This is a genomic window from Microcoleus sp. S13C4 (genome assembly GCF_036700865.1).
Lineage (GTDB): Bacteria > Cyanobacteriota > Cyanobacteriia > Cyanobacteriales > Microcoleaceae > Microcoleus.
Genome location: NZ_JAUBPS010000011.1, coordinates 57,672 through 107,358, shown reverse-complemented (window position 1 = coordinate 107,358; position 49,687 = coordinate 57,672). Strand labels below are relative to the sequence as shown.

At 44.8% G+C, this 49,687-nt stretch carries 42 protein-coding genes and 2 pseudogenes (1 of these 44 running past the window's edge); 25 read left to right on the top strand and 19 right to left on the bottom strand.

From position 1 onward, the window contains the following. Window positions 1-1,583: 1,583 nt before the first annotated feature. Window positions 1,584-2,537: pseudogene (locus QT996_RS07375) on the bottom strand (ABC transporter ATP-binding protein); the annotation flags it as partial. 508 nt (window positions 2,538-3,045) lie between these two features. On the opposite strand from QT996_RS07375, the gene QT996_RS07370 reads away from it, so the two are divergent. Next, complete coding sequence (locus QT996_RS07370; RefSeq protein WP_333045544.1) at window positions 3,046-3,642, top strand: hypothetical protein; 597 nt, start codon at window positions 3,046-3,048, stop codon at window positions 3,640-3,642. A 23-nt stretch (window positions 3,643-3,665) separates the two neighbouring features. Continuing rightward, window positions 3,666-4,040 (top strand): hypothetical protein, encoded by a 375-nt coding sequence (locus QT996_RS07365; protein WP_333045543.1) that lies wholly within the window; start codon window positions 3,666-3,668, stop codon window positions 4,038-4,040. Window positions 4,041-4,114: 74 nt separating this feature from the next. Here QT996_RS07365 and QT996_RS07360 read toward each other — a convergent pair whose 3' ends face one another. From QT996_RS07360 to QT996_RS07350, 3 genes are all read right to left on the bottom strand, one after another. Continuing rightward, entirely contained in the window at window positions 4,115-5,761 is a 1,647-nt protein-coding gene (locus QT996_RS07360) for a WD40 domain-containing protein (RefSeq protein ID WP_333045542.1), read from the bottom strand. Between the two features lie 161 nt (window positions 5,762-5,922). Then, window positions 5,923-6,129 (bottom strand): hypothetical protein, encoded by a 207-nt coding sequence (locus QT996_RS07355; RefSeq protein ID WP_333045541.1) that lies wholly within the window; start codon window positions 6,127-6,129, stop codon window positions 5,923-5,925. Between the two features lie 147 nt (window positions 6,130-6,276). Continuing rightward, complete coding sequence (locus QT996_RS07350; RefSeq protein WP_333045540.1) at window positions 6,277-6,975, bottom strand: pirin family protein; 699 nt, start codon at window positions 6,973-6,975, stop codon at window positions 6,277-6,279. Between the two features lie 116 nt (window positions 6,976-7,091). Here QT996_RS07350 and QT996_RS07345 point away from each other — a divergent pair, with 116 nt between their 5' ends. Beyond that, entirely contained in the window at window positions 7,092-7,430 is a 339-nt protein-coding gene (locus QT996_RS07345; RefSeq protein ID WP_006633569.1) for a winged helix-turn-helix transcriptional regulator, read from the top strand. 71 nt (window positions 7,431-7,501) lie between these two features. Further along, entirely contained in the window at window positions 7,502-7,900 is a 399-nt protein-coding gene (locus tag QT996_RS07340; RefSeq protein WP_333045539.1) for a DUF4112 domain-containing protein, read from the top strand. A gap of 199 nt (window positions 7,901-8,099) precedes the next feature. On the opposite strand, the gene QT996_RS07335 is transcribed toward QT996_RS07340, so the two are convergent. After that, window positions 8,100-9,122 (bottom strand): beta-eliminating lyase-related protein, encoded by a 1,023-nt coding sequence (locus tag QT996_RS07335; RefSeq protein WP_333045537.1) that lies wholly within the window; start codon window positions 9,120-9,122, stop codon window positions 8,100-8,102. An 82-nt stretch (window positions 9,123-9,204) separates the two neighbouring features. On the opposite strand from QT996_RS07335, the gene QT996_RS07330 reads away from it, so the two are divergent. From QT996_RS07330 to QT996_RS07305, 6 genes are all read left to right on the top strand, one after another. Then, on the top strand, window positions 9,205-9,417 hold the full coding sequence (locus QT996_RS07330) for a DUF2997 domain-containing protein (protein WP_333045536.1): 213 nt from the start codon (window positions 9,205-9,207) through the stop codon (window positions 9,415-9,417). 11 nt (window positions 9,418-9,428) lie between these two features. Further along, on the top strand, window positions 9,429-10,211 hold the full coding sequence (locus QT996_RS07325) for an XRE family transcriptional regulator (protein WP_333045535.1): 783 nt from the start codon (window positions 9,429-9,431) through the stop codon (window positions 10,209-10,211). A gap of 20 nt (window positions 10,212-10,231) precedes the next feature. Then, window positions 10,232-11,863: an Hsp70 family protein gene (locus QT996_RS07320; protein ID WP_333045534.1), complete on the top strand. Its 1,632-nt coding sequence runs from the start codon at window positions 10,232-10,234 to the stop codon at window positions 11,861-11,863. 54 nt (window positions 11,864-11,917) lie between these two features. Continuing rightward, window positions 11,918-12,523: a hypothetical protein gene (locus QT996_RS07315; RefSeq protein WP_333045533.1), complete on the top strand. Its 606-nt coding sequence runs from the start codon at window positions 11,918-11,920 to the stop codon at window positions 12,521-12,523. Window positions 12,524-12,554: 31 nt separating this feature from the next. After that, window positions 12,555-13,412 (top strand): bifunctional class I SAM-dependent methyltransferase/HIT family protein, encoded by an 858-nt coding sequence (locus QT996_RS07310; RefSeq protein ID WP_333045532.1) that lies wholly within the window; start codon window positions 12,555-12,557, stop codon window positions 13,410-13,412. Between the two features lie 188 nt (window positions 13,413-13,600). Continuing rightward, window positions 13,601-14,170 (top strand): hypothetical protein, encoded by a 570-nt coding sequence (locus QT996_RS07305; RefSeq protein ID WP_333045531.1) that lies wholly within the window; start codon window positions 13,601-13,603, stop codon window positions 14,168-14,170. Between the two features lie 91 nt (window positions 14,171-14,261). Here the strand turns inward: QT996_RS07305 and QT996_RS07300 are convergent, their stop codons facing one another. Further along, window positions 14,262-14,816 (bottom strand): GNAT family N-acetyltransferase, encoded by a 555-nt coding sequence (locus QT996_RS07300; RefSeq protein WP_333045530.1) that lies wholly within the window; start codon window positions 14,814-14,816, stop codon window positions 14,262-14,264. Window positions 14,817-15,123: 307 nt separating this feature from the next. On the opposite strand from QT996_RS07300, the gene QT996_RS07295 reads away from it, so the two are divergent. From QT996_RS07295 to QT996_RS07280, 4 genes are all read left to right on the top strand, one after another. Further along, the gene (locus QT996_RS07295) at window positions 15,124-16,296 is read left to right on the top strand and encodes a DUF262 domain-containing protein (RefSeq protein ID WP_333045528.1); all 1,173 of its coding nucleotides are present in this window, start codon (window positions 15,124-15,126) and stop codon (window positions 16,294-16,296) included. Window positions 16,297-16,302: 6 nt separating this feature from the next. Further along, window positions 16,303-17,385 (top strand): MAE_28990/MAE_18760 family HEPN-like nuclease, encoded by a 1,083-nt coding sequence (locus QT996_RS07290; RefSeq protein ID WP_445304546.1) that lies wholly within the window; start codon window positions 16,303-16,305, stop codon window positions 17,383-17,385. Window positions 17,386-17,468: 83 nt separating this feature from the next. Then, the gene (gene ilvA, locus QT996_RS07285; RefSeq protein ID WP_333045546.1) at window positions 17,469-19,001 is read left to right on the top strand and encodes a threonine ammonia-lyase, biosynthetic; all 1,533 of its coding nucleotides are present in this window, start codon (window positions 17,469-17,471) and stop codon (window positions 18,999-19,001) included. Window positions 19,002-19,034: 33 nt separating this feature from the next. Then, window positions 19,035-20,243: a hypothetical protein gene (locus QT996_RS07280; RefSeq protein ID WP_333045526.1), complete on the top strand. Its 1,209-nt coding sequence runs from the start codon at window positions 19,035-19,037 to the stop codon at window positions 20,241-20,243. Between the two features lie 10 nt (window positions 20,244-20,253). On the opposite strand, the pseudogene QT996_RS28600 reads toward QT996_RS07280, so the two are convergent. From QT996_RS28600 to QT996_RS07255, 6 genes and pseudogenes are all read right to left on the bottom strand, one after another. Beyond that, a pseudogene (locus QT996_RS28600) lies at window positions 20,254-20,361 on the bottom strand (Rpn family recombination-promoting nuclease/putative transposase); the annotation flags it as partial. Between the two features lie 3 nt (window positions 20,362-20,364). Continuing rightward, the gene (locus QT996_RS07275; protein ID WP_333045524.1) at window positions 20,365-20,493 is read right to left on the bottom strand and encodes a hypothetical protein; all 129 of its coding nucleotides are present in this window, start codon (window positions 20,491-20,493) and stop codon (window positions 20,365-20,367) included. A gap of 112 nt (window positions 20,494-20,605) precedes the next feature. Continuing rightward, window positions 20,606-21,193, bottom strand: coding sequence for a hypothetical protein (locus QT996_RS07270; RefSeq protein ID WP_333045523.1), 588 nt, complete (start codon window positions 21,191-21,193; stop codon window positions 20,606-20,608). After that, window positions 21,193-22,584, bottom strand: coding sequence for an AAA family ATPase (locus QT996_RS07265; RefSeq protein ID WP_333045522.1), 1,392 nt, complete (start codon window positions 22,582-22,584; stop codon window positions 21,193-21,195). Before QT996_RS07265 ends, QT996_RS07270 begins: the two co-directional genes overlap by 1 nt. Window positions 22,585-22,727: 143 nt before the next feature. After that, entirely contained in the window at window positions 22,728-23,588 is an 861-nt protein-coding gene (locus QT996_RS07260; protein ID WP_333045521.1) for a DUF6920 family protein, read from the bottom strand. A 46-nt stretch (window positions 23,589-23,634) separates the two neighbouring features. Next, window positions 23,635-24,009: a DUF1257 domain-containing protein gene (locus QT996_RS07255; protein ID WP_333045520.1), complete on the bottom strand. Its 375-nt coding sequence runs from the start codon at window positions 24,007-24,009 to the stop codon at window positions 23,635-23,637. A gap of 252 nt (window positions 24,010-24,261) precedes the next feature. Between QT996_RS07255 and QT996_RS07250 the strand changes: the two genes are divergently transcribed. The 3 genes from QT996_RS07250 to QT996_RS07240 all read left to right on the top strand — a co-directional run bounded on the left by QT996_RS07250 (window position 24,262) and on the right by QT996_RS07240 (window position 30,035). Next, complete coding sequence (locus QT996_RS07250; RefSeq protein WP_333045519.1) at window positions 24,262-25,452, top strand: WD40 repeat domain-containing protein; 1,191 nt, start codon at window positions 24,262-24,264, stop codon at window positions 25,450-25,452. Between the two features lie 525 nt (window positions 25,453-25,977). Then, window positions 25,978-28,350 (top strand): PAS domain S-box protein, encoded by a 2,373-nt coding sequence (locus tag QT996_RS07245; RefSeq protein ID WP_333045518.1) that lies wholly within the window; start codon window positions 25,978-25,980, stop codon window positions 28,348-28,350. Next, complete coding sequence (locus QT996_RS07240) at window positions 28,350-30,035, top strand: EAL domain-containing protein (protein WP_333045516.1); 1,686 nt, start codon at window positions 28,350-28,352, stop codon at window positions 30,033-30,035. Before QT996_RS07245 ends, QT996_RS07240 begins: the two co-directional genes overlap by 1 nt. Window positions 30,036-30,114: 79 nt before the next feature. Here the strand turns inward: QT996_RS07240 and QT996_RS07235 are convergent, their stop codons facing one another. After that, window positions 30,115-31,584, bottom strand: a complete 1,470-nt coding sequence (locus QT996_RS07235; protein WP_333045515.1) for a J domain-containing protein — start codon at window positions 31,582-31,584, stop codon at window positions 30,115-30,117. A 42-nt stretch (window positions 31,585-31,626) separates the two neighbouring features. Next, complete coding sequence (locus QT996_RS28595; RefSeq protein WP_445304545.1) at window positions 31,627-31,812, bottom strand: transposase; 186 nt, start codon at window positions 31,810-31,812, stop codon at window positions 31,627-31,629. Between the two features lie 518 nt (window positions 31,813-32,330). Between QT996_RS28595 and QT996_RS07230 the strand changes: the two genes are divergently transcribed. Further along, window positions 32,331-34,310, top strand: coding sequence for an ATP-binding protein (locus QT996_RS07230; RefSeq protein WP_333045514.1), 1,980 nt, complete (start codon window positions 32,331-32,333; stop codon window positions 34,308-34,310). A 23-nt stretch (window positions 34,311-34,333) separates the two neighbouring features. Here QT996_RS07230 and QT996_RS07225 read toward each other — a convergent pair whose 3' ends face one another. Together QT996_RS07225 and QT996_RS07220 are read right to left on the bottom strand one after the other, a co-directional pair. Further along, window positions 34,334-34,993 (bottom strand): LuxR C-terminal-related transcriptional regulator, encoded by a 660-nt coding sequence (locus QT996_RS07225; RefSeq protein WP_333045513.1) that lies wholly within the window; start codon window positions 34,991-34,993, stop codon window positions 34,334-34,336. Between the two features lie 302 nt (window positions 34,994-35,295). Beyond that, window positions 35,296-35,562 carry a hypothetical protein gene (locus QT996_RS07220; RefSeq protein ID WP_333045512.1) on the bottom strand — a complete coding sequence of 89 codons (267 nt, stop codon included), beginning with the start codon at window positions 35,560-35,562 and terminating at the stop codon, window positions 35,296-35,298. Between the two features lie 414 nt (window positions 35,563-35,976). Here QT996_RS07220 and polA point away from each other — a divergent pair, with 414 nt between their 5' ends. From polA to QT996_RS07195, 5 genes are all read left to right on the top strand, one after another. Further along, entirely contained in the window at window positions 35,977-38,985 is a 3,009-nt protein-coding gene (gene polA / locus QT996_RS07215) for a DNA polymerase I (protein ID WP_333045511.1), read from the top strand. An 11-nt stretch (window positions 38,986-38,996) separates the two neighbouring features. Further along, window positions 38,997-39,569, top strand: coding sequence for a thermonuclease family protein (locus QT996_RS07210; RefSeq protein WP_333045510.1), 573 nt, complete (start codon window positions 38,997-38,999; stop codon window positions 39,567-39,569). A gap of 552 nt (window positions 39,570-40,121) precedes the next feature. After that, window positions 40,122-40,643, top strand: coding sequence for a hypothetical protein (locus QT996_RS07205; protein WP_333045509.1), 522 nt, complete (start codon window positions 40,122-40,124; stop codon window positions 40,641-40,643). Between the two features lie 259 nt (window positions 40,644-40,902). After that, window positions 40,903-42,618 carry an ATP-binding protein gene (locus QT996_RS07200; RefSeq protein ID WP_333045508.1) on the top strand — a complete coding sequence of 572 codons (1,716 nt, stop codon included), beginning with the start codon at window positions 40,903-40,905 and terminating at the stop codon, window positions 42,616-42,618. A gap of 364 nt (window positions 42,619-42,982) precedes the next feature. Next, window positions 42,983-44,719, top strand: a complete 1,737-nt coding sequence (locus tag QT996_RS07195; RefSeq protein WP_333045507.1) for a calcium-binding protein — start codon at window positions 42,983-42,985, stop codon at window positions 44,717-44,719. 117 nt (window positions 44,720-44,836) lie between these two features. On the opposite strand, the gene QT996_RS07190 is transcribed toward QT996_RS07195, so the two are convergent. Continuing rightward, window positions 44,837-45,529 carry a DUF2259 domain-containing protein gene (locus QT996_RS07190; RefSeq protein ID WP_333045506.1) on the bottom strand — a complete coding sequence of 231 codons (693 nt, stop codon included), beginning with the start codon at window positions 45,527-45,529 and terminating at the stop codon, window positions 44,837-44,839. A gap of 407 nt (window positions 45,530-45,936) precedes the next feature. Here QT996_RS07190 and clpB point away from each other — a divergent pair, with 407 nt between their 5' ends. After that, the gene (gene clpB, locus QT996_RS07185) at window positions 45,937-48,552 is read left to right on the top strand and encodes an ATP-dependent chaperone ClpB (protein ID WP_333045505.1); all 2,616 of its coding nucleotides are present in this window, start codon (window positions 45,937-45,939) and stop codon (window positions 48,550-48,552) included. 107 nt (window positions 48,553-48,659) lie between these two features. Here clpB and QT996_RS07180 read toward each other — a convergent pair whose 3' ends face one another. Then, window positions 48,660-48,836: a ribbon-helix-helix domain-containing protein gene (locus tag QT996_RS07180; protein ID WP_333045504.1), complete on the bottom strand. Its 177-nt coding sequence runs from the start codon at window positions 48,834-48,836 to the stop codon at window positions 48,660-48,662. A gap of 207 nt (window positions 48,837-49,043) precedes the next feature. Between QT996_RS07180 and QT996_RS07175 the strand changes: the two genes are divergently transcribed. Continuing rightward, the gene (locus QT996_RS07175; protein ID WP_333045503.1) at window positions 49,044-49,274 is read left to right on the top strand and encodes a hypothetical protein; all 231 of its coding nucleotides are present in this window, start codon (window positions 49,044-49,046) and stop codon (window positions 49,272-49,274) included. A 163-nt stretch (window positions 49,275-49,437) separates the two neighbouring features. Here QT996_RS07175 and QT996_RS07170 read toward each other — a convergent pair whose 3' ends face one another. Then, window positions 49,438-49,687 carry the 3' portion of a hypothetical protein gene (locus QT996_RS07170; RefSeq protein WP_333045502.1) on the bottom strand. 416 nt of this gene lie beyond the right edge of the window, so only the last 250 of its 666 coding nucleotides appear in the window; its start codon lies off the right edge, out of view — the gene reads right to left on this strand; it ends in the stop codon at window positions 49,438-49,440.

Sequence of the window (49,687 nt, the reverse complement as noted above, 5' to 3'; positions counted from 1 at the left end):
AGTTCGGATTCTGGTTGAGAACGCTCTAGCGACTTTGACGTATCTAAAATCAGTTCGGATTCTGGTTGAGAATGTTCGATCGGCTTTGACGTATCTAAAATCGGTTCGGATTCTGGTTGAGGATATTCGATCGGCTCTACCATTTGAACAATGAGCAGATTTTCGACAACCGGTTCTGGTTGAGGATGTTCGATCGACTTTGGCGTATCTAAAATCAGTTCGGATTCTGGTTGAGGATGTTCGATCGACTCTACTTTTTCGACAATGAGCAGATTTTCGACAACCGGTTCTGGTTGAGGATGTTCGATCGACTCTACTTTTTCGACAATGAGCAGATTTTCGACAACCGGTTCTGGTTGAGGATGTTCGATCGACTCTACTGTTTCAACAATAAGCAGATTTTCGACAACCGATTCTGGTTGAGAATGCTCTATCGACTCTTGTCTTTCTACACTTTCCAGAAAATCTACCACTGGCTGCATTCCTGGTTCTAAATCGCTTATTTCCTCTGGTGTTTCTGTAATTGGTTCCGATTCTGGTTGAGAATAGTCGATCGACTCTTGCGTTTCAAAAATCGGTTCTGGTTGAGGATGCTCTAGCAACTCTACTGTGTGTGAAACGTGCGGATTTTCGAGAATCGGTTCTGGTTCACGATCCTCTAGCGACTCTACTGTGTGTGAAACTTCTAAATTTTCGACAATCGGTTCTGGTTGAGGATGCTCTAGCGACTCTACTGTGTGTGAAACTTTTAAATTTTCGACAATCGGTTCTGGTTGAGGATGCTCTAGCGACTCTACTGTGTGTGAAACTTTTAAATTTTCGACAATCGGTTCTGGTTGAGGATGCTCTAGCGACTCTTGCCTTTCGACAACTGGTTCGGATTCTGGTTGAGAATAGTCGATCGACTCTACGGTTTGTGAAACTTCGAGATTTTCGACAACTGGTGCAGGTGGAGAAGGTTCTATCGGGAGTATCTCCCTTTTGTAAAAAACATTTTTTACAAAAGTGAGCATCCTGCTTGCTTGTTTAGATATCTGTAGAGAGTAAGATGCTCGGGTTCTTGTGACACCCAAACTGAGATGCTTCTCTTTTATCGGCTGTACGGTTTCTGCAACTGGTTCTGATCCTGGTTGAGGATGTTCAATCAACTCTACGGTTTCTGCAACTGGTTCTAATTCGGGTGGAGAAAGTTCGATCGGCTGTACGGTTTCTGCAACTGGTTCTGATTCTGGTTGAGGATGTTCAATCAACTCTACGGTTTCTGCAACTGGTTCTAATTCGGGTGGAGAAAGTTCGATCGGCTGTACGGTTTCTGCAACTGGTTCCGATGCCGAATGAGAATCATAAAGCAACTCTTCAGTTTCTGCAACTCGTTCCGATGCGGAATGAGAATCATAGAGAGACTCGGCTTTATTTGAAACTGGCAGATTGTCCGCAAGTGGTTCTGATTCCGATTGATGAGAATCCGCAATTGGTTCTGATTCCGATTGATGAGAATCCGCGATCAAGTCTTGAATTACTGTGGCTTCTTGCAGATTTCGATCGACCTCCGGTTCGCTGTGAACCAGATTTTCTTCGGGTTTCTTTTCAGCCGCTGTCAGCCTTAAAAACACATCTTCCAGAGTAGCGCGAGAGCGGCGCATTTCGCACAGTCCAAATCCAGAGGCGACGATAGCTGTAGCAATTTCTCGTCCGGGTTCTCTTTCCGGTTCGCACAAGGCCCGCAAGCGGCAGCGATTCACTAAAAATTGCTGGCTTGGAATCAATTCGATCGATCGAACTCCTGGCAAATTTTCCAAAGAAGGCAACAGCAGACTGTTTACCAAATCTGCCTCGCCTTCGACTTCGAGTTCGTAGCCCTCTCCCACCGCCAACTCTCCCATCAAATTTTCGGGACTACCCGCAGCGACGATTTTACCGCGATTGATGATGGTAACGCGGTTACAAGTCATGCTGACTTCCGGCAGAATGTGCGTGGAAAGGATAATTGTGTGCTGGCCGCCAAGGCTTTTGATTAAATTGCGGACTTCGATGATTTGTCGGGGGTCGAGACCGACGGTTGGTTCGTCTAAGATAATGACTGGTGGGTCGTGGACGATCGCCTGGGCGATACCGACGCGCTGACGAAATCCTTTAGAAAGCTTGCGGATTAAAACTTTGCGTTTATCAACCAGGCCGCAGCGTTCGATCGCGGAGGTAACTCGTCGCGCGCGATCGCCCGCAGGTACTTGCTTAATCCTGGCCACAAAAAACAGAAACCCTTCCACAGTCATTTCTGGATACAGTGGCGGGTTTTCCGGCAGATAGCCGATGCGCTGTCTGACTGCCATCGAGTTTTCGTGAACATCCATGCCGGCGATGCGGGCTGTACCGCTGGAGGCCGGCAAATATCCCGACAAAATCCGCATCGTTGTGGTTTTGCCCGCGCCGTTTGGCCCCAAAAACCCGAGAATTTCTCCCGATTCGACCGAAAAAGACACGTCCGCGATCGCTGCGGTCGAACCGTAAGTTTTGCTTAAGTGTTCTACTTCAATCATTTGTCAGAAGTCACGCGATTTTAGATTTTAGATTTTAGATTTACTTTGCCAACCACAGGCGGTACGCCTGTTCCACGAAGTTGAGAGTCCCGCCCGATCGGCGGGTTGATCGAATTTATGGCGAAATTTTTAATTTGATTTTGTCTTCCAGTGTAGTCTGGCAAGAACCAAATCTATCATAAGTGTCGATCGTACTTTCAAACTGGCGGCGACTTTTCCGCTTCTGTTGTCTCGCTTCGGCTAAGGTTGAGGCTGCTTTGGGCTGTTTGATAATTTTAGCCGGACGCTAAAAATTCAATCAGGGGTTGACACAATGACAAACATCTAATCTTAAATTTCTCACAATAATTAAACAAGTGCGATTGCCTTCAAAATTTACCTAAATATAAAGAAAATTCTTTAGAGTTTTGAAAGTAGTGATATAATTATTTTTACTCACACACAAAAATCTTATTTGATTATTTCCAAAAGCTATATTAGTCAGTAAGCAAATTGAAAAGTTGAAATTATGGCTTCGACTCAGCCTCCTGGCACAACTATTTCACTCATAGGAACTAAGCTATACTTCAGCAAAAGAACAGTGAGATTAGGAAATGCTGTGTATTTAATTCGCAATATTATCGGTTTTAGAGTTACTGAAGCTAATCGGAGAAAGGGGATAAAAAATAAAAAATTAATACCATTTGAATTTATAATATTTATGTGTGTAGTGGGATTAGTTCTTGTTATTAGAGAGGTCGAACTAGCATGGGGGATAGGAATAATTATACTGATTATACTGGCTCTAATTTTTAATGAGCTGGGACCCAAAACTTATGAAATTATCATAAGAGAGTATGTGCTTGAAGTATCTTTTACTTCTGGAGACAAAGCCAACATTTTTCTCATAAATGAAAGAAATGTCGCCAGCGATGAATTTTTTTTGGATCAAGTGGTTTCAAGATTATATCAAGTTTTAGATAGTAATGACGAAAGAACTTATGTAGTTAACCTCGAAGATAAATCTATCACTATTGACCAAAGTGGCTCCTCAATTGGTGTTGGCTATTCTGAGAACATTACGGTTAGCGAAATAGGGGGTACAATAAATAATAGGCAACAATAGTTAGTAATTACTACGGAGATAGTATGTCAGAACCCAAAATTGATCAAAGTCAAGCGTCAATAGGTATTGGATTCAGCACAAACGTTAATGCTCAGCAAATAGGTGGAACTATTCACAACTATTCACCTGAACAAAAAAGGCAAAATTTAGCTGAGGCAGCAGCAGAAATTAAGAAACTGTTAGAGCAATTAGCGCAAGATTATCCAACGGAAACTCTAACTCAAAAAGCCGCTGTAGCAGAAGAAGCTCTTCAAATAATAGAAAGTAACCCTACTTTTAAACAGCGACTACTTAGTGCAATGGAAGGGATGGCTGTTGAAGCATTCATTCAATTGATCGATCATCCAGTCGCCAATATTATGCGTGAAGGAATAGAACGTTTTAGAGAACCAACTTAATCGCATTATTAAAATAGCGATCGCTCATATATTCCCGACGTATAATAGCGATCGCTGCACATTCGCTCGCCCTCTCAATTCCCCCTTTTCCAAATCTTGATTTCCCCCAACCAACCCGCACTAACAATAGTCTTGCCATCGGCGCTAATAGCCACAGCACTAACATAGCCAGAATGACCGCTCAAATTACCTCTCAATTCCCCTGATCGCACATCCCAAAGTCTCACACTCTTATCCCAACTCCCAGTAACCAGCGTAGTGCCATCCCGACTGAAAGCCACCGACCAAACCCCGTCAGTATGCCCGCTTAAACGCCGAATTAACTGCCCGTTTCCGGCATTCCACAACCCAACAGTGCCGTTGCTGTTTCCCGCCGCTAAACTCTTGCCGTCGGGAGTAAAAGCTAGCGACAAAACCGACAAGTTTTTCCCGCTAATCGTGCGAATTTCTTGACCAGTAGCTAAATTCCAGAACTTAATAGAACCGTCTTTGCTGCCGCTAGCTAAAGTTTTGCTATCAGGACTGATTGCAACTGCATTCACCAACCCAGAATGCCCAGTCAAAGTCCGCAGCAATTCCCCCGTTTTCGCATTCCAAATCTTAATCGTTTTGTCCCAACTACCGCTGGCTACAAATTGACCATCAGGACTAACGGCAACGCTCGAAACTGCATTGGAATGCCCGCTTAAAGTGCGTACAACCGCGCCAGTTTCTAAATTCCAAATTTTCACGGTTTTGTCGTCGCTGCCGCTAGCTAACACCTTGCCATCCGCACTCGCTGCCAGTGCGTTTACGGCTTCCGTGTGACCTTGCAGGGTAGTTTTTAATTGCCCGCTGGGAAAATTCCAAACTGAGATTGTGCCGTTGCTATTTCCTGTAGTAAAATAAGCTGAAGCTAGGGCAAGGGAACTGACAACTTCGGAAGGCCCTTTGAGGGTATTTGTAGCAGCAAAGGCGATCGCACTTGCGGGCGTGCGGGGCGCATTATTCGCGGGAGTTTTAGGGTTTCCCGCAGTAGGAGATTGGGGAACTACTGGCAGCGAAATAGTCGATCGCCATTTCATGAAAGTATTAATTTCTATTCCCGCAGCCACGATTTTATCAGAGTTGTCCTCTAACCTGACAATGCCGTTAATTGCGACAACTCGCCCTGCATCGTCGAGTACCGGCCCGCCGCTCATGCCCGCTCTCACTAAGTTATTGTAGACCAAAGTATAGCCGTTCCAGGGAGTTTGGCGGCCGGTAAGCTGACCTTCCGTGGCGATGAAAATCGGTTGTCTCAGAGAACCGCCGGATATCGGCCAGCCAGCCACATAAGCCTTGTTTCCCTTAGTTGCTGCGGAATTGGCTAATTGAGCCAGGGGGTAGCTTTGAGCGCTGCTGAAGGGTACGACGGCTAAATCCATCCCCGGCACTCGCCGCACGAGGCTATAGTATACAGAGTGAGCTTTGCCGTCAGGAGTTACAACCTCGTAATCGCCTGCTTTATCGACAACGTGCCAGTTTGTGAGGATATAGTATGTGCTGCCCTGTTTTTCTAAAATTACTCCTGAACCGCCTTTTGGCCCCTGGATGCGAACCGTAATTTCTTGGGCAACGGTTTTAACTTTGTCGGCGGTTAATGCTAGGGCAATTTGAGGTGATGTGAGCGGGATGAGGGCGATCGAACTCAGGGCGATCGTAGCACTCAAAATAGCCGGAATTGTTCTGCTGTAATTCATTATTGTGTAAATTTAACATACCCACATATCAACTGACGGATAACTTTTCCGGTTTGTGGCATATTCACGGTTGATAACGCCAAAACGCCTGCGCGATCGAACTTTCGACATTCGCACAAGCCTAAAAATCTTTGACACAGCCCTCTGACTAGCAGAAAAATTTAGAATCGGGAACCGCACCTAGACTCAACAATAGCCACTGGCTGATCTCTATTCTTTTCTCGACAAATCAGAATTTGAGCCAAACGCTGCTCGGAATAATACCCATTAGCCATCCAGCCGATAGGTGCGCCCGCGATCGCGCCAACTGCTAAACCAGTGATCAGGCTCCAAATAAGATGCTTGCGGGCGATCGGGTTTTCTTGCATAAAAATTTATCCTAAACACTTAGCCTTAGCAAAAATACCACAAATAAAATTTACTGTCTTCCTCCTATTTACTTATTTCCTAAGTAGTAACCAACCCTAAGTAAGGTGCGGATTGGGCACCTTACTTAGTATGTAGGATGCCCAATTTTATGCCAAATCAAACAGCAAAAATTCAGCATCTGCCGTAGCTTCAATCACCACCTCAGCCTCCCCGCTAACCGCCGCAGCGTCGCCATTTTTCAAGGTCAAACCGTTGAGCAAAACCGAGCCGCGAGCCACTTGCACCCAAGCGTGGCGATTTGGCTGCAAAGCATGAGAAACCTGCGAGTCTTTATCCAAAACAGCCGCATACAAATCGACATCTTGATGCACTTTCACTGCACCATCTCTAGCATCTCGCGCCGCCACTAAGCGCAGTTTTCCGTGCCTTTCTGCTAGGGGAAACTCCCGCTGCTCGTAACTCGGCTGCAAGCCTTTTGTATCGGGTAACAGCCAGATTTGCAGCAAATGAACCGGGTCTGTTTGCGAGCTATTGAACTCGCTGTGCTGGATACCCGTACCTGCACTCATCCGCTGCACTTCACCGGGTTTAATCACTGCACCGGTACCCAAACTATCCTTGTGTTCTAATGCTCCTTCTAATACATAAGTAATGATTTCCATGTCGCTGTGTCCGTGAGTTCCGAAACCTCTGCCGGGGCTAACGAAATCCTCATTAATTACCCGTAAAGAGCGAAAGTTCATATAATTTGGATCGTAATAGCCGGCAAAAGAAAATGTGTGGTAACTGTCCAGCCAACCGTGATTAGCGTGTCCTCTTGCTTCACTTTTTCTGACGGTAATCATTTTCTGAATCCTCAGTGAAATTTATCGGGTGTTTCTTTGATGTTTTTATTTTAAACCCAGTCAAGCTATTATGGATAGTACGCACTTAAAAGTGCGGTACTTACCAAAAAGATACTATGCAAGTCCAAGAAGTAAAAGTCGATCGAGCAAATTGCCCTGTAGAACGCACTCTAGAGGTGATTGGCGGGCGCTGGAAAGTCTTGATTCTGCGGGAGTTGTTTCAAGGAGTGAAGCGTTTTAACGAGCTGCAACGAGCTGTCAACGGCATTACTCAGAAGATGCTGACGCAGCAACTGCGCGAAATGGAATCAGATGCGATCGTGCATCGGGAAATTTACCTGCAAGTGCCCCCAAAAGTTGAATATTCGCTAACGCCTTTGGGCGAAAGTCTCAAACCGATTATTAACGCCATGCACGAATGGGGAATTCAGCATATTAGCGAAGATGGAAAATGAGCGGTTTCTAGATCTTTTTTTTCCCTCTTCCGACAGATTTCAAATTCTCAACCTAGTTCAACAATAATAATATGAACAACATAGAGCGTCTCGCCACCCTCAACCGCATCCGCAAACTCAGCCGCTTAATGGATACCGCCATTGGCATCCCCGGCACTAAATTTCGCATTGGTTTAGATCCCATTATCGGTTTAGTTCCGGGTGCTGGGGATATCGTAGATACCGCGTTTTCCGCATACCTAATTTACTTAGCAACTCAATTCAACATTCCCCAAAAAACTCTAGGGAAAATGATTTACAATATCGGTTTAGAAGCAGTTGTGGGTTCAGTACCTTTAGTCGGAGATATCTTCGATGCTTTTTATAAATCAAACATGAGAAATCTCGCGCTTTTAGAAGCACATCTCGAAGAAGTTGAACCCGAACTAGCCGCAGTTGCCGAACCTGTTTCTCAATCTATTAAATTGTAGGTACGGGTTTCACAAACAATAATTGTAAATAACCAGCAATCTCTCAAGCCCGCCCCCATCAAACGAAAAATCAGAATGTAGATTTTCCGCATTCGAGCCAAATTTAATGTTGATGTGAGTTATCTGTTGTGGTGGCGGGTTTATCTAGATTGTTGGTATTCGTCAGATATTATTCGTAAAACCCGCCCTTAGGAAATAATTACTGATGTCGTTTAACCGCTTCCACGAAAGCAATAACATCCGCTTCCAAAGTATTAAAAGCCGTTACCAGTCTAATAGTACATTCATCCCACCGATAAAACAGAAAGCCCTCAGCTAAAACCGCTGTAATTATCGATTCGGGAAGTTGAATAAAAATCTCGTTGGCTTCAACTCGATGGCAAAACTTAGCTCCCTCAACTCCCGCCAAACCTTCGGCTAATTTGGCTGCCATATTATTTGCATGAGCCGCATTCTTCAGCCACAAATTATCCGTTATATACGCTTCCAACTGTGCCGACAAAAACCGCATTTTCGAGAAAAGATGCCCGCTGCGCTTGCGGTAAAAAGGGAAAGTCTTTGCTAATTCTTGATTAAAAAATACCACAGCTTCCGCAGCCATCGCGCCGTTTTTTGTCGCTCCAAACGAGAGAATATCTACACCGGCGCGCCAAGTGATATCCGCAGGAGAACAGCCTAGACTCGCGACAGAATTGGCAAAGCGAGCTCCATCCATGTGCAGGTGCAAATTGTGAGCGCGAACCACTTCCGAAATGTGGGAAATTTCTGCTGGATTGTAGACTGTGCCGGCTTCCGTTGCTTGAGTGATGCTGACGGCTGCGGGCTGTACGTGATGGACGACACCTGCACCAGCGCGATCGAGTATTTTTCCTAAAGTCTCTGCCTCTATTTTACCATGATTTCCTGTTACTGTAACTAACTTGGCACCGCCTGTAAAAAACTCCGGCGCGCCGCATTCATCTAGATTAATATGAGATTCCGCGTGACAGTAAACAGCGCCGTAAGGAGGAGTAACAACCGCCAGGGCAAGAGCATTAGCAGCAGAACCGGTTGCTACCGGAAAAACAGTCACCGATGTCTCGAACAAATCCGAAAATTTAACTTGCAAACGCTGTGTATATTCATCATCTCCGTAAGACATCACAGCACCGCAATTAGCCGCTGCAATCGCCGCCATAATCTCCGGCGAAACCCCGGTTGCATTGTCGCTACAAAAATTCATTAGAATAATTGGTAAATAGAATCTATAATATAACTCAACACTCAACCTTCAACACTCAAGCATTACACCAAGAGGCAAAATTATGGCAGAATACCGCCAAATAGAATACCGCATCGGCAAAGACGGCAAAATTACCGAAACCGTCCTAAACGCCACTGGTTCGAGTTGCACCGAAACCACCGCTGAAATTGAAAAAGCCCTCGGCAAAGTAGAATCTCAAGACTTGCTGCCAGAATATTACCAAGGCGAAGAAAATTTGAGCGTTGAACAAACGCAGACTTTAAAACAAGTTTAGAAGAGTTAAAGATGTTTGAGATCCTCGGTGCAACAGTTGATGTAACAACAGTGCCTGCCTTCAGCTTCGCGCTGGCTGTCGGGGGCATTTTTCTAATTTTAGTGTACGTTTATGCTGCATCTGAGGCGGGAGATGCGATCGAGTTTAAGTACGATACAATTCTGCGGGAACGCATGAATCAGCTAGACATTCTCGATTGGCAAGACTTAGGCGAAAAAGCAGGCTTAAGTCGCTACGGGGTACGTTTAGTGCGACAGGGAGACGTGGGAAAACTCACGGTAAACCAACTGAGGCGGCTGGCAACAGTGCTGAATTTGAATTTTCAAGAGTTCGATCGCACTTTGAGCGCGCTGCCCACATCGGCTACAATCACAACTAATCCCACCGAAATTGAAGAATTGAGGCAGCAGTGTTTCCGGCTGCGCTCAGAATTGCAGCAGCAAAAAGCTCAACTAACTGCAGATTTTCGCCGCGCTACCTTTGAACAGTTGCAAACTTTGTTAACCAACTATCCCGCCGCCCGCAAAATGGCAGAAGCCAAGCCGGATATGCCCGCCAAAAATCTCTCAGCTTTGTTTACTCCCTTAGAAAACCTGTTATCAAGCTGGGATTTTCAAACAATCGGTTCTGCGTGGGAACAAACTGCTTACAATCCGCAGTTGCACCAGCCGGATGTTGAGGATATAACCGAAGGAGAATTAGTTTATATTCGGTTTGTCGGCTATCGGGAGGGAGAACGAATTCTTACTCCTGCTAAAGTTAGTCGCACCCTGCCAGCGGGAATGAAAAATTAAATTTTAAATTTTAAATCAACATGACTACAGTTGCCATTGACTTCGGCACCAGCAATACGGTTGTCTGCATTCTTAACCCCGATACGCAAACACCAGAAACTTTGAGATTGGGCGAGATGTCCCGCATTTTTAAAACGAATAATTCGAGCGGAGAGGTGCGAGAAATATCTGTAGTTCCGACTCTAGTATTTGTGAAAAATGCCGGAGAGTTGGTGTTGGGGGAAAAAGTGCGATCGCAGCGTTTGGGACAATCCCAGCCAGACCGTTTTTTCAAAGGTTTTAAACGCAATTTAGCAGCCGATTTTCAGCCGCCGCCTCGCAACATAGACGGCGAAACCTACACACCAGAATCAGTAGCCGAACAGTTTATTAAAAGTATTTGGAAACAATTATATTTACAAAATATACAGGCAGAAAAAGTAATTTTTACAGTCCCCGTTGGAGCATTTGAGCGATATCTAGATTGGTTTCGTGACTTAGCAGAAAGTTTGGGAGTTGCAGAAGTTCAGGTAATAGATGAATCCACAGCCGCCGCCCTGGGATATGCAGTAAAACGCCCCGGTTCTCTAGTTTTAGTAGTTGATTTTGGTGGCGGAACTTTAGATTTAAGTTTAGTTCGCACTGCTGTAACCCCCCCCTTACCCCCCCTTAGTAAGGGGGGGAGAAATCTGGCTCACCCCCTTGACAAGGGCGGGCTGGGGGGGGTGCGTGCCGAAGTGTTGGCAAAATCCGATGCTTATGTCGGCGGCGAAGATATTGACATCTGGATTGTCGAAGATTATTTGCGGCAAATTGGTTCGTCGCGGGCAGAAGTCGGCCCAGTTGGCTGGCAAAACTTATTAGAAATAGCGGAAAAATTAAAAATTCAAGTTTCTCAAGTTAATGAGGCGAAGGAAAGCTGGTTTGACGATGAAAATTTTATGTCTTACGACTTGCAGCTAAACCGAGACAAGCTTGAGGAAATTCTGGAATCTAGACAGTTGTTAGAACAGTTGCGGGAAAGTTTAGATGAAGTGCTGAGTATTGCACTGGGAAAAGGTATCGGAAAAGCAGATATCGAACAGGTTTTGCTGGTAGGAGGAACTTCTTTAATTCCGGCTGTATCTAATTTAGTGGTTTCGTATTTTGGGCGGCAAAAAGTCAAAACGGACAAGCCTTTTGAAGCCGTGGCGCACGGTGCTTTAGCCTTGACAGAATTAGCGAGTGTTGATGATTATTTGCGCCACACTTATGCAATTCGCCTCTGGGAACCTTATGCTAAAGCTTATGCTTACTCGCCGATATTTAGCAAGGAAATGAAGTATCCCTGTGAAAGTTCCGAAGAGTTGACGCTGCAAGTGGCAATTGAAGGGCAAAGGGAAATTCGGTTAGATATTGGGGAAGTTGCGGAGGTATCGCAAGCGGAGGTTATTTTTAACGAAAAAGGGCAAATGACGAGCAGTTGGCTCAACAAACAGACGGATTTTCGCTCTTTGGACAGCCACCACCAGCAGGTTTGTGTGGCGCATTTGAACCCGCCTGGGGTATTGGGAATTGACAGGGTTTCGGTGAGTTTTGAGGTGGATGAGAGGCGGGTCTTGTTGGCGACGGTGCGGGATTTGGTGACTGGTAAGGTGTTGGTGGAAAAAGGGGCGATCGCCAAACTGCAATAATGGTAAAATCTCCAGTATTATCGGTAATTTTTAGTTAATTTAAGGACTTTAAAAATGTCATATAGTGAATTTACTACTATCACCAAAGTGCGTGCAGCATTTAACCTCACTGTTAATGAAAAAACTGTTTTGTTTGCAGATGTAGAATCAATTGCACCTAGCGACTATCTCAAAACAACCCTAGCAGAATATATCCCTCTCGCCAATGCTATCAATACTGAAAAAGCTCGATCCGAGTTAATTATTGCTCCCGTATTATTAGAAGTACGGCGCATTTTAAACTTCCAAATCGGTTTTTTTCCCGGCACGGAATTTAATGCCGATCCCGAAAGTGGACTTAACGGGTACTGCGATTATATCCTCACCGCGTCTAGCGATTTGTACGAAATCCGAACACCAGTTGTCACGTTAGTAGAAGCCAAAAATGAAAACATCAAAAACGGATTAGGACAGTGTATTGCGGAAATGTTGGGAGCCCAGCGATTCAATCAACAGCAAAATGATGACATTGAGGCGATTTACGGAGGCGTTACCACGGGAAATGCTTGGAAGTTTCTCAAATTGGTAAATCAAACAGCTTTTATTGACTTGAACGATTATTATATTAACGAAGTTGACAAAATCCTCGGAATTTTAACAAAACCTTTACGCAAAGACTAAAAACAACGATTGAAATCAAATTTATGCCGCCATGAAAAAGCAACAAAATAAATTCAGCCACCTGACGGCAATCGAAAGAATTTATCTGTCATTTCCGGCAAGATTGTTAGTGGATAAAAACTTGCTGCAAGGGAAAGTCTTAGATTTTGGGTGCGGCTTCGGCAGCGATGTTAGATTGTTACAGCAAAAAGGCTTCGATATTACGGGTTATGACCCTTATTATTTCCCGGAATTCCCCGAAGATAAATTCGACACAATCATTTGCTTTTATGTTTTGAATGTTTTGTTTCCTCAAGAACAAGCTACTGTCCTGATGGAAGTATCGCACCTGTTGAAACCGGGAGGGAATGCGTATTTTGCGGTGAGAAGGGATATCAAAAAAGAAGGCTTTCGAGAACATTATGTCCACAAAAAACCTACATATCAGTGCATTGTCAAACTTCCATTTAAGCCAGTTCACCTAGATGAGTATTGCGAAATTTACAAATACGTGCATTACAACCATCAAAGAAATTCTACTAATAATTGCATATTCTGCAATCCGTATAAAAACCTAATTTTGCTAACTGAATCAGCAACAGCTTATGCGATGTTTGACGGTTATCCCGCCAGCAAAGGTCATGTTTTAATCATCCCCAAGCGTCACGTTGCTAATTATTTTGAACTGCCGTTTCGAGAGCAATCTGCTTGCTGGTTTATGGCTAATAAGGTACAAAAAATGTTAAGTAAAGAATTTAAGCCTGACGGGTTTAATGTGGGAATAAATATTAATAAACAGGCTGGTCAAAGTCGCACTCACGCGGCTATTCATGTGATCCCCCGTTACAATGGCGATGCGGCTGGGAATAAAGGCGGAATTAGGTATGTGATTCCCAAGAGTGACAAATAAAAGTTAGCCAATTGTGAAAGGAATTCTTTTTTACCGCAGAGGCGCAGAGAACACAGAGGAAGAGAGAAGAGAGGAATTCATAATTTTTGTAAGGATTGTTATATTTGAGCAAACGGCGAGCAAAATAGAGTTAAAATGTGTTTGCAAGGTCTAAAACTACACATTAGCAGCAATTTGGTGTTCTGTTTATGTCTAAGCGCAAAAAGCAAGAATGGCTCAAGGAAACCCTAGAGCTCAAAGAAGACCACAATTGGAAGTCAAAGCCTGGAACTCGAATTTTTGTAGCAGGAAGAGGTGCAGTCCGCTTTGATGTCCCGGAAGATTGGCATTTTGAACCGGATACTAAGTCGTTCCGGTTTACGGATAAAAAGCCGCCGGATGATGATTGTTGTTTGGAGGTTTCGTTTAATTTGCTACCACCTGGTAACTGGGCAGATTTTCCGCTGGTGCCGCTATTACAGAAGGTGGTTGAAGATGATACGCGGAATCCGATCGCTCCTGGGGAAATTATCCAATTGAAGCGGCAAACGGCCCGCATTGTTTGGACTGAATTTAAGTTTATCGACCCTCCAGAACAGCGGGAAGCTTATTCGCGAATCTGTATTGGATTGGGTTCTAATGTTCAGTGTTTGATTACTTTTGATTACTGGGTTGACGATGCAGAGCGTTTGACTCCTGTCTGGGATACGGTGATGGATTCGTTAGTTCTGGGTTTGTTTATTAGCGACCCTCGAACGGGGTTCGCACGTCCAGACTAGACCGATTTTCTGGGAAACTTTCAACAACTAATTTTGCTAAGTGTTGGATTGGCAAGCCACCGAGCAGTAAATTTAGAACCTACATTAAAGTTTACAGCCGCTTTGCCATGAAAATATCTGGCTTGCCAATTCCGTTGGCGTCGGGCATCACTCCGACGATCGCAAAACCCATTTTTTGATAAAATTCGTAGGGATGACCGCGCAAATTTCTAATTTTGGCGATGTGTTCCCAAACGTTAGGATAAAGATTGATGCCTGAAAGAGTGGTTTGATTGTCTTCGTCGTCGGTACCCACCCACAGCACGATCCCTCCCCGGTTTTTAGCTTCTGCTGCTAAATCAGCTACGAGCGATCGACCAATTCCTTGTCCGCGAAATTCTGTTCTCACTACCAGCGGGTGCAGTTCCCAAACATTACCGTCATACTGTTTAATCCCGCCAATCCATCCCAAAACTTGATTGCTGTCGCCGACAGCAATTCGACTGATGCGATCGGCTACCAAAGATTCTTGCACTTCTTGCAAAGCAGATTTTAGATCGGGCCAAGCATCGGGCCAATGCTCTTTAAAACCTTCCACTATTAATCTAGCTACCTGTTGAATTTTTGGCTCGTCGCCAGCACGCAAATCTGTAATTTGTACGTTCATGAATTTACATACTAAATCAAGGATTACGGACTAATACGCTCACAAACCGGATTTTAGAACCGGGGTAAACGGCAAAAACGAAGTCAGGACTCACGAGGGCAACATTCGCTACAGCTTGCCCGATCGCTAGCTTTCATATTTCAGTCTAGGCTAATTTTGCCATAAAATCGGATTTTGCGATCGGGTAAGGGCGATCGAACTTCTGCAGCGATAATTTGCGATCGCTAGTTTGCTAGATTTGAGGCGATCGGCTCATGGTGAAAATGCTATAATTATTAACAAGTTGTGCTTAGGGAGACTACGGAAAATGCAGATCGCACCATTTGAAGAAAAAATGTGGAAGAGTTCGCAAACAAAAACTCGCACTCAAATATCCGATAGTGAAATAAACCATAAGTACGAGTTAAGAGAGAATAGAATTATTACTGAAATCAACCGTGAAAAGCTTCCGAGTTTTGTCCAGGCATTAAAAAATCCTGGTTATATGGAAATGCGACCCGTTTACCAAAGAAGGCCGCGTTGGACTACCAAAATGCAATCCAAACTAATCGAATCATTTCTCATCAATATTCCAGTTCCATCAATAATTTTATACGAAAAAGATTACAATTCCTATGAGGTGATGGATGGTCAACAGAGAATTACTGCGATTCAGGATTTTTATGAAAACAAGCTTAAATTAACAGGGCTTGAATTTTGGTCTGAATTAAATGGACGTACCTACAATCAACTTCCTCAAAAAATTAGAGCCGGTATCGACCGTCGTTCTATATCATCGACAGTAATTATTACAGAATCAACCTCCAATCCTGAAGAGGCTCTATTCTTAAAACAAAAAACCTTCGAGCGTCTTAACACTGGAGGCGTAGATTTAAGTCAACAGGAAGTGCGAAACTGTTTGTATTATGGAAAGTTCAATGAACTGTTGCTAAAATTATCGCGTTATCGCATATTTGCAGAAGCTTGGGGAATTCCGACAGAGGATAACAGCGCCGAATTGGAGAAAAATACCCTTTATAAAAAAATGGAAGATGCTGAGTTAGTTCTGCGTTTTTTTGCGCTCAGAAATGTTGATAATTTCCAACGGGGAATGGAAGGCTTTTTAGATTTGTACATGATGAGAAGTTTAAATTTTGATGAGGAAGATATCAATTCCTTGGAATCTATTTTTATCAAAACTATCACAATAGCTCACCTAATTTACGGAGAGCATTTATTCAAACCATTTGACCAGAAAACTCAAACTTGGTCAAACAAGACTTATAAAGCATATTATGATGCAATTATGGTTGGTTTAAGCAGGCACTTGCAATATGAAAAAAGATTAATTGCTCTAAAAAACCGCATTATTGAAGAGACAAAGAACCTCTTTAAAAAACCTGAATCTCGTCTTCTCACAGGAGGTGGAAAAACCAAGGCAGAGATTCAGGATAGAATCAGGATATTTGACGAAATGCTTTTGCAAGTTATCGGAGAGTAACTTGCGATGTTTGACAAGCTTCTCGAGACAGTCTGTCTTAAAATTTCCACTGTCCGTTCGATGATAAAGATTAACGATCGACTTAGAAAAATTGTATTTCAAGACAGTTCAGATATCAAACAGTTGAAAGAAAATCCTGAATTTGCCGCATTAATAGAAGTAATCTCTAGCCAACCAGAATGGCGAATTTACGATCGAGAATGGCGAATTTACGATCGCTCTGCTGTTGTAACCCGATTGTATGCTATTTACGAGCGCTTCGTTGAGGATTTAATTTCGGATTGGCTGCGACTCATGCCAGATTTGGTTCCACGTTATTCAGACTTGGGAAAAAAAATCCAAAATACCCATCGACAGGGTATAGGGCGTTTATTGATTGACATCAAAAAAAATAGGTTTAAACACCTTTCAGTTGAGAAAGTAGTGCAAGGATTATCCTCTGGAATTACTGACACTGGAAAATACGAGCTACTTCCTGATGCTTTCTTATTGCACCAGCAAAATTTACGGAAGGAAGTGCTAGAAACAGTGTTTAAAAATGCTGGAATTGATGAGGCGTGGAAATGGGTAATTAACCACAAAGAAATTAAATATTTTGTAGAGGAAGTTCGCGGCAGTCAAAACACGGCTGAAGGAGAACTCAAACAACTGGTTGACTATCGAAATAAAGCAGCACACGGCTCTACAGATGAGATTTTGGGAACTCAAGAACTGTTGGACTTAGGTGATTTTGTTGAGGCTTTATGTAAATCCCTCGCTGATTTAGTCACCTACAATATAATTTTACGCCAGAGCGATCGAGGGCTGGTAAGGGAGATTGGAAAAATTACTGAGTGGTTCAACAAGCCACAAGCAGGGGTAGCCAAAGTTAAAGAAGTTACATTAACTGTAGAAGAACGTGTTTTTCTAGTTTTAGTTAATAATAAATTGTCGTACGGCTACTCTGCTAAAATAGAGAGCATTAAGCTTAACGATAATTTCCAGGATCGTGTGGAAATAACCTCGGAGGAAGAAGTAGGGTTAAAGTTTGATCGGGATGCCAGAAAAGGATTGACTATTTATGTAACTAAATCAAACCCAGTTGACTGAATCTTTCGTTAACTGCGAACGGCGATCGCCAATTCCCCGCAAAATACTAACACAAGTGCCGTACAATTATCCCACCATCCGGCATCAACCAACCTGCTAACCCCATGCTTTGCGATTACCTGGTACAAATCCTCACCGCCCGCGTCTACGATGTTGCTCAAGAAACAGTCCTAGAATGCGCCCCCAATCTATCAGCACGACTCAACAATAAACTTTTGCTGAAGCGAGAGGATATGCAGTCGGTGTTTTCCTTCAAACTGCGGGGTGCGTACAACAAAATGGCGCAACTGTCGCCGGATTTGCTAGCACAAGGTGTGATTGCAGCTTCCGCCGGCAACCACGCGCAAGGAGTCGCCCTCGCCGCCCGCCACCTGGGAACTCGCGCGATCATAGTCATGCCCGTAACTACGCCGCAGGTGAAGGTAAATGCGGTGATAGCCCGTGGTGGAGAGGTAGTCTTGCATGGGGATGCTTACGATGATGCTTACGCCTTTGCGCGCCAATTAGAGGCCGAAAAAGGTATGACTTTTATTCACCCTTTTGATGACCCCTACGTGATTGCTGGACAGGGTACGATCGGCATGGAAATTCTGCGGCAACATCAAAAACCAATTCACGCGATTTTTGTGGCAATTGGTGGCGGCGGATTGATTTCGGGAATTGCGGCCTATGTCAAGCGGTTGCGGCCGGAAATTAAGATTATTGGCGTCGAACCCATCGATTCCGATGCAATGAATCAATCGCTGAAAGCGGGTAAACGGGTGCGTTTGTCGCAGGTGGGTTTATTTGCCGATGGCGTTGCTGTGCGGGAAGTGGGGGAGGAAACTTTTCGCTTGTGTCAGGAGTATGTGGATGAGATTATTTTGGTGGATACGGATGATGTTTGCGCGGCGATTAAGGATGTTTTTGAAGATACGCGATCGATCTTAGAACCTGCTGGCGCTTTGGCGATCGCAGGTGCGAAAGCTTACGTCGAACGGGAACAAATCGCAGGAGAAACATTAATTGCTGTTGCTTGCGGCGCGAACATGAATTTCGATCGGCTGCGTTTTGTAGCAGAAAGAGCCGAGTTTGGTGAACGTCGCGAAGCCATTTTTGCAGTCACAATTCCCGAACAGCCGGGAAGTCTCCGCAGGTTTTGCGAATGTCTTGGCAAACGCAATTTAACTGAATTTAGCTATCGAATTGCGGATGAGAAAGAGGCACATATTTTTATCGGTGTACAAATTCAAAACCGTGCCGATGCGGTGAATATAGCCGCAAGTTTTGAAGATTGTGGATTCAAAACATTGGATTTAACTGATGATGAATTAACGAAATTGCACGTGCGGCATATGGTGGGCGGGCGTTCGATGCTGGCCGATCATGAATTGTTTTATCGCTTTGAATTTCCCGAACGTCCGGGTGCGTTGATGAAGTTTGTCGGTTCGATGAGCCCTAACTGGAATATCAGCGTTTTTCACTATCGAAATAACGGCGCAGATTACGGGCGAATTGTGGTGGGAATTCAAGTACCGCCCGATGAGATGCAGGAATGGCAGGCTTTTTTGGAGACGCTGGGCTATCAGTATGGGGATGAGAGTCAAAATCCGGCGTATAAGCTATTTTTGAGGTAGTTTGGTTTGTGGTCTAGAAACAAATTAATATTTATGAACAGGATCAAAAAAATCTTGCCGTTTTTTTTGATGATTTTTGCTGTTGCTATTGTGGCAGCAGTTGCACATTTTGCGATCGATCAACTTTCCAGCCCAGTCAGTTATTTTCAACCTGTGGATACCAGAGATGGTGCAGAGTTGTACAAAAAAGAACTACCCAACGGAAATGTGGCTTACTTGCAAGTTATTAACGTCCAAAAAATGCAAATAGACCAGCTAATTGGAGAGGTGGATCGGATGGCTTTTAATAAAGGATTGTATTATCAGGGAGAAAACCAATATTACAGTCCTTTCTTTAAGAGCAAGTTATTCTCTGAAGTTACAGGAGAATACAAAAAACTTTACGGAAATGGTGTTTTTTCCGTGATTAACTGTTCTTTTTTTGAACAATACGAACGCAGCACGCAGCTATCTTTTCCTATCAAATTCAACGGTCAAGTTATTACTGGCGGTAACGGCATCTACGGCCCCGTCAAGAAGCCCAAAGATGGGCAGTATAAAAATGTTCGATTGAAAGCTTTGGTCTGGAATGAGCGAGAAGCATATATCACAAATTACGAACCGCAAACAGGAAAGCCATTGAATCAAAAAGAAGTACAAAATGCAGTTGTTACTTACGAACACAAGCACCATCCAGCTAAACTCATATCTAAAAATCCCGCAAATAGGTATCACGTCATCGGTACGCTGGACAAAGATGGTCGCAAGGGTAATGAATTGCTGGCAATTATCACAGTTAATGAAGCGACATTAGATGCAGCAGCTAAGTTAATGCGAGAATTCGGAGTGAAAGGAGATATAGTGACGATCGACGGCGGACTCTCAACTTATCTATTCAATCCTAAAATCGGCGAGATTATGTTGCCTCAATCAAATAATATTGCCACTCGGGAACTGCCGCACTATTTAGGATTTAGGAAGAGAAAATCTCAGACAGCTTCACCAAAAATATTGGTGGTTCAACCAGCAAGGAAAGTGCAGGTGGAACCAAATAAACCTTATTTGATTTTGTGGAGAGACAATATTCAGGATGAGGTCAAGATTGAGCTGTATAAAGAGAATAAGTTGGTTGAAAGCATAGCCAACCGCACGACTAGCGATGGGGTTTATGAATGGAAACCTAAGATTGCTGTAAAATCAGGGTCTTTGATTCGGATTTCAAGTGTGAAAAATGCCCAGGTGTCTGGGGCTTTGCAGTTGTGATTATTGTTGGTCAAGAAAGCTCATTGCATCGCAAATTCCGCACATCCTCAATACTGAGTCCGGTTGTTTGACTGAGAGTTGCATCATCCAGGCGATCGAGCAATTGCCGCGCGATCGCATCTTAGTTGCGATCGGGCGGCGGTATGATATTCCTCACGTTGAAACGATTTGGTAGTTGCGGGCGATCGCACTTTTGTCTGGTAAGGGCGATCGCCCTACTCGTCAGTAGCCTCAATTCTTCTGCAACCATTTTGTCATTCTTTTTGCTATTTGTGTTTGCTTAAGTGTAAAATTGGCGCTCGACTAACCCACCGTATAAATCATAATGGTATATTATGTGATACACCTTCATAATTTTGTTCTTAAATCAGGCGATCAAACCGAAGGCTGCCTGAGTAGCTAATTTTTCGCATTCGATTTGGACAATCGTGAATTTCCTTTGAATTATGATTTTTATTAGTTGAAGATTCACTCTGTGTTTTTTTCTTGGAAATGCTGATATGACCGATAGAGACAAAACGATATTGATAAGCATCAAGGAAGTTATGTTTGTGCCAAAATGCTTTGCCGATTTCCTTGCAATAGGCAACAAAACATTGTGCGCCTGTCAGTTGCTGAATAATTGTTGAATTCGTGCCTTTCGTTTTTTTTATCTCAAGACAAAGGATAATTTTTTCGGTGCCAGTATTCGTAATAATGACAAAATCAGCGCGCTTACACTCACCTTTCGATCCGGTAAAAATCTTTCTTGGTGCTGGGAAATAAGTATCTACATCGATGACGATCACCTTATCATCCTTTGGCATTCTATCAATCGTTACCGAATAACTATGCTGAGGTTCTGTGAGTGTGACTGAGTATTTGATCCCTTTTCCATCCGGTTGTCCTTTTAATTGCACTGTAGCCTTTTTATTAATCATCTCCTTGAGGATATCAATATCAGACAACATTACTCCTCTCCCCAGATGATCGTTTCCTGAATTCGGTTCATCGTTTCAATGGTTTTATCAAAACTGCGGGCTTCAATACCCAGTTCCGGGTCGATGTCGGCGGCTGTAAGGGTTTGGCATTTAGTCTTTCTTGTTTTGCCATCTAATTGTATCAATACCTCTTCCGCGATATAGACTTTGATTTTTTCAGAAGAGATTAGTTCGGCTTCTAGATAGCCTTCTTCTTTAGCAATGCGCTTGAGATGGGGTTTGTCATGGTTGAGCATGATCAGGGTGTTCAGTTCTTTGATGATGTAATCGCTGTGGGTAGTTATGAAAATCTTAATCCCAAGATTAACAAGTCGGGCCAAAAGTCGCGCCACCCGGCGCTGATTTTCTGGGTGTAGGTTCAGTTCCGGTTCGTCCACCATCAGCAAATCACCAATTCGAGCCTGATGTCTTAGGTAAAAGCCGATATCTAGTAGAGAACGCACGGCGCTGGAACTTTCATCCATAGAAAGCTTGACCTGTTTACGCTTCTTCGGCACATAATAAAGTTCATCGTTCCGCGTAACTGTGTACTCGCCGCCGATAATGTCAGCAAAATCTTCCAACACGTCGGGATGGTTGTCAGAAATGAAACTGCTGTTCTTGGCAATGGTTTCAAGTTTCCGCATAAAATCTACATTTGTCTTTATCGGCAAGGCATAATCTCCATAATCTTTAAGTAGAAGTTTTACTAGATTAATATCATCTTGGCTAGCCTGACCGATTTCTTTAAATAAGCGATTGCGGTCGAAATTCAAGTCTTTGCGAAAAATAGCAGCACCAGTCCGTTCGCTGCTGGCTATGAAAGGACGAGGAAAAAGCTGAGCAAAAATCATATTTTTCAGTGCGTCGGCAATGATGAGCTCAAGGATTTCTCGGGGAATTTTTACTTTCTCTTTCTCAACAAGCAGGGTGACAAATAATTCTGTACTTTTTTGTTTTTTGGTGATCGAGAAAAGTGATGCCTCGCCGGAGCCAATTTTTAGATCGAATTGGGTGGACAAATCAATATTTGTGGTGTCCAAGCTCACCTGAAATTTGGTTTCTTTGAATCGTTCAGACGGTGCTGCAAAAATCTTTGGTAATTCCTTGGTATATGCGTGACAACCTTCAGCAAGAATCTTCTCAGTCTGTTCGACATATTCTGGTATATCAAGACGAACTACGCCGTCAGCAAGAAGCAGGTCGATTTTGTCAGCATTGATTTTGATTGGAAACCTATCTTGCCAAGTAGACAAAAAGCCAAACAAGGCATAAGTTGCGTAAGTTTTGCCAGTATTGTTACCACCGCAAATGATTGTCAGATCGCCAAGGGTGAATTCGGCTTGCTTTAAAGCACCAAGATTTTTAATTTTAATTTTCATTGTCGTATTCCTTGAGCGATCGCCCACCATTATCACTTTTTAACCATGCCAAGAGCCGAAAACTCGTAGCGATTCGGACGATCGCGCTTTAGCATCAACCTTTCAATAATATCGCCCCCAACTAGATCGATCGCAACCAACGCTTACCCTGCAAACTCATAGGCAATATTCGTGATGCGGCCGCGCCAGTAGGGCAATAGCGAGCCATCAGGCAGTTGCCACGCCACCTCACCGGAGAGCGGAATCCGCATACCGTCTCGCAATTCGTAGTCCCAGAAACGGCCTTGCCAGGGCGCAAACACCAGTCCCCCGTTAACTGTACGGGCGCGGGCCTCGGCGCGGATACTGGCGATTAGCCCTGCTTCATCAAAGCAGAAATCCAGGGAAACAGCGGTGTCGCCATCCTGTAGCGTTGCTCTGGCCGAAGAATTGTCGATCGCCTCCCAGCGAACACCCTGACTCGGCAGCAGTCTCGTCGGATACCAAGCCGCCTCCGCGAAAAAGCGCATCAATTCCCCTTGTGCAGCTTCTGGAGTGCCGCGGATATCCGCCAGAGTCACCAGGCCCAGCAGCGCCGCATGGAGGATGCCTTCGCCAGAAATGTAGGCATCATGAACAAACGCATTGATACCGGGCATCATGGCAATTCGCCCGTCCCAGTCAAAGCCAGGGCGCTGAGTAATTACGAGTTGAGTTGAGTTAAAACCACTCCATTTTTCTGCGGTTTCGCTCATGTTAAACGTGCCTTCGTGGGAAACCCGCGCTGTTGCAATTAGCGGTTGTCCATCCTTCAGCACCGCGCAAAAGTAGCGCTGCACTGGCTGGGGTAAATCGGCGATTTCCCGCGCATCAAATGTCAGAGGTTTAATCGGCAAGCGTGCAGCTTCCAGATTTGCTCGCAGTTCCTGGGTACCGAGATGCCAGCGGTATGCTCCAAGGGCGATCGCGCCAACAATGCCAACTACAAGCGCCAGGACAATTAGTACGATCGGCGATCGCCACATGGTGATTCCTCTTGATACCTAAAAACGAGTTAATCAAGCGCCAGTCTTAAACCCATCTACCGACTACAACTCTCACGGTTCCATCTGCCAAAGTTTCCTCTTCTTCAACATGAAAACCCTCTGACTCCACCGCCGCCATCAAACTTTTGCGCGCGTATTTCTGACTAATTAAATTGACAAATTCCTGCTGATTAATTCGAGCGCCCCAAAAATCCGCCACCAATTCGTAATCCTCTCCGCTGCGACGAAAACCCAAATCGTAACCATTGGATTGCCGAATCACGTACTCGGCATTAGTTTTGTCACCCTGATAACCTCGTACCTGCACATTGGACTCTACTTGATAACCCAACTCTTCCAACACTTGATGCAGCAGTTCGCCGTTCTTGATCTGAACCTTGATAGTTGTGAAGTGTGACATATCACTTTCGGATTTTTGTGTGAAACGCTGATTTGATTATAATACTATAAACTGCAACAGTCAATAAGTTATAAGTTGCGATCTTAAACTTGGTTTGAGCGTCAGCGAAAGCAGCCCAGTTACAATCCCCCGGCTTCATCTGTGCAGAAATTAAAAACATAGTATCCGATAACAATTCCCCCGATTCATCCGTGAGTTCGCTTTATTCAATCCTCCAATTCTTCAAATCTAAAATCTAAAATCTAAAATCGTATGATAGCCGACAATTCTAACCAACCCAGAGAATATGATGCCGTCCTCGGCGGCCAAAGTCAAATCCCGATCGCCGGCGCTGTTTTGGGAGGCATCGCCGGAGTCAAGCAGCGCTTCAACAGTCCTAGTATCGAGGCTCGGATTGCCGCTGTTAAAGACGCTCCTAAATACGGAGGCGCTGGTTTAAATTTAGCAATTGAGGCGCTGCTTGACCCCGCAGCAGAAGTGCAGCGAATTGCTTATTTAATTTTGCGACCGAGGACAGAACCTCTAGTGCGCCAAGCTTTAAAAGACTTCGTGCCTTATAAGCTTTTTGACTGCATCCGCAGTGTCAAAACTGGGACAAATGTTGCGATTAGTCCCGGAGGATCTCGCACGGCTAGTTTGCACGGGAAAATAATTAGAATTTGCGATGTAGATACAGGAGAAATACTCTATACTGTTGACAAGTATCCTCGCGCTCAAGAAACGTTTATCCTTTGCCAAGAAATCGAAGTTTTTGTGAGAAGCAGAAATACTCCGAAACACCGTGCGATCGAAATTTGGCAAGGAGGAGAATTGCGGCATACTTCCCTCGGACATGAAGCGGAAATTAGCGCAATTTTCATTAGTCCTGATAGTCAAGTTATCGCCACAGGTTCGGCAGATACTACTATCAAAAGTTGGAATTTAGAGACGGGAAAGTTAATCTGTACTTTTGGCAATCTTTTAACTTGGGGAGCTCATAAAGCAGGAATTGTTAGTCTTGCTTTTAGCCCGATCGCACACACTCTCGCTAGCAGCAGTTCGGACGGTACAATTAAGCTGTGGAACCTCCGCAGCAGAGAATGCTCCCAAACAATTAAAGGTTACGCGAATTGTCTGGCTTTCAGTCCAGACGGGCAGACGTTAGCTACTGGCGGGTGGGACAGAAACATTCAACTGCGGCAGCTATCGAATCCAGATAGTTCAATCACATTGGCCGGGCATTTTAACTCGATAAATGCGATCGCCTTTAGTCCCGACGGACGCACGGTTGTCAGCGCTAGTGCTGATGGTAATATTAAATTTTGGAAGGCCAGTACCGGCGAACATATCCACACTCTTAGCGGACATCAAAACTCTGTTACTTGTCTTACTTTTAGCTGCGATGGTGAAACTATTATCAGTGGTAGCTTAGACAAAACTGTCAAAATTTGGGGAGTTAATTGAAGAAAGAAGGAAGTTCGGCAACGGATTCTGTAACGGATGTAGCGGATGGAAGAAATAGGGAATAGGGCAGAAGGCAGAAGGCAGAAGGCAGAAGGCAGAAGGCAGAAAGAAGAGGGAATCGACCTCATGATTTTCACAAATTAAGTACCTCCTAACTATTCAGGCGCTGCCTATATTTCAATTTTCCCGATTTCCGATTCCTCGGTGCGTGAATCTACGCAAACAAATATAATAAACTTACAATCCCAGTTCTAGTGCAAGCCGAGGAATGCGGAAATTATTTTTGCACTACTACAAATAGTTACCGTAAAAATACCGAATTCTAGGTCTTATTCAGCTTATTATAAATTTGTAAACTGTCGCCCAAAAGCCTTAGCGAGCTGCTATTTCTGAATCCTTTAAAGTAGCTTTAATATATCGCATCTTGGTCGGATGAGTATTCCTGCTAATTGTAATATTTGACTTAAAAAGTTTATGCTTAAAAGATAGGCTGGGGTTAAATATACAGTGCGCCCCAGAGTAACCATGTCACACTGCAACCAATCCCTCTGTCCTTCCCGCTATCCCGCAGAGATGTGCGATACTGCTGCGAGTTGGCAGCAAAAAGCCGATCGACTAACGGTAGAATTAAACACCACCCAGGATCTGCTTCACGCAGAAATCGATCGGCTCAAACAAGCCAACGAAACCCTTCAGGCCGCCGTCAGTTGTGCCCCAATTTTCCTGTGGGCAACAGACAGAGAAGGCAAGTTAACCCTTGCAGCAGGGAAAGGATTAGAAAATTTGGGACTCAAACCAGGTGCAACTGTCGGGCGATCTATTTTTGAAGTTTACAGCAGCCAGCCAGATATCTTAGAAAATATTGCCGAGGTATTAGCAGGAAACGATCGCACTTGGAACGTCCGAGAGAGGCATTTTATTCACGAAATTCGATCGGCAGCGCTGCGAGATGGAAACGGTGAAGTGGTTGGGGCAGTGGGTGTTTCTACTGAAATTACCGAGCGCGAGCACTTGATCGCAACTCTGGAAACGGCAAATCAAGAATTAGAAGACAGACTTCAGCAGCAGACTGCTTTCTTCAATGCAGCACTTGCGGAAAGTGAAAAAAAGTACCGCAACCTCCTAGAAACCTCCCAAGAATTGATTTGGTCGATCGATATTGAAGGCTTCTTGACTTTTGTCAATTCCGCCACCAAACGCATCTACGGTTACGAACCGCCAGAAATGCTCGGCAGCCGCTTCACCGAGTTTTTAGTGTCCGAACAAAAAACCAGCCAAAGAGAAATATTTGCCCAACTTTTAGCGAGAACCAAACTTCAGCCACAAACCGCTAAATCTCCTTACGAAACAGTACACATTTGTAAAGACGGTACTCCCCTCCACCTGGGCGTCAACAGCATCGTCAACCAAGCTGAAAACGGCGCTATGTTAGGCCTGTGCGAAACGGCGACAGATATTAGCGATGGCTTGCGATCGGAAGAAGCACTCCAAGAAGCTACAGACCAACTTCGCGCAGTCTTGGATGCCGTACCCGGGATGATTTCTTGGGTAAGTTCAGATTTGCGGTATATTCGAGTCAACCAGCACTTAGCAACCTCGTTCAAACTGTCTCCTGAAAGCTTTGTCGGTCAAGAAATCAACTTTCTCGACAAAGGCTCGACTTTTGGAGAACTGATCGGAAAATTTTTTGACACTTCATCTCAGCAAACCTGCCAAGAAATAGAAATAGAAATTAACGGTCTCCTCCGCAACTATTTGATAGTAGCTCAGAAATACCATCAGGGAAGCGCAGCAGTTTCTGTAGGAATAGATATTACCGAGCGCAAGCGTGCTACCGCTCTAAAAAACCAATTAATCTGCTCGCTGCAAGAATCAGAACACAAATTTCGCAGCCTTTATGAAGCTACCAGCGACGCAGTAATGTTGCTTGACGAAAATGGTTTTTTTGACTGCAATCCCGCCACCTTAAAAATATTTGGCTGTAGCAACAAAAAAGAATTTTACGGTAAGCATCCGAGCGAATTTTCACCGCCATTTCAGCCTAACGGACAAGATTCAGCGAGTTTAGCGACCCAGAGAATGGACACAGCAATGGAAACAGGTAGCTGTCGATTTGACTGGGTACACAAACGACTCGACGGTTCAGAATTCCCTGCTGAAGTTCTGTTAAACGCTATGGAAATTAACGCACAAAAATTTTTCCAAGCAGTAGTACGCGACATTACAGATCGCAAACGGGATGAGGAGCAAATCAAAGCCTCCCTCGTCGAAAAAGAAGTCCTTCTCCAAGAAATTCACCACCGCGTCAAAAACAACCTCCAAGTTATTTCTAGCCTGCTGAAACTTCAGTCTCGTTACATTGAAGACGCCCGTGTTATCGAAATGTTAAAAGAAAGTCAAAACCGGGTGAGATCAATGGCTTTGGTTCACGAACAATTATATCAATCAAAAGACTTGTCAGACATTGACTTTGCTGACTATATCCAAAATCTTTCCCACAATTTATTCCAAGCTTATGAAATTCAGGCAGATGGCATCAAGTTAGAAGCAACCATTGCGCCGTCTTCGCTAAATATTTATACAGCAGTTCCTTGCGGATTAATTATCAACGAACTGGTGAGCAATTCCCTAAAGTATGCTTTTACAGGAAAAACTCAAGGTAAAATTCAAATAGATTTTACTTTAGATAATAACAAGGTTTGCGTGCTAACCGTGAGCGATAGCGGAATTGGTTTTCCTCCAGACTTAGATTATCGAAAGACCCAAACATTGGGTTTGCGACTGGTCGGGTCTTTGGTCAAGCAAATTCGCGGAAAAATAGAATTATTAGAAACAGCAGGCACGAGTTTTAAAATAACATTCTCAAAACCCAAATTGCCCTCTAAGGAGCAAAATTAATGTTACAAAGCAAAATTCTGATAGTTGAAGATGAAAGTATCATTGCGGAAGACATTTATGACAGTCTAATATCTTTAGGATATCTAATAACTGGTATTGTCTATTCGGGAGAAGAAGCGATTGAATCGACCGCAGAATTTCGACCTGATTTAGTTTTGATGGATGTTAAGCTGCAAGGAGAAATCGATGGCATTACAGCAGCAGAAGAAATTCGCTCGCGCTTTCAAATTCCTGTAGTTTATCTGACAGCTTATGCTGACGAAAACACTTTGCGGCGCGTCAATGGGACAAAACCCTTCGGCTATATTATAAAACCCTTTGACGAAAAAAACTTGCACACAACTATTCAATTAGCTCTCCACCGACATCAGTACGATAGCTTGACAAACTTGCCCAATCGTTTGCTGTTGCGAGAACTGTTAAGGCAGGTGTTAGACAAGCAAAAAGAATTGTCAGCAATGATTCCCGTTGTCACTTTCAGTTTAGATAGAATTAACCGGATTAACAGTACCTTGGGACACGAGATCGGCGACTTGGTACTTTGCACAGTTGCCCAGCGACTGAGTAAATGCACGGAGAAGATTAATATTCTGGCTCGTTTGGAAGCTGCCGAATTTGCCATTGTTATCGAACCCGTTGCTACAAAAAAGGAGGCTGCTAAGATTTCTCAAAATATTTTAGATATTGTAGCCCAACCTATGATTGTCAAAGAATCGGAACTTTACGTCACGGCGAGTATGGGCATTTCTTTATCTCCAAGCGATGCCAGCGATGGAGACGAATTGCTGAAAAATGCTTATACAGCTATGTACACTTCTCAGCAACAAGGTGGAAACAACTATCAATTTTATACTGCACAAGTTGCGGATAGTTCCATAAATATTTTTACTCAAGAAACTTGTCTCCGCAATGCTTTAAAGCGCTCGGAGTTTGAAGTTTACTATGAGCCGCAAATAGAAATTAAAACAGGTAAAATTATTGGTGCTGAAGCTTTGGTACGCTGGAATCATCCACAAAGGGGCAGAGTTTCCCCGGGGGAATTTATTCCAATGGCTGAAGAAATGGGCTTGATTGCACCGCTGGGCGAATGGGTATTAGAGACTGCTTGCAGGCAAACTAAAGCTTGGCAAACAAAGGGTTTGCCTCCGCTGCGGGTAGCCGTCAACGTGTCAGCCCGCCAGTTTGAACGAAAAAATTTGACGGAGAGAGTGAGCCAGATTTTGAGAGAAACTAATCTCGATCCTAAATGTCTGGAATTAGAATTGACGGAAGGTCTGATTTTGCAAGATGAAACGGCAGCAGCTCAAGCTTTTACGGTGTGGAGAGATATGGGTATTAGGATAGCAATTGATGATTTTGGAACGGGATATTCTTCTTTGAGTTATCCGAAACGCTTTCCGTTTGATGCGATTAAAATTGACAAAAGTTTTATTCGCAATATTGCAGACGATCGCCAAAATGCAGCCATTACAGTAGCTATTATTCAAATGGCACACTGCATGAACATGACGGTGATTGCTGAGGGGGTAGAAAATGAGCAGGAACTTGCTTTTTTGTGCGAGAACGAGTGCGACGAAATTCAAGGTCATTTTTTCAGTCACGCTTTACCAATGGCTGAGTTTGAAGCTCTGCTGAAAAGCGATAAGTGCTGGGATTTAGATCAATTCCGGTTGCAATCCTCATGATTGTTGAGTGTTGAGTGTTGACTGTTGACTGATAACTGACAACTGCCCACTGACAACTGATAACTGACAACTGACTAATTTAAAAGATACGATCGCCCAACCAACTTCCCAGCCACAGCCCGAAACCCGAAGTAGCCACCAACAGGATAACCGTGTAAAGCCCACTGCTAGTGTGGATCAACCTTTCTGCGGCTACCATCCGCGCCACAACTCCAGCAATAATGCCGATCGCAGCCCAAGCGCTATAAACAGTCTTAGACCCGGCGATAGCCAAGGCTTGGAGGATCGCCCCCGAACCCGCCCCAGCCAAAACCCCCGCCCACGCCCCAATCCCCAGCCCGATCGCACCAGAGAGCCCGACGGGGCCGCCAGAATTCACCCCTACTTCCGCCGCCAGCCCGCACATCAAGCCAACAACCGCCCAACACACAGCCGCCACCAACGCCTTGACCCAATTCCCAGAACCGGTTCCAGCCATCAATCCCACCACTGTCACCACTCCCCCTACAGCCAAAACAGCAGCCACAGCCCGAGACTCGGCCTCGGAACTGGCGATCGCCCCCAAACCAGCTCCAACTGCGCCCCAAGCAGCCCCAGTTCGCATTCCTCCCGCCTGAAAACCCGCGATTGACCCCCCTACCGCCCCAGCCAAAACTAACGCCGCCAGCCACACTCTAGGCGTTGCCGAACCCTCCGCCAGCAAAATCGCGGCCCACAGCCAATCTGCACCGCAGATTAAAGCCCACATCCACAGCGGGGCGACTGATACCGTCAAAATCCAACCGGTCAAAGCGTAACTCGCCACAGCGATTGCCAGCGGCCACCAAGGGAAGCTTGAAGACTGTTGAGATGGCCGCACTTCCCTCGGCGGGCTTGGCGGTTTTGAGTATTGAGTTGAAAATTCTTTTTTCCTTTTCGAGGTAAGCTTTGGATAGTTTTGAGATGTCCGCGCTTCCCTCGCAACGCTTCGCCCAGGTTGCTTTCTTCCCCGCCATGCTTGGCGATTGTGAGTGGTAAATCGTTTCTTGCTTGAAGAGTTTTTTTGACTGAGAAATTTTTTGGAGGCGGCTTTTGGGCGGGTTTGACGACGCTGGGAACCAGACCTGGCGGCTGATTTTCCAGAACGCCTTCTCAGCGGCTTTTCCGGCGCAGGGGGCGGTGGCTGCGGAAACTGTTTTTCGATCGACCTCGATGATTCAGGCTGACTCAGAAACGACACCAACTGCTCGTAAGCTTCATTAATTTCTGTTAATCGTTGTTGAGCTTTTTGTTGCAGGCGATCGTTGTTGGCAAACCGATCGGGATGCCACACAAACGCTAAATCCCTGTAAGCGCGCTTAATTTCTTCTAAGGAAGCTCCCGGCTCAATTTCGAGGATTTCGTAGCATCGGTTAATGTCACCCATAGGCTTCGATCGGCAGTTGTTGGTAAATTTGCGTGAAGCGAAGCTATCCCGCAGGGAATCGTACTTAACATCTTGTACTATTCTCAGCCAAGCTGCACAGTCAAGCGATTTGAGATTGGAGATTTGAGATTGGGACTTACGCATCACAACCTTCTGAAACGGGGTTTTTTACCGTTTCTGCGAGCTCTAACGAAGTATGATGCAAAAAGCCCGGTTTCTGACCACCCGTGCGTTTACCGCTTGCGAGTCATAGAAGATAAGATCCAAGATTTCTCTCTTTGACTGAGTAGGCGGTCTGGTTTTCTTGTTTCGTGGTAATAATGGCTCGATGAGTTCCCACTCTTTATCGGTTAAGCTGCGGGAGTACGACATTTTTTTCTGATCTTAGCTCATCATCAGAGATCCCCAATGGGTTCTATAAGCTTTACAGCTATTTAGGTGTACCTCACCAAACCGTGAATTGCTATATACTGGAGAAGAGAATTCGCCCTCAAAAGCCAATGTCAGAATTGTACTCTTGAACTAAGAATAAATAGCTCATGCTTCCTTTTGCATCTCGTATTGTATGCCAAACTTTACTTTTATTGAGTCTGTTAGATATCCCAGCCCGAGCAACCTAAGTCTGGATTGGGGCTGGACGAATTACTGATGGTATTGGACAAGAAGGCTCCGTTAAACTGAAACTATAAATTGACGGCAATAATGTCCGTTCAATATACGGGTTTTATTTGAATGGTACTATCTATGAGGCAACGATTAGTACAAAATTGGCTCATTGGTGGTTGAGACAGTGTTCACAAGATTTGTGTATAATTTTAAACCTAATCCCACCCAAGCCAACAATTTTATATTGACTGCCCGGAACAAATAAATAATAGAAATATCGAATAATGAACACTATCAGATATCGTCCAGCAATAGGTATGGTCTTAGTAACTGCTTGGAGCTTGTTTTACTGTGCAGTATCTAGCAATTTACCTATGCTCAATAAAATGGAGCTCGACATTCAAGATCATCTAATACGACTGCATAAACCAAGGCTTATGTCAAAAGAAATTCTACTGCTTAAGATCAAGCAGCCTGCCCTTTTAGGATATAACTTTCATAACTTATATAAACTGAATACTTTCTATGCAATTTTAGTGAGAAGCTTAATCAACAGTGGTGCAAAGCTTGTAGTCATAAATTTGCCTACTCAAATGATCCAGTACATTGAGCTTGATACAGATACTCAGTTAGAACATCCCTTTCAAGAGTTGATTAGTAAATATTCAAACCAGATTGTTTTGGTGGCTCGTCCGAGTAAATTACCCTCAGAAAATTCAGTCATAAATAATTATCATAATTTACTTCCTTTCGATAATGAAAGTATAAATCCCTCTATTCCCCCAGAGCAGATAGTAAGTTACTTCAGATATGCAGCACATCCACAAAGCTTAGACAGCCCAGCTCGAAAAGCCGAGCTATTTTCCTATTTTAGCTATGAAGATGATCCAGATATTAATATACATCATAAGGTTAAATCTGTGGCAACGATGGCCTTAGAAAAATTCTATAGGAACTCAGGAAATCTCAAAGGTTTTCAAAGAATTACCACTTTACAAACTCTTTTATCTTTTCAAATGAACTTCTGGGGTTCTGCTGATACATTTCCTAGTATTGATATTCATTTTCAATGTCCTTCGTCTCAGCTAGAGATAGAACACTGTAATCCTTCCTTTGAACCCCAATCTATTCAGAAGCTCCATGATAAACTTGTATTAATCGATCTTCCCGAAGGGAAAGGATTTGAAACCTATCGAGAACTATCTCCTTTTGGGGAGATGTCTATTGCAGAAGTAGAAGCTAATCAAATAGCTAGTGTGATGACCCATTCATTTCTGACAAGAATCCCGAATTGGTATGACTACATCATCACAACTTTGGGTCTTGACTTGCTAAGCCTATATATACTTATGCCAGGCAAAAAGCATAAACTTATACCTGTTCATCTGCTGGTTGGCTGGCTTCTGCCGCTCTTGGTAGGAAGCTATGTAGCTTTAAGTTTTATCTTGTTCTATCAAGGGTTAATTCTTCCATTATCCATCCCCATCTTAGGTTGGGTTGGAACAGGTTCATGTGTAGCCATTTATTCAATTCTCAGGCAGTCTATCCAACAACAGCAGAAATTAGCTGAGCGACAGGCTGTTCTTTTGCAATCGCGGAAACTCCTCCATCGAGTCGCAACAGACATTCATGATGGCCCCCTTCAAGAACTCAAATTGGCAATGGATAGTATTGAACTTCTAGCCCTCAGTCATCCATCTCCCGTGATTAACTCAATCTTAGATCGATTAGAAGCAGTTGGGCTTGCTCTTCGCAATCAGCTCAGCAGCACACGTACAATTGCAGAAAAGCTAGAGATTACACCAGAGCTGCAATCGGGACTGGATCGGGGGATACACCAATGGCTCCAAAAACTGATTGACTCAAGAGAATTAACCTTGAGTGTCAAAGAGCATCTACAACCCTTGCGAGAACCCAAATCTGATAGTGCTTGGATTGATTCGAGAGAGGATATCTTTCGCTTTTTTCGAGAAGCGATCGCTAATGTGATTCGCCATGCCCAACCTCCAAACGGCTCGGCCACGCAAGTTTCAGTCTCGCTTACTCAAAAAGATCATCAGTGCCGATTAGCGATCGAGAATAATGGAACTAGCCTAACCCCTATCTTATTAGATATTCCTCACAAGAAACGTCGTAGTGGTGGATATGGCACTAAACTGATGAAAACTATTGCCGCTGAGATACCAAATGGGGCTTGGCAAAGGGTTCCATTAGAAGAAGGTGGGATGCAGGTAACACTTGAATGGACGATGGACACCCCATAATTTGATAACAAATAAGGGTATAACTACCCGATCAACCTACGTTTAATTGCCTCCATGCAAACTGCGATTCTGGTATTAGTAAGTTGACCATCAAGCTGATCGACATTCAGTTTTGCTTTGAGACTCTGGACGTAGTTCTGAGCTGTTTTGAGGGATATATGCATCCGATCTGCAATTGCCTGATCTGTAAGGGCTTGGTTACATAACAAGTCCAATACCGTTCTATCCTTATCAGTCAATGGCATTTCGTTCATTAAATTACGAGGAATCTTACACTGTCCAGCTAAAGCATTACGACCTCCTTCTAGAAAAGCATTCCGTCTTTCCATTTTATTAACGACAGCAAATCCCCCTTGATGTTCAAATATTTGCTTCAGGACTTGCCTTAAATAGCTTGGTTCGCTGGTATAGACGAGAACATTTAACAGAGGGTGATGCTCAAAAATGTGGTTGAGTAGCGCTAAACCTGGCTTGGCTGACTCCTCGCCTGTCAAAGTCCCAAATTGTAAGTCAACTACTACTAAATCTATGTTCTCTTGCTTGAGTTGCTCAATTCCCTCTTCAGGGGTTTCCTGAATAATGCAGGAACACTGAGGGTCTATCATCCTCAAAAAATCACAATTATTGTGACCGACTTCAGGGTGATCCTCAATGACCAGAAAGCGTTGTGTTTGATAACTCATAGTTTGACCGCCATAACTATTTTATCATTTCTTCAGCAGACTCGTTTTCACGACTATTTAGACTGCCTATAACGCAATACGGTTCAGTTAAGCTCGATCCCCCCTAGCCCCCCTTAAAAAGGGGGGGACAAGAACTTTCTCAAAGTCCCCCTTCTTAAGGGGGATTTAGGGGGATCTCCGAGGAATAAATAGTTTTAACTGAACCGTATTGGCCTATAACGTGAGCTTTTACTGATAATGATAATCAGGAGGGGAAAGGCGAGGGCTACTCACCTTTTCTCTCCCTCCTCTATTGTATAAGTCTACAGAGTTACAATTTTGGCTTTATAACCTTTATGCTCTAGTTTTTGAACCTCTTTGTTAGCAGCTACACGATCTCGGAAAGTTCCAGCATTTATCCATTTTTTTTGATTATTGCGGTGATACTGGACGCGGTATTCATGGCGATGTGGGGCTTGAATCCCAACTTTTGTTGGTTGCTTCATAGGCTGAGCATTGGCTTGGAGGGGAACAGCAATGCCTAGCCCAAGGGTAGCTAGAGAGATGAGCGTAACCATTACTTTGTTCATGATTCAGACCTGTTTATAAAGTAGATAGTTTCATTCTGTCAGTCCAGTCTTCCGGTTGATAGGGGAGTAAGCGCAAATAATATTGCGTGTTTACGCAAGTGCGTTCAGAAAATGACTTAGAAGGAGAGCGATTTTTTTCGGGGGAGAGGGGGGGCAATCAGGGGTTTTAAAAATTAATCATCCCAAAGACCTTGTAGACAAACCTTTTGAGATATTGTAGGCGATCGAGTAAAATCGACGCAGAATAGCAAGAATCGTTGCAATTGGTCGGACTTACCCAGATATCTACTCCATACTCCACTGTTTTTTGGCATTACAAGAGTTGGTGCAAAGATGAGCTACTTCAAAACATCAGACATCCTTCTGCTATAGCTACAATGAGAAGATACTTTCGTGCGATCGGGATCTGTGTCAGTGTCGGAAAATCAAGCTCCCACCTTCATCTTAGTTGACGGCCACTCCCTGGCCTTTCGCTCGTACTTCGCCTTTGCCAAAAGTCGAGACGGAGGCTTGCGAACTACGACGGGCATTCCCACCAGCGTCTGTTTTGGCTTTCTCAAGTCGCTGCTGGAAGTTATGGCCGCCCACGACCCCCAGTACATGGCGATCGCCTTTGACCTCGCCACACCCACATTTCGCCACGAAGCAGACGACACCTACAAAGCGGGTCGAGCCGAAACACCGGAAGATTTTAAGCCGGATATCAAAAACCTGCAAGAACTCCTCACCTATTTGAATTTACCTGCAATAACTGCTCCCGGTTTTGAGGCGGACGATGTTTTGGGAACTTTGGCAAACAAAGCCAGCGCGGCCGGTTATCAGGTCAAAATCCTCACGGGCGATCGAGATTTGTTTCAATTAGTAGAAACCGAAAAACAAATCAGCGTATTGTATTTGAGTACCGATGAGCTCCGGCGATCGGGAAAAGGCAAATCCCAAGAATACGGCCCGGAAGCAGTCAAAGAGAAACTCGGCATTTTGCCAGAACAAGTAGTAGATTACAAAGCCCTCTGCGGCGACAAATCCGACAACCTCCCCGGAGTTAAAGGCATCGGCGACAAAACCGCACTGCAATTGCTGGAAGCTTACAATTCCCTTGATGGAATTTATGCAGCCATCGGTGAGATTAAAGGGGCAACTAAGAAAAAGCTAGAAGAAGGCAAAGAAGCTGCTTATCATTCTCAACGCATGGCGACAATTGTCCAAGACGTACCCTTGGAAGTAGACTTAGAAAATTGCCAGCTCAAAGGTTTTGATGAATCCGCCTTGATCCCGATGCTGGAAAAATTAGAATTTAAGACATTTTTAAGCAAAGTCAAGCAAATTCAAAAACGGTTCGGCGGTGTAGAACAAACCGTAGAAAAGGGCGTAGAACAAACCATAGAAAAGAGTGTAGAAGACACAGTAGAAAACGGCGAACCCGATGCCCAACCCTTACTCCCCACAATAGATAAGTCACCTGCAACTTCTGAAAGTTCAGAAGACGACGACTTGTCGTTTTTTAGTCCTGCAGAAACCAAAGCCGCCCAGCAAGCAAACAAATTACCCATTAAACCCCGAATAATTCAAACAACCGAACAGTTAAACGAATTAGTCCAACTGCTGCAAACCTTCACCGACAAAGCCTCACCCGTGGCGTGGGATACCGAAACCACAGCCATCGAACCGCGAGACGCCGAATTAGTCGGAATTGGCTGCTGTTGGGGAACAGGCGAAGAGGATGTTGCTTACATTCCCACCGGACATAAAACGGGCAAAAACTTGGACAAAGCCACAGTTTTAAATGCTTTGCGTCCGATTTTGGAAAGCGAGAATTATCCCAAGGCGCTGCAAAATGCTAAGTTTGATCGATCGATCCTGCGGTGTCAGGGAATCAAACTAGCCGGAGTCGTCTTCGACACCATGCTAGCGAGTTACGTACTCAATCCCGAAACCAGCCACAGCCTCAGCGAATTGTCAAGAAAATACTTAGGTATTGTCGCAAAAAGTTACAATGAATTAGTACCCAAAAACAAAACAATTGCTGACATCAGTATTCCGGCGGTAGCCGACTACTGTGGCATGGATGTTCACACCACATTTCAGTTAGTAGGTAAACTTAGAGCAGAATTAGATAAAGCTGATGAACATAACTTTGCCGATAAGTCTTTGCACAAGTTGCTGCTGGAAGTAGAACAGCCCCTAGAACCAGTTTTAGCTGAAATGGAATACTGCGGAATTCGCATTGATTCAGCGTATCTGCAAGAACTATCGCAACAGCTAGAAAAGAGCTTAAAAGAAATAGAAGAAAAAACTTATCAAGCAGCCGGGAGAAAGTTTAATTTAGGTTCCCCAAAACAACTCAGCGAAATCTTGTTAGAAAAAATCCCGGATGAGTTTCAGAAAAAGTCTCGCAAAACTAAGACGGGATACTCTACAGACGCCGCCGTATTGGATAAATTGCAAGGAGATCACCCGATTGTAGACGATTTATTAGAACACCGAACATTATCCAAGTTGAAATCAACTTATGTGGATGCTTTGCCGCAGTTAGTGCGTGCGGATACCGGGCGAGTGCATACAGATTTCAACCAAACTGCAACGGGTACGGGAAGGCTTTCTTCTTCCAATCCCAATTTACAAAATATTCCCATCCGTACCGAGTTTTCGCGGCAAATTCGCAAGGCTTTTTTACCGGAGTCAGGTTGGCTGATGGTGTCGGCTGACTATTCTCAAATTGAGCTGCGAATTTTAGCTCATTTGAGTCAAGAACCTGTGTTAATAGAAGCTTACCAAAATAACCGAGATGTGCATACCGTAACAGCTCAACTTTTGTTTGAAAAAGAGGAAGTAACGCCGGACGAAAGACGGTTTGGCAAAACAATTAATTTTGGGGTAATTTACGGTATGGGGGCGATTAAGTTTGGTCGTTCCATGGGCAAAACTTCAGCAGACGGCAAAGAGTTTATTAAGCGATTTAACGAGCGTTACATTAAGGTTTTTGAATTTTTGGAGAAAGTAAAAAAAGAGGCGATCGCCCTCGGATACGTTACCACAATTCTAGGCCGCCGCCGCTATTTAAAATTCGAGAGCGAAAGCCTCCTGGACTTAAAAGGCCGCAATCCCCAAGACATTCACTCCGATAGACTTAAATCTGTCAGCAGAGATGACGCCCAATCTTTGCGGGCGGCAGCCAACGCTCCCATTCAAGGCTCTAGTGCTGATATCATTAAACTTGCCATGATTGAGGTACACAAAATTTTGCAAAACTATCAGGCGCGGCTGCTGCTGCAAGTTCACGATGAATTAATCTTTGAAGTACCTCCCGATGAATGGGAAGAATTGCAACCGAAAATTAGAAGTGCGATGGAAAATGCTCTGCCACTTACCGTACCGCTGATAGTTGACATCCACGCTGGGCAAAATTGGATGGAAACTAAATAAAACAGAGAAATATGAGTCAAACTAAAATCGCAATTTTCCCAAAAATAAAAACCTTAAGTGCAGTTGCTCTCCTGTTGCTACTATTTGGGTGTCCACAAAAGTTAGCGCCCAACAACTACGCTGTCAAGCGAGTCAGCGACGGCGACACCCTTGTCGCTAGCGATGCCGCCGGGAAAGATATTAAAGTGCGTTTTGCCTGTGTAGATGCACCGGAAGTCGCCCACACAAATGCTGAGAAAAATAGCAAAGCATCTGCACAAAAAAATCAATTTAAGTGGGGAAATCTAGCGCACCAAAGAATGCAGCAGCTAGTTAAACAAGGGGGCGGTCGCGTTGTTTTGACCGTCACCGATACTGACCGCTACGGTCGCAAAGTTAGCGAAGTTCGCTTGCCAGATGGTACACTTGCCCAAGAAGTTTTGATCCGCGAAGGATTAGCAATGGTTTACCGTCCTTACTTGAAAAACTGTCCGAGTGCAAGTGTTCTGGAACAAGCCGAAGCCGAAGCTAAGAAAAGTCGCCGCGGCGTTTGGGGAGACTCTAAGTTTGTTCCTGCGTGGAACTTTCGGAAGAGTGATAAATGATCGGAAGCAGGAAGTTAGGCAATGGATTGTAGAACGCATTTACGGCTTTAAGGGATGGATTTTGAGTAGGGACACGGCAGTGCCGTGTCCTGACGGGGAGCTAGGACTTTTAATAATTGGTATAAGATTGAGGATTGTAGCAATATTTTTTTTAATTGGTATTATGTTGTTGGTCTGGAATCTGGGAACCTGTATCAGATATTTACAGTCTTGGACTCATTCAGGTCTTGTTAAACCCGGTCTCTACTATAAATCTTAGGTTTAGCTGCTCCGCATCCGCCCAGAAACCGGGTTTCTAGAGCCAGATGTCGATCGTCCTAATTTAGTACAATACAATCAGGACGAGGTTCTGCTCCTACGGTCTGCAATCTGTGGAGTTCCGGCGATAGCTGACGCCAGATTAATCTAAAACCAGACATGAGTTCGATCGCACTTTTCTCCGACCTGTTTTTTTGGAAAAGTCAACAAATGTGATAGGCTCCAGATAAACTAATAGACTGCTGACAAAAGCGGTCTATTGCAATCACCCAAAAATAACTTTAAGGGACATCAATGAATTTCAAACATCTGGTTATTTCCGGCCTGGCGCTGATGCTCGGTACTGCAATAGTAGGAAATGCGATTGCTCAAGAACTGACCGAAAACCAAAAAACGGTTATTTGTCGCTTAAAAACAGAAGTAGACCAGCGGAAAGGCAACGGTCAAAAGTTAGTATTTGTGCCGTTGCTGGGTCAAGTTCGCAAGCACGTTTCCTCTCCTTTTAGAGCCACACTGCATCCTAATGTGGAGTATGTTTTTGTTGCCACTTGCGACGGAAATTGTCAGGATTTAAACTTATCTCTCAAGGATGCAAGCGGTCAGGAAATCGCTGTGAGTCAAAAAACAGGCGAACTGGCGTCAATCTCTTTTACTCCCCCATCCCAAGGCGAATATCAAATCACTGCTAAGCCGGGGGAATGCACGACGGCAGAGGGTTGCAGTTTTGGCATGGGAATCTTCGTTCCAGCAAGTGCGAGCGTACCTAATGCTTCCCAAATTCCTGCTGAGATAGCACAATTTCGACTTTGCCAGTAGAGGAGAAGTTACAAGTTGTGAGTTGTGAGTAGAGTTAAGTTGTGAATAACAAATCTAACTCATAACTTGCAACTTATAACTCGTAAATTTTAATTAGTTATTCACAATTTCGCCCAACTGTCAAGCAGAGAAAGCAGTGGAACCCTGCACAGACCCGAAAGTGCCGAAATTGGGTTGGGGATGAAAAACTATATTTACCCTCACGCAGGCATCAATTAGAATATAGATAGTGCCTCTCAGGGTGACGAGTATATTGCCCATGTCTTCAACCTTAGCCTCGAAAAATCAACCCCATCACCCTCCTCAAACAGATTGGAGAAATCTGTTCAGTCGCTTGGGTATCAGGCAGAAAATTGGCTGCGGATACGCCTTGGTCATTGGTATTGCCGTTTTGGGTGCTGTGGCGGGACGGGGAGTAGAATTTTATTACAAACAGCAGGTTCGGGAAAAACTGGCGATCGACCGAGATAAAGGGGAAATCCTGACCAACCTCAATAGTACGGTACAGGAAGTCAGAATTCACGAGCAAAAGCTGGCGAGTCTGACGGCAAAACCGCAAATTTTCGATCGCGAACGTTCGGAATTCCTGACTCGCGTTGCTCAGATGAGCGGCATCCTCGAACAACTGCAAACCTTTCCACCGACAAAGAATCCCGAGGTGGCCAAAGACTACGAACTGCTTCAACAGTTCGTTCAAGTCAACGGCAAAACAGTAGAATCATACTTTCAAGAAGTACAAAAATTGTTGGCGAATGCGAAATTATCGGGTTTAAATCCAAAGCAGCAGCAGGCTTTCCAGCGGAATTTGAACAATTTTGTGGTGGGCGAAACCGCTTTGAAACTCGAACAGTTTTCGCAGGATTCAGCCAAACTGGCCGGCAGCTTTGGCGAGAAAGCAGACGAGGCATTGAGTACCTACGACAAAGCAGAAAAACTCGGAACTCTAATTCTCATTGGCTCTCTCTTGATATCAGCCGCGAGCGCAGCAATTCTAGCAGCATACACCAGCGGGGCGATCGCTCGCTCCTTAGAAGCCACCACCCTCATCGCTCAGCGAGTGACAGAAGAATCGAACTTTGATTTGCAAGTACCTGTCACTACTTCCGACGAAGTGGGAATGCTAGCAATTTCCCTCAACGAACTAATCCAAAGAGTAGCGGAATACACAGAAGAATTGCACGAAGCAAAAGTAGCCGCCGAAGCTGCCAACCGCTCCAAAAGTGCATTTCTCGCCAACATGAGCCACGAACTACGCACCCCCCTCAACGCCATCATTAACTACAGCGAAATGCTGCAAGAAGATGCTCAAGATTCCGGCTCAGAAGACTTTCTGCCGGACTTAGAAAAAATTCAAACCGCAGGCAAACACCTGCTGGATATGATTAGCGACATCCTCGATATTTCCAAAATAGAAGCAGGTCACGTCACGCTTTATTTGGAAAACTTCGACGTGGCAACGATGATTGAAGAAGTGATGACTACGGCTCAACCGCTAGTAGAAAAAAAAGGTAATGCTTTAGCACTGAAAACCAAAGGCGAACTCGGCACAATGTACGCCGACCAACCTAAAGTGCGACAAATTCTCCTCAATTTGCTCAGCAACGCTGCCAAGTTTACCGAAAAAGGCGTCATTACTATCGGCGTGGAAAGAATTAAAATTGAAAAATCAAGATCGGCGAAACAAAATAAAAATAATGATTTTCAATCGGGTTCAAGCTACACTTCTCAAGTTTTAATGTTTCGAGTCAGCGACACGGGCATCGGCATGACGGACGAGCAATTAGAGCAGATATTTAAACCTTTTACCCAAGCTGATGCTTCGACTACCCGCAAGTACGGAGGCACGGGTTTGGGATTGACAATTAGCCAGCGTTTGTGTCAAATTCTCGGCGGCGAAATTAGCGTTGAAAGCGAAGACGGGAAAGGTTCAACTTTTATTGTCAGTCTCCCGGAACGGGTAGTGATGCAGGCATGAAGTCAGGCAAGATATGGATTTTGACACGGATACACGGATTAATGATTGAGCATTTGTCAATAGTCAGGAGGCAGATGTTCAAGGAAAAACAAAGAGGGAGGAAGGAAGAGGGAAATTTTAAAATGTATTGATATAGCAACCGCCAAGGCTGTTCGGGCATAAAGCATAAATAGCCCCAATTGCCGTGCGATCGCAAAACCGATCTCCAAAGTTGTACTCTTAAATATCAATACTTCGGACAGTTTTTGATTACCAACCGTAGAATAAGGGTTTCAATGCTCCAAGGCGATCGAGCTACCAACGAAAAATCGAGGGTTTCAGACGACGAAATAAAAACATTCGGACTATTGAAATATCAGGGCTTATGAATATTACTCGCGTCTCAGTTGACTCAGCAGGCAATCAGGCTAATCAAGGCGCCTCGATATCATCCTATCCTTCCATTTCGTCCGACGGGCGGTTTGTGGCGTTTGAATCTCCAGCATCCAACCTCGTGCAGGGGGACACTAACGCTAGCGGTGATGTTTTTGTGCGCGACACGCTAGCCAATACCACCACCCGTGTCTCTGTTGACTCAGCAGGCAATCAGGGGAACAACTTTTCCTCCGAGCCCTCTCTCTCAGCTAACGGGCAGTTGGTGGCATTTGGGTCTAGTGCCACAAACCTCGTACCGGGCGACACCAACAATAGCGGCGACATCTTCGTGCGAGACTCGTTGACGAATACCACCACCCGCGTCTCTGTTGACTCAGCAGGCAATCAGGCGAATGCAGGCTCCTCCGCTCCCTCTATCTCAGCCGACGGGCGGTTTGTGGCATTTTTCTCTTTTGCCACAAACCTCGTGCCGGGGGACACTAACAATAGCGGCGACATCTTCGTGCGAGACTTGTGGATGAATACCACCACCCGCGTATCTGTAGACTCAGCAGGCAATCAGGGGAACCAGTATTCCGACTATCCCTCCATCTCAGCCGACGGGCGATTTGTGGCATTTGGGTCTGATGCCACAAACCTCGTGCCGGGGGACACTAACAATAGCGGCGACATCTTCGTGCGGGACTTGTTGACGAATACCACCACCCGCGTATCTCTAGACTCAGCAGGCAATCAAGCCAACAGGGAGTCCTACGACTCCTCCCCGAAAGCCAGCGGGTCCTATGATCCCTCCATCTCAGCCGACGGGCGGTTTGTGGCATTTTGGTCTGGTGCCACAAACCTCGTGCCGGGGGATACTAACGATAACCCTGACATCTTCGTGCGGGACACGCTAGCCAATACCACCACCCGTGTCTCTGTTGACTCAGCAGGCAATCAGGCGAACAATTACTCCGTTTTGAGCCCCTCCGTCTCAGCCAACGGGCGGTTTGTGGCGTTTGATTCTCTTGCCTCCAACCTCGTGCCGGGGGATATTAACAACAGACACGACATCTTCGTGCGGGACTTGTTGACGAATACCACCACTCGCGTCTCTGTTGACTCAGCAGGCAATCAGGGGAACAACGGGTCTTTTGAGCCCTCCATCTCTGCAGATGGGCAGAGAGTAGCGTTTTCATCTGAGGCCAGTAACCTCGTACCGGGGGATACTAACTTTACTTACAATAGCCGCCTCGATGTCTTTGTTTCTGACACCGGTAGCACTCCAGGCAATAACCCTCCTGATAACAGCATCAACGGCAGTCCCGACAACGACATCCTGACTGGCACCAGCGGCAACGACATCATCAACGGTGTGGAAGGGAATGACGTACTTATGGGCTTGCGAGGCAACGATATCCTTGTCGGGGGCGACGGCAGCGATATTCTCAATGGTGGCAAAGGTTTCGACACTCTCAATGGTGGTTTAGGAAACGATATTCTAGTCGGTGGCGGGGGCAACGATGTTTTTGTTTTAGGTATCGGATTGGGAGTTGATACAATCGTTAATTTCGTCAAGTCTCAAGATACCGTGCAATTAATCAATGGCTTGACCTTCGGACAGCTATCAATTTCGCCGGGAACTGACGGCACATTAATTACAGTAACCAGCAGCGGTGAAGTTTTAGCTTCTTTGATAGGTGTTGCTCCCAATCTCATTGGTTCTGAAGATTTCATCTCGGTCTAGAGATAGTAAAGTGGTCATTTGTGAAATCACTTTTACTCAGGGAACATGATTAAAATTGGCCAACAATCATTGTAAGTTTTGATAATTCCCAGGTCAAAACCTAGGAATATAGCAAGCCTAAAGAACAAAGCCTTGTACAACAGTAGTTTTCAAGACTCCTTCAAAAGTGCGTTCTGTCTTGTCCACCAGCACAACTACATTGCGCCCGTTCGGAGACAAACGAACTTCTCGGATTGAATAAGAGAACACCCAATCTTGAAAATTGTTCAGCGTTCCGAGGACACGCTGCCGACCGTTATGATTAATTACAAGACGCATGGCCGCGCTTTCTTTGCCAGCCGAAGCATTTTTTTGCCGCTGTTCCAGGCGAATTTGTAAAGGCTTTGCTGTATTGACTTTGACGGCGAGTGTCTCGCTTCCATTGGCTCCGGGAGTACGAGAAATAATGTTCAGTTTAGTTCCAGCTTGAGGAGGAGTTAACTTCAAAGTTTGCCTGCTATTCCAACTTTTTTTAAGCAAGTCATCTTCTGCCATTTTAGTGCTTTTATTGGAGTCTGGCTCGCCATATTTAGTTTCGATACACCCATTTTGGATGCAGGAATTTGCAGCAACTTGGACAATTTGCAATTTTGCTTTGGGAATTCCCGCTCCTGTATCTCTGGAACTTTCTAGATACAAGTAGTAATTGCTGTCGGCGGAAAAACCCGACATCCGGTGTGCGGCACGCCAGGTACTTGCCAAAGCTTCAGGGGCTACTGCGATCGCGGCACTTGCTATAATACCTAACGAAATTAAAGGTAAAATTTTCATAGCTATATAGTCCTGTTCTGAGAGTTATAGCGGCTGTTATTGATGCGTAAAACAATAACGCTTTGGGTTTAGCTATACGACTGTGACGATTCTCAAGTCCTCTCTCCTATTTACATGAGAGTTTCTCTTTTTTCCGCAGGAGACTGTTTAAGAATGTGCAGTTTTTTCAAGTCGCACTAGAAAGCATTTTTAATGTGAGAGTTGCTTTTATCCAAGAGTGCAACTTTTCGGCGCGACAGTTTCCTTTTCCCTGCGCCACACTCCTACATAGGACGGAAATACCTATCTACAGATAGGGGAACACCGATCCGTCCCCCCTCCGCAAGTCCTTACAATGACAATTGTACGGGCGATCGAGCAATTGCCTCTACAGCAGCCATCATTTTCAATTCAGGGAATTAAAATTTATGCAACCGAATAATCCAAACCAATTTACAGAAAAAGCCTGGGAAGCCCTCGCGCGCACCCCTGAAGTTGTCAAAGCAGCTCAGCAGCAGCAGCTAGAAAGCGAACATTTGATGAAAGCTGTGCTGGAACAAGAATCGGGACTTGCTAGCAGCTTATTTAACAAAGCGGGAGTTTCTGTAGCAAAATTGCGCGATCGCACTGATGAGTTTATCAGTCGTCAGCCGAAAATTACTGGAAGCGGCGGCAACGTTTATCTAGGTCGTTCTCTCGACACTTTGCTCGATCGCGCCGAAACTTATCGCAAAGAGTACGGCGATGAATTTATTTCGATCGAGCATTTGATACTAGGTTACGTTAAGGACGATCGCTTTGGCAAAAACCTACTACAAGAATTTAAACTAGATGAAGCCAAGCTCAAAGATATCATTGCCCAAGTCCGGGGGAACAACAAAGTGACAGATCAAAATCCAGAAGGCAAATACGAAGCGCTGGAAAAATACGGCCGAGATTTGACAGAAGCCGCGCGTCAAGGCAAACTCGATCCAGTAATCGGACGGGATGACGAAATCCGCCGCACGATTCAAATTTTGAGCCGTCGCACCAAGAATAACCCGGTATTGATTGGGGAACCGGGAGTAGGTAAAACAGCGATCGCCGAAGGACTCGCCCAGCGAATTATCACCGGAGATGTGCCGCAATCTCTCAAAGACCGACAATTAATTAGCTTAGATATGGGCGCATTAATTGCCGGGGCAAAATTCCGGGGAGAATTTGAAGAACGCTTGAAAGCGGTGCTCAAAGAAGTGATGGATAGTAACGGCAAAGTCATCTTATTTATCGATGAAATTCATACCGTTGTCGGTGCCGGTGCAACTCAAGGATCGATGGATGCCGGCAACTTACTTAAACCCATGTTAGCGAGGGGAGAATTGCGCTGTATCGGTGCGACAACTCTCGACGAATACCGCAAGTACCTGGAAAAAGATGCGGCATTAGAACGGCGCTTCCAGCAAGTTTATGTTGACCAACCGACAGTTGAAGATACTGTCTCGATTTTGCGGGGTTTGAAAGAACGGTACGAAGTTCACCACGGGGTAAAAATTTCTGACAGCGCCTTAGTGGCGGCGGCTACTTTGTCTACTCGATATATTAGTGATCGCTTCCTTCCAGACAAAGCCATTGACTTAGTGGACGAAGCAGCCGCTAAACTTAAAATGGAGATTACCTCCAAGCCGGAAGAACTAGACGAAATCGACCGCAGGATTTTGCAGCTAGAAATGGAAAGACTGTCGCTGCAAAAAGAAAGCAATGCTGCTTCGATCGAACGCTTGGAAAGACTGGAAAAAGACTTAGCCAACCTCAAGGAACAACAAAACGGTTTGAATGCCCAGTGGCAGTCGGAAAAAGGTGTCATCGGCAGCATTCAAAAGATTAAAGAACAGATTGACAAGGTTAATATTGAAATTCAGCAAGCTGAATTAAAATATGACCTGAACCGCGCTGCTGAGTTGAAATATAGCAAGTTAACGGAATTGCAAAAACAATTGCAAGAAGCAGAAGCTCAACTTTCAGCCACTCAAACTACAGGTAAAAGTTTGCTGCGGGAAGAAGTCACTGAAGCTGACATTGCGGAGATTATTTCCAAGTGGACGGGAATTCCGATCAGCAAGTTGGTTGAATCGGAAATGCAGAAACTTCTGCAGTTGGAAGATGAACTGCACAAGCGGGTAATTGGACAGGATGAAGCGGTGACGGCGGTTGCAGATGCAATTCAGCGATCGCGCGCAGGTTTAGCCGATCCCAATCGTCCGGTTGCGAGTTTTATCTTCCTCGGCCCCACGGGTGTTGGCAAAACCGAATTAGCCAAAGCATTAGCGTCTTATCTGTTCGACACCGAAGAAGCGATCGTCCGAATTGATATGTCGGAATACATGGAGAAACACGCGGTTTCGCGGTTAATTGGTGCGCCTCCGGGATACGTCGGCTACGATGAAGGTGGACAATTAACTGAGGCTGTGCGCCGCCGTCCTTACTCCGTGATTCTATTCGATGAAATCGAGAAAGCGCACCCGGATGTATTCAACATCATGCTGCAAATTCTGGATGACGGCCGCGTTACCGATGCTCAAGGTCACACAGTAGACTTTAAGAATTCTGTGATTATTATGACATCGAATGTGGGCTCTCAATACATCTTAGATGTGGCGGGAGATAACGAACAAATGCGGAGTCGGGTGATGGAAGCGATGCGGGGAACTTTCCGCCCAGAATTCTTGAACCGGATTGATGAGATGATTATCTTCCACGGTTTGAGCAAGCGCGAATTGCGGCAGATTGTGCTGTTGCAAGTTAAGCGCTTGGAAAAACGGTTAGCCGATCGCAAAATGTCTCTAAAATTGTCGGAATCTGCGATCGATTTCTTAGCAGAAATTGGTTACGATCCGGTTTACGGTGCGCGCCCTCTCAAGCGAGGAATTCAACGCGAGTTGGAAACGCAAATGGCGAAGGGTATTTTACGGGGAGATTTTGCTGACGGCGATACCATTTTTGTGGATATCGAGAATGAAAGGTTGGCGTTTAAGCGGCTGCCGGCACAGTTGGTGACTGCGAAATAATTTGAGTAGGGTGGGCTGCGGCCCACCTTATTTTTTTGAGGCGATGGTTCTTTTTTTGACCGCAGATGTAGGCGGATGGACGCGGAGGGGATTGCGGGCGATCGTTCTTAAGGGCGATCGCTTTCTGATTTATCTTTTTTCTGTTCTTGGTGTTCTCGAACAGATTTCGTCAGCAGGTACGTTGCCAAACTGCTGACGGATCTGCTTTCTTCTTCTGCCCATTCTTCCAGAGCTTTTTGAATTTCCTCTGGTAGGTATGCGGTAACTCTTCCCCGTGAAGCCATTCGTTGTACTGCAAAACATTTCAACACAGTCCATCTTACGATGTTTTGAGTTAAGACCGATAAAAATATTTCATTTTAAGTTATTTTGTATTAATGTACGTCACAATGTGTTATAATGTTACCTGTAAACAGTCAGAAGCCAGCCCCTCACTGTCCAAGGTTACGGGCTGGCTCTGGCTCCAACATTCACTGGAGACGAATTCTATTATGACGTACAAAGAACGCTTGTGCTGTTGGGCGATCGCCCGTCTGTTACCCACTAAGCAATGGATGATTGTGGCCCGGTTCCGCAGTCGTTCAGATGCAGACGGGCATTTTCAGTTTCTGCGTCAAACTATACCCCACGTTAAGTTTGAGGTTGTGTTCGATCGCAGTGGGGACAGTCACCGTTTATCCGCGTTGGGCAGCCCTTCCAATCCCGTCACCAGCGCGTTATAAATGGTAATTTTCGTGGCGATTTCAGTTAACTAAACATTGGCGATCGCACTTTTTTTGATAAGTGCGATCGTCCTTCCTTTGTTGAGTCCCCCTCTGCGGGGACGAGAGTTTCTGTAGAAGCGATTTCAATCGCCGAGTTATCTGTTAGGCTGTCTCTACTAACTTACTTCCGCACCATCACAGAGCGAATTACAGCATTCGGCTGATACTTATTAGTCTCATGAACACTGCCTTGACTAGCCCCGTAAACCCCCGCATATTGCCTCCCTTCAGCCTTGGGAGCAAAGCGAATTTTTTTATTAGGTTGGTTGGCAAAGACAAGTACTTCGACCGATTCATAGCCCGTGTTATAACCTAAAGTAGCCTTGCCATAAATTGCCTCTGCTTGTTTTAATGTCATTCCCGGCCCGACA

What these genes read in the sequence shown, in the direction of transcription:
- QT996_RS07325 (WP_333045535.1), top strand. Translation starts at nt 9,429, where the DNA reads ATGTTTGAGATCCTCGGTGCAACAGTTGATGTAACAACAGTGCCTGCC.
- QT996_RS07350 (WP_333045540.1), bottom strand. Translation starts at nt 6,975, where the DNA reads ATGATTACCGTCAGAAAAAGTGAAGCAAGAGGACACGCTAATCACGGT.
- QT996_RS07275 (WP_333045524.1), bottom strand. Translation starts at nt 20,493, where the DNA reads ATGGTTGCAGAAGAATTGAGGCTACTGACGAGTAGGGCGATCGCCCTT.
- QT996_RS07245 (WP_333045518.1), top strand. Translation starts at nt 25,978, where the DNA reads ATGTCACACTGCAACCAATCCCTCTGTCCTTCCCGCTATCCCGCAGAG.
- QT996_RS07330 (WP_333045536.1), top strand. Translation starts at nt 9,205, where the DNA reads ATGGCAGAATACCGCCAAATAGAATACCGCATCGGCAAAGACGGCAAA.
- QT996_RS07280 (WP_333045526.1), top strand. Translation starts at nt 19,035, where the DNA reads ATGAACAGGATCAAAAAAATCTTGCCGTTTTTTTTGATGATTTTTGCT.
- QT996_RS07240 (WP_333045516.1), top strand. Translation starts at nt 28,350, where the DNA reads ATGTTACAAAGCAAAATTCTGATAGTTGAAGATGAAAGTATCATTGCG.
- QT996_RS07270 (WP_333045523.1), bottom strand. Translation starts at nt 21,193, where the DNA reads ATGTTGTCTGATATTGATATCCTCAAGGAGATGATTAATAAAAAGGCT.
- QT996_RS07315 (WP_333045533.1), top strand. Translation starts at nt 11,918, where the DNA reads ATGTCATATAGTGAATTTACTACTATCACCAAAGTGCGTGCAGCATTT.
- QT996_RS07290 (WP_445304546.1), top strand. Translation starts at nt 16,303, where the DNA reads ATGTTTGACAAGCTTCTCGAGACAGTCTGTCTTAAAATTTCCACTGTC.
- QT996_RS07235 (WP_333045515.1), bottom strand. Translation starts at nt 31,584, where the DNA reads ATGCGTAAGTCCCAATCTCAAATCTCCAATCTCAAATCGCTTGACTGT.
- QT996_RS07225 (WP_333045513.1), bottom strand. Translation starts at nt 34,993, where the DNA reads ATGAGTTATCAAACACAACGCTTTCTGGTCATTGAGGATCACCCTGAA.
- QT996_RS07190 (WP_333045506.1), bottom strand. Translation starts at nt 45,529, where the DNA reads ATGAAAATTTTACCTTTAATTTCGTTAGGTATTATAGCAAGTGCCGCG.
- QT996_RS07220 (WP_333045512.1), bottom strand. Translation starts at nt 35,562, where the DNA reads ATGAACAAAGTAATGGTTACGCTCATCTCTCTAGCTACCCTTGGGCTA.
- QT996_RS07265 (WP_333045522.1), bottom strand. Translation starts at nt 22,584, where the DNA reads ATGAAAATTAAAATTAAAAATCTTGGTGCTTTAAAGCAAGCCGAATTC.
- QT996_RS07335 (WP_333045537.1), bottom strand. Translation starts at nt 9,122, where the DNA reads ATGAATTTTTGTAGCGACAATGCAACCGGGGTTTCGCCGGAGATTATG.
- QT996_RS07365 (WP_333045543.1), top strand. Translation starts at nt 3,666, where the DNA reads ATGTCAGAACCCAAAATTGATCAAAGTCAAGCGTCAATAGGTATTGGA.
- QT996_RS07360 (WP_333045542.1), bottom strand. Translation starts at nt 5,761, where the DNA reads ATGAATTACAGCAGAACAATTCCGGCTATTTTGAGTGCTACGATCGCC.
- QT996_RS07195 (WP_333045507.1), top strand. Translation starts at nt 42,983, where the DNA reads ATGAATATTACTCGCGTCTCAGTTGACTCAGCAGGCAATCAGGCTAAT.
- QT996_RS07320 (WP_333045534.1), top strand. Translation starts at nt 10,232, where the DNA reads ATGACTACAGTTGCCATTGACTTCGGCACCAGCAATACGGTTGTCTGC.
- QT996_RS07340 (WP_333045539.1), top strand. Translation starts at nt 7,502, where the DNA reads ATGAACAACATAGAGCGTCTCGCCACCCTCAACCGCATCCGCAAACTC.
- QT996_RS07200 (WP_333045508.1), top strand. Translation starts at nt 40,903, where the DNA reads ATGTCTTCAACCTTAGCCTCGAAAAATCAACCCCATCACCCTCCTCAA.
- QT996_RS07370 (WP_333045544.1), top strand. Translation starts at nt 3,046, where the DNA reads ATGGCTTCGACTCAGCCTCCTGGCACAACTATTTCACTCATAGGAACT.
- QT996_RS07345 (WP_006633569.1), top strand. Translation starts at nt 7,092, where the DNA reads ATGCAAGTCCAAGAAGTAAAAGTCGATCGAGCAAATTGCCCTGTAGAA.
- QT996_RS07260 (WP_333045521.1), bottom strand. Translation starts at nt 23,588, where the DNA reads ATGTGGCGATCGCCGATCGTACTAATTGTCCTGGCGCTTGTAGTTGGC.
- QT996_RS07205 (WP_333045509.1), top strand. Translation starts at nt 40,122, where the DNA reads ATGAATTTCAAACATCTGGTTATTTCCGGCCTGGCGCTGATGCTCGGT.
- QT996_RS07180 (WP_333045504.1), bottom strand. Translation starts at nt 48,836, where the DNA reads ATGGCTTCACGGGGAAGAGTTACCGCATACCTACCAGAGGAAATTCAA.
- clpB (WP_333045505.1), top strand. Translation starts at nt 45,937, where the DNA reads ATGCAACCGAATAATCCAAACCAATTTACAGAAAAAGCCTGGGAAGCC.
- QT996_RS07295 (WP_333045528.1), top strand. Translation starts at nt 15,124, where the DNA reads ATGCAGATCGCACCATTTGAAGAAAAAATGTGGAAGAGTTCGCAAACA.
- QT996_RS07310 (WP_333045532.1), top strand. Translation starts at nt 12,555, where the DNA reads ATGAAAAAGCAACAAAATAAATTCAGCCACCTGACGGCAATCGAAAGA.
- QT996_RS07250 (WP_333045519.1), top strand. Translation starts at nt 24,262, where the DNA reads ATGATAGCCGACAATTCTAACCAACCCAGAGAATATGATGCCGTCCTC.
- QT996_RS07305 (WP_333045531.1), top strand. Translation starts at nt 13,601, where the DNA reads ATGTCTAAGCGCAAAAAGCAAGAATGGCTCAAGGAAACCCTAGAGCTC.
- QT996_RS07230 (WP_333045514.1), top strand. Translation starts at nt 32,331, where the DNA reads ATGAACACTATCAGATATCGTCCAGCAATAGGTATGGTCTTAGTAACT.
- QT996_RS07300 (WP_333045530.1), bottom strand. Translation starts at nt 14,816, where the DNA reads ATGAACGTACAAATTACAGATTTGCGTGCTGGCGACGAGCCAAAAATT.
- QT996_RS07175 (WP_333045503.1), top strand. Translation starts at nt 49,044, where the DNA reads ATGACGTACAAAGAACGCTTGTGCTGTTGGGCGATCGCCCGTCTGTTA.
- QT996_RS07210 (WP_333045510.1), top strand. Translation starts at nt 38,997, where the DNA reads ATGAGTCAAACTAAAATCGCAATTTTCCCAAAAATAAAAACCTTAAGT.
- QT996_RS07255 (WP_333045520.1), bottom strand. Translation starts at nt 24,009, where the DNA reads ATGTCACACTTCACAACTATCAAGGTTCAGATCAAGAACGGCGAACTG.
- QT996_RS28595 (WP_445304545.1), bottom strand. Translation starts at nt 31,812, where the DNA reads ATGTCGTACTCCCGCAGCTTAACCGATAAAGAGTGGGAACTCATCGAG.
- QT996_RS07355 (WP_333045541.1), bottom strand. Translation starts at nt 6,129, where the DNA reads ATGCAAGAAAACCCGATCGCCCGCAAGCATCTTATTTGGAGCCTGATC.